The 57671-nt window shown below is 48.1% G+C and carries 44 protein-coding genes and 2 pseudogenes (2 of these 46 cut by a window edge); 26 read left to right on the plus strand and 20 right to left on the minus strand.

What is annotated here, in order from left to right:
* Positions 1-756 carry the 5' portion of a calcium/sodium antiporter gene (locus tag ACZ5QV_RS01445; RefSeq protein ID WP_464600895.1) on the minus strand. The gene continues 150 nt to the left of window position 1, outside the view, so only the first 756 of its 906 coding nucleotides appear in the window; its start codon is at positions 754-756; its stop codon lies beyond the left edge, outside the window.
* A 40-nt stretch (positions 757-796) separates the two neighbouring features.
* Here ACZ5QV_RS01445 and ACZ5QV_RS01450 point away from each other — a divergent pair, with 40 nt between their 5' ends.
* The 5 genes from ACZ5QV_RS01450 to ACZ5QV_RS01470 all read left to right on the plus strand — a co-directional run bounded on the left by ACZ5QV_RS01450 (position 797) and on the right by ACZ5QV_RS01470 (position 4471).
* Complete coding sequence (locus ACZ5QV_RS01450) at positions 797-970, plus strand: hypothetical protein (protein WP_464600896.1); 174 nt, start codon at positions 797-799, stop codon at positions 968-970.
* A 146-nt stretch (positions 971-1116) separates the two neighbouring features.
* The gene (locus ACZ5QV_RS01455; RefSeq protein ID WP_464600897.1) at positions 1117-2001 is read left to right on the plus strand and encodes a glycine betaine ABC transporter substrate-binding protein; all 885 of its coding nucleotides are present in this window, start codon (positions 1117-1119) and stop codon (positions 1999-2001) included.
* On the plus strand, positions 1998-3176 hold the full coding sequence (locus ACZ5QV_RS01460; protein WP_464600898.1) for an ABC transporter ATP-binding protein: 1179 nt from the start codon (positions 1998-2000) through the stop codon (positions 3174-3176). Before ACZ5QV_RS01455 ends, ACZ5QV_RS01460 begins: the two co-directional genes overlap by 4 nt.
* Positions 3177-3263: 87 nt before the next feature.
* Entirely contained in the window at positions 3264-3863 is a 600-nt protein-coding gene (locus ACZ5QV_RS01465) for an ABC transporter permease (protein WP_464600899.1), read from the plus strand.
* A complete protein-coding gene (locus ACZ5QV_RS01470; protein WP_464600900.1) occupies positions 3857-4471 on the plus strand; it encodes an ABC transporter permease in 615 nt (204 codons plus the stop codon). Before ACZ5QV_RS01465 ends, ACZ5QV_RS01470 begins: the two co-directional genes overlap by 7 nt.
* A gap of 46 nt (positions 4472-4517) precedes the next feature.
* Here the strand turns inward: ACZ5QV_RS01470 and ACZ5QV_RS01475 are convergent, their stop codons facing one another.
* Positions 4518-4805, minus strand: a complete 288-nt coding sequence (locus tag ACZ5QV_RS01475) for a DUF427 domain-containing protein (RefSeq protein ID WP_464600901.1) — start codon at positions 4803-4805, stop codon at positions 4518-4520.
* A gap of 354 nt (positions 4806-5159) precedes the next feature.
* Between ACZ5QV_RS01475 and ACZ5QV_RS01480 the strand changes: the two genes are divergently transcribed.
* The 4 genes from ACZ5QV_RS01480 (at position 5160) to ACZ5QV_RS01495 (ending at position 9682) form a co-directional block, all read left to right on the plus strand.
* Positions 5160-6998, plus strand: a complete 1839-nt coding sequence (locus ACZ5QV_RS01480; protein ID WP_464600902.1) for a cation:proton antiporter domain-containing protein — start codon at positions 5160-5162, stop codon at positions 6996-6998.
* A 230-nt stretch (positions 6999-7228) separates the two neighbouring features.
* Positions 7229-8485: a replication protein A gene (locus ACZ5QV_RS01485; RefSeq protein WP_464600903.1), complete on the plus strand. Its 1257-nt coding sequence runs from the start codon at positions 7229-7231 to the stop codon at positions 8483-8485.
* Positions 8486-9073, plus strand: a complete 588-nt coding sequence (locus tag ACZ5QV_RS01490; RefSeq protein WP_464600904.1) for an RPA family protein — start codon at positions 8486-8488, stop codon at positions 9071-9073.
* 387 nt (positions 9074-9460) lie between these two features.
* The gene (locus ACZ5QV_RS01495; RefSeq protein ID WP_464600905.1) at positions 9461-9682 is read left to right on the plus strand and encodes a hypothetical protein; all 222 of its coding nucleotides are present in this window, start codon (positions 9461-9463) and stop codon (positions 9680-9682) included.
* 106 nt (positions 9683-9788) lie between these two features.
* Here ACZ5QV_RS01495 and ACZ5QV_RS01500 read toward each other — a convergent pair whose 3' ends face one another.
* From ACZ5QV_RS01500 to ACZ5QV_RS01535, 8 genes are all read right to left on the minus strand, one after another.
* Positions 9789-10328 (minus strand): metallophosphoesterase, encoded by a 540-nt coding sequence (locus ACZ5QV_RS01500; RefSeq protein WP_464600906.1) that lies wholly within the window; start codon positions 10326-10328, stop codon positions 9789-9791.
* Between the two features lie 501 nt (positions 10329-10829).
* Positions 10830-11621 (minus strand): DUF7839 domain-containing protein, encoded by a 792-nt coding sequence (locus tag ACZ5QV_RS01505; RefSeq protein ID WP_464600907.1) that lies wholly within the window; start codon positions 11619-11621, stop codon positions 10830-10832.
* Entirely contained in the window at positions 11618-12139 is a 522-nt protein-coding gene (locus ACZ5QV_RS01510) for an ArsR family transcriptional regulator (RefSeq protein ID WP_464600908.1), read from the minus strand. Before ACZ5QV_RS01510 ends, ACZ5QV_RS01505 begins: the two co-directional genes overlap by 4 nt.
* Before the next feature lie 64 nt (positions 12140-12203).
* Positions 12204-13241 (minus strand): deoxyhypusine synthase, encoded by a 1038-nt coding sequence (locus tag ACZ5QV_RS01515; protein WP_464600909.1) that lies wholly within the window; start codon positions 13239-13241, stop codon positions 12204-12206.
* A 294-nt stretch (positions 13242-13535) separates the two neighbouring features.
* Positions 13536-14459, minus strand: coding sequence for a DUF1638 domain-containing protein (locus ACZ5QV_RS01520; protein ID WP_464600910.1), 924 nt, complete (start codon positions 14457-14459; stop codon positions 13536-13538).
* A 32-nt stretch (positions 14460-14491) separates the two neighbouring features.
* Positions 14492-15307: a DUF1638 domain-containing protein gene (locus ACZ5QV_RS01525; RefSeq protein WP_464600911.1), complete on the minus strand. Its 816-nt coding sequence runs from the start codon at positions 15305-15307 to the stop codon at positions 14492-14494.
* 365 nt (positions 15308-15672) lie between these two features.
* The gene (locus tag ACZ5QV_RS01530) at positions 15673-15888 is read right to left on the minus strand and encodes a hypothetical protein (protein WP_464600912.1); all 216 of its coding nucleotides are present in this window, start codon (positions 15886-15888) and stop codon (positions 15673-15675) included.
* Positions 15889-15979: 91 nt separating this feature from the next.
* Complete coding sequence (locus ACZ5QV_RS01535; RefSeq protein ID WP_464600913.1) at positions 15980-16384, minus strand: pyridoxamine 5'-phosphate oxidase family protein; 405 nt, start codon at positions 16382-16384, stop codon at positions 15980-15982.
* A gap of 601 nt (positions 16385-16985) precedes the next feature.
* Between ACZ5QV_RS01535 and ACZ5QV_RS01540 the strand changes: the two genes are divergently transcribed.
* The 3 genes from ACZ5QV_RS01540 (at position 16986) to ACZ5QV_RS01550 (ending at position 19583) form a co-directional block, all read left to right on the plus strand.
* A complete protein-coding gene (locus ACZ5QV_RS01540) occupies positions 16986-17375 on the plus strand; it encodes a nucleoside deaminase (protein WP_464602140.1) in 390 nt (129 codons plus the stop codon).
* A gap of 361 nt (positions 17376-17736) precedes the next feature.
* Positions 17737-18633 carry a fasciclin domain-containing protein gene (locus ACZ5QV_RS01545; RefSeq protein WP_464600914.1) on the plus strand — a complete coding sequence of 299 codons (897 nt, stop codon included), beginning with the start codon at positions 17737-17739 and terminating at the stop codon, positions 18631-18633.
* Positions 18634-18722: 89 nt separating this feature from the next.
* On the plus strand, positions 18723-19583 hold the full coding sequence (locus tag ACZ5QV_RS01550; protein WP_464600915.1) for a hypothetical protein: 861 nt from the start codon (positions 18723-18725) through the stop codon (positions 19581-19583).
* A 65-nt stretch (positions 19584-19648) separates the two neighbouring features.
* On the opposite strand, the gene ACZ5QV_RS01555 is transcribed toward ACZ5QV_RS01550, so the two are convergent.
* Positions 19649-20086, minus strand: coding sequence for a pyridoxamine 5'-phosphate oxidase family protein (locus ACZ5QV_RS01555; protein ID WP_464600916.1), 438 nt, complete (start codon positions 20084-20086; stop codon positions 19649-19651).
* A 363-nt stretch (positions 20087-20449) separates the two neighbouring features.
* Between ACZ5QV_RS01555 and ACZ5QV_RS01560 the strand changes: the two genes are divergently transcribed.
* From ACZ5QV_RS01560 to iscB, 3 genes and pseudogenes are all read left to right on the plus strand, one after another.
* Positions 20450-20965, plus strand: coding sequence for a hypothetical protein (locus ACZ5QV_RS01560; protein WP_464600917.1), 516 nt, complete (start codon positions 20450-20452; stop codon positions 20963-20965).
* Between the two features lie 114 nt (positions 20966-21079).
* Positions 21080-21628 (plus strand): CIA30 family protein, encoded by a 549-nt coding sequence (locus ACZ5QV_RS01565; protein ID WP_464600918.1) that lies wholly within the window; start codon positions 21080-21082, stop codon positions 21626-21628.
* A gap of 339 nt (positions 21629-21967) precedes the next feature.
* Positions 21968-23148: pseudogene (iscB, locus tag ACZ5QV_RS01570) on the plus strand (RNA-guided endonuclease IscB).
* A 79-nt stretch (positions 23149-23227) separates the two neighbouring features.
* Here iscB and ACZ5QV_RS01575 read toward each other — a convergent pair.
* Positions 23228-24175, minus strand: coding sequence for a GAF domain-containing protein (locus ACZ5QV_RS01575; RefSeq protein ID WP_464600919.1), 948 nt, complete (start codon positions 24173-24175; stop codon positions 23228-23230).
* Between the two features lie 997 nt (positions 24176-25172).
* Between ACZ5QV_RS01575 and glgP the strand changes: the two genes are divergently transcribed.
* Positions 25173-26849: an alpha-glucan family phosphorylase gene (gene glgP / locus ACZ5QV_RS01580; protein WP_464600920.1), complete on the plus strand. Its 1677-nt coding sequence runs from the start codon at positions 25173-25175 to the stop codon at positions 26847-26849.
* Positions 26850-26998: 149 nt separating this feature from the next.
* On the opposite strand, the gene ACZ5QV_RS01585 is transcribed toward glgP, so the two are convergent.
* Both ACZ5QV_RS01585 and ACZ5QV_RS01590 read right to left on the minus strand, forming a co-directional pair.
* Positions 26999-27295 carry a DUF3303 domain-containing protein gene (locus ACZ5QV_RS01585; protein ID WP_464600921.1) on the minus strand — a complete coding sequence of 99 codons (297 nt, stop codon included), beginning with the start codon at positions 27293-27295 and terminating at the stop codon, positions 26999-27001.
* A 204-nt stretch (positions 27296-27499) separates the two neighbouring features.
* Positions 27500-35173 (minus strand): tetratricopeptide repeat protein, encoded by a 7674-nt coding sequence (locus tag ACZ5QV_RS01590; RefSeq protein WP_464602141.1) that lies wholly within the window; start codon positions 35171-35173, stop codon positions 27500-27502.
* 907 nt (positions 35174-36080) lie between these two features.
* Here ACZ5QV_RS01590 and ACZ5QV_RS01595 point away from each other — a divergent pair.
* Both ACZ5QV_RS01595 and amrS read left to right on the plus strand, forming a co-directional pair.
* On the plus strand, positions 36081-37241 hold the full coding sequence (locus ACZ5QV_RS01595) for an RNA-guided endonuclease TnpB family protein (RefSeq protein ID WP_464600922.1): 1161 nt from the start codon (positions 36081-36083) through the stop codon (positions 37239-37241).
* Positions 37242-37412: 171 nt separating this feature from the next.
* Positions 37413-38438 (plus strand): AmmeMemoRadiSam system radical SAM enzyme, encoded by a 1026-nt coding sequence (gene amrS / locus ACZ5QV_RS01600; RefSeq protein ID WP_464602142.1) that lies wholly within the window; start codon positions 37413-37415, stop codon positions 38436-38438.
* 165 nt (positions 38439-38603) lie between these two features.
* Here amrS and ACZ5QV_RS01605 read toward each other — a convergent pair whose 3' ends face one another.
* The 3 genes from ACZ5QV_RS01605 to tatC (ACZ5QV_RS01615) form a co-directional block, all read right to left on the minus strand.
* A complete protein-coding gene (locus tag ACZ5QV_RS01605; protein ID WP_464600923.1) occupies positions 38604-38918 on the minus strand; it encodes a Sec-independent protein translocase subunit TatA/TatB in 315 nt (104 codons plus the stop codon).
* A gap of 245 nt (positions 38919-39163) precedes the next feature.
* Complete coding sequence (locus ACZ5QV_RS01610) at positions 39164-39463, minus strand: twin-arginine translocase TatA/TatE family subunit (protein WP_464600924.1); 300 nt, start codon at positions 39461-39463, stop codon at positions 39164-39166.
* Positions 39464-39532: 69 nt separating this feature from the next.
* On the minus strand, positions 39533-40372 hold the full coding sequence (tatC, locus tag ACZ5QV_RS01615) for a twin-arginine translocase subunit TatC (RefSeq protein WP_464600925.1): 840 nt from the start codon (positions 40370-40372) through the stop codon (positions 39533-39535).
* 185 nt (positions 40373-40557) lie between these two features.
* Between tatC (ACZ5QV_RS01615) and tatC (ACZ5QV_RS01620) the strand changes: the two genes are divergently transcribed.
* Positions 40558-41334 (plus strand): Sec-independent protein translocase TatC, encoded by a 777-nt coding sequence (gene tatC / locus ACZ5QV_RS01620; protein ID WP_464600926.1) that lies wholly within the window; start codon positions 40558-40560, stop codon positions 41332-41334.
* 167 nt (positions 41335-41501) lie between these two features.
* On the opposite strand, the gene ACZ5QV_RS01625 is transcribed toward tatC (ACZ5QV_RS01620), so the two are convergent.
* Positions 41502-43004 carry a TIGR00297 family protein gene (locus ACZ5QV_RS01625; RefSeq protein ID WP_464600927.1) on the minus strand — a complete coding sequence of 501 codons (1503 nt, stop codon included), beginning with the start codon at positions 43002-43004 and terminating at the stop codon, positions 41502-41504.
* 344 nt (positions 43005-43348) lie between these two features.
* Between ACZ5QV_RS01625 and ACZ5QV_RS01630 the strand changes: the two genes are divergently transcribed.
* On the plus strand, positions 43349-44824 hold the full coding sequence (locus ACZ5QV_RS01630; RefSeq protein ID WP_464600928.1) for a dihydrolipoyl dehydrogenase: 1476 nt from the start codon (positions 43349-43351) through the stop codon (positions 44822-44824).
* Between the two features lie 756 nt (positions 44825-45580).
* On the opposite strand, the pseudogene ACZ5QV_RS01635 reads toward ACZ5QV_RS01630, so the two are convergent.
* Together ACZ5QV_RS01635 and ACZ5QV_RS01640 are read right to left on the minus strand one after the other, a co-directional pair.
* A pseudogene (locus ACZ5QV_RS01635) lies at positions 45581-46177 on the minus strand (30S ribosomal protein S3ae); the annotation flags it as partial.
* Between the two features lie 613 nt (positions 46178-46790).
* A complete protein-coding gene (locus ACZ5QV_RS01640; protein ID WP_464600929.1) occupies positions 46791-48299 on the minus strand; it encodes a serine--tRNA ligase in 1509 nt (502 codons plus the stop codon).
* 654 nt (positions 48300-48953) lie between these two features.
* Between ACZ5QV_RS01640 and brxF the strand changes: the two genes are divergently transcribed.
* From brxF to ACZ5QV_RS01670, 6 genes are all read left to right on the plus strand, one after another.
* A complete protein-coding gene (brxF, locus tag ACZ5QV_RS01645; protein WP_464600930.1) occupies positions 48954-49466 on the plus strand; it encodes a BREX-3 system P-loop-containing protein BrxF in 513 nt (170 codons plus the stop codon).
* Positions 49463-53179: a DUF6079 family protein gene (locus tag ACZ5QV_RS01650; RefSeq protein ID WP_464600931.1), complete on the plus strand. Its 3717-nt coding sequence runs from the start codon at positions 49463-49465 to the stop codon at positions 53177-53179. Before brxF ends, ACZ5QV_RS01650 begins: the two co-directional genes overlap by 4 nt.
* Before the next feature lie 4 nt (positions 53180-53183).
* Positions 53184-55010, plus strand: coding sequence for a Fic family protein (locus ACZ5QV_RS01655; RefSeq protein ID WP_464600932.1), 1827 nt, complete (start codon positions 53184-53186; stop codon positions 55008-55010).
* Between the two features lie 54 nt (positions 55011-55064).
* The gene (locus ACZ5QV_RS01660; RefSeq protein ID WP_464600933.1) at positions 55065-56390 is read left to right on the plus strand and encodes an AAA family ATPase; all 1326 of its coding nucleotides are present in this window, start codon (positions 55065-55067) and stop codon (positions 56388-56390) included.
* On the plus strand, positions 56387-57085 hold the full coding sequence (locus ACZ5QV_RS01665; RefSeq protein WP_464600934.1) for a retron system putative HNH endonuclease: 699 nt from the start codon (positions 56387-56389) through the stop codon (positions 57083-57085). Before ACZ5QV_RS01660 ends, ACZ5QV_RS01665 begins: the two co-directional genes overlap by 4 nt.
* A 69-nt stretch (positions 57086-57154) precedes the next feature.
* Positions 57155-57671 carry the start of a DNA methyltransferase gene (locus ACZ5QV_RS01670; protein WP_464600935.1) on the plus strand. The gene runs 2297 nt beyond the window's last position, so only the first 517 of its 2814 coding nucleotides appear in the window; it begins with the start codon at positions 57155-57157; its stop codon lies off the right edge, out of view.

Consider the following 57671-nt stretch of genomic DNA (forward strand, 5'->3'; position numbering starts at 1 on the left):
TAGCTGGGCCGAGACAGGGAGTTCTCGGATCTGGGAAGAGAACCCGAGGACCATGGCGATGTCCATAGTATTTGCCCCGATAATGTTTCCTATGGCCAGGTCCTGGTGCCCTTTTTTCATGGAGGTGATAGCAGTTACGAGTTCGGGAAGAGAGGTCCCTATAGCGACTACGGTAAGGGCAATAATTACCTCGGGGACCCCGAGCCATTCCGCGATCTGTATCCCGGAGTCCACAAGGATGCGGCTGCCTATAACGACCGAGAGCGAGCCTGCGACAAAGAAGGCAATGTCTTTTTTCATATCCATCAGGCTGCACTTTTCCGAACTTTCCCTATTATTTCCGAAAAGTTTGTACTGGGCCCTGTAGGCCTGGTAAAGGAATGCGACAAAGACCAGGAGCAGGACAAGCCCTTCGGCCCAGGTGAGAACCCCGTCCCGGCTCATAAGGATGAGGAGAATTCCGGATAAAAGCATCATTCCACTTTTAAGAAGAAAGGTCTCGTCCCTGACAGGAATGGCTTTTACCGCAATAACCGAGCCCAGCACGAGCCCTATGTTACAGATTGCGGAGCCCACGGCGTTTCCTATTGTCATGTCGGTATGCCCGATATAGGCCGCCGTTGCGGATACTGCGAATTCGGGGGCTGTCGTCGCAAAGCTGACGATGGTGGCCCCTATGATTACTTTGGGAATCCCGCTCTTGTTCGAGATCGAAACGGCTGATTCCACAAACCATTCCGAGCCCCGACTTATCATAAAAAGGCTCAACAGGAATAGAAAGATTAAGAGGAAATCCATGGGGGCCCATAAGAGCAACAAAGCATATAATTCAAACGGCCATGTTTTCTTCCGGGCGCAAACCGGACCGGGAAAAGCTGGAGACTTTCGGTATTTCGGAGGTTTTATGGATGGAGCTTTCTCCATTCCCGGAGCTTTTGAGGAAAAAGACTCTGAGGGGAAACCAATTTAATATTTTTAGAAATTTGAAAAGAAAATTATAAAATTAAGGGGATGGCAATTAATTGAGTAAACCCGTGGATCGAAGGGGAGTCTCAAGGTTTACGATATTAATAAGGAGGGGGAATTTAAACGAAGTTACGCTGTCTGCTAGTTTTAATGCTCATCGCTTCACTCCTTGTAAGTGGCTGTGCAGAAGACGTTTCCGAAGATGAAGGCAATGAGGAAACGATAGTCATCGGAAGTAAATTATTTCAGGAATCGTATATCACCGCCCACATGATCTCACTGCTGCTCGAAGAGCACGGGTATGAGACGGATGTCATGGAAAACCTGGGGGGCACGCTTGTAAATTACGAGGCTCTGAAAGGAGGGGATGTCCATTCTTATGTGGAGTACACGGGCACCATCTACAGCCAGATACTGAAAAAGCCAGCCCTTGAGGAATGGGATCCCGAAATTGTTTACGAGGAGTCCGAACAGGGAATGCTTGAAAGGGACGGGGTCGTGATTGCGGCCCGGCTCGGGTTTGAGGACGCATACGCCATTGCGGTGGAAAGGGCCTGGGCCGAGGAAAAAGGGGTCACGACAATCAGTGGCCTTGCCCCTTATGCTCCGGAAATGGTCATAGGAACAGACCCCGAGTTTGCCACAAGGGAAGACGGGCTGCCCCAGATTGAGCGGGTCTATGGCTTTAAGTTCAAAAAATTCAATTCAATGGTCCCGGGTATCATGTATAAGGCCATCGAAAACCGGCAGGTGGACGCGGTGAGTGCCTACACAACAGATACGCGCAACGACCTCTATGGCCTGACGGTGCTCGAAGACGATCAAGATGCGCTTCCACCCTACGATGCCGTTGTCCTTGTCTCCGAAAAATTCGCCACCGACAACCCTGAAATCATGGAGATCCTTGCGGAACTCGATAACAGGCTTGATTCGGACAGGATGCGGGCCTTAAACTCCGAGTACGACATCGACAAAAGGGAAGCCCGGGATATTGCCAGGGGCTTTCTGCTGGAAGAGGGCCTCATTTCAAAATGAAATTCGAAAAACTGTTTGACAGGATCGACTCGGTCAGGCTGGAAAAGGTCACGAAAAAGTACGGGAACCATTTTGCCTTAAAAGAGCTGGAACTGGAAATCAGGGGAGGGGAACTTTTGATCCTGATCGGGCCTAGCGGCTCCGGGAAAACCACGGCTCTCCGGATGATTAACCGCCTGATAGACCCCGATTCCGGCCAGGTCCTTATCAACGGGACGGATGTTTCAGGCTTTGACCCGGTCCGGCTCAGGCGAAATATAGGCTACGTGATCCAGAACATAGGGCTTTTGCCCCACCTGAAGATATCGGAAAACATCGGGCTTGTCCTGAAACTGGAGGGCTGGAGCAAAGAAAAAATCCGGGAAAGGGTCCGGGAACTTCTGGACTTCGTATCCCTACCCCCGGAAAGTTTCATGGACCGCTACCCACACCAGTTGAGCGGAGGCCAGCAACAGCGGGTCGGGCTTGCGAGAGCTCTTGCCCTCGACCCACCTCTCCTTTTAATGGACGAGCCTTTCGGGGCTCTTGACCCCATGCTCCGGGGCCAGCTCCAGGACGAGTTCTGCAAAATAAAAAAGGAACTTGGAAAGACAATTCTGTTCATAACCCACGACATCAACGAGGCCTTCAAGCTGGGGGACAGGGTGGGGATTATGGACTCCGCCAGGCTTGTACAGGTCGGGACCCCCGAGGAACTGATTTTTGCTCCCGCAAATGAGTTTGTGGCGGAAATTGTGGATTCTAAACGCAGGTACAGGCATATCGAGGCCCTGAAGGTCAGGGACCTGATGCAGCCCCTTGAGCCGGGGTATATTCTTGAGGAAGGGCTTTCCGTGGAGGAAGCCCTTGAAAAAATGTCAAAGGACAGGCTTGAAATAGCCCTGGTCTTCGAAAACTCCGCAATCGCGGGCCGGGTCTCCGTAAACGCTCTCCTGCAGGCAAAGGCGGAGGGAAAAGGCCTGAATGCAAAGGACTGTGCGGAGCCTCTCTACGTTTTCGACTCGGAGACCCCGCTTTACGAGGCCCTGGCGGAACTCAAGGAAGGGAGAAGAATGGAAAATGTGGGAAAAATAGGACGGGATACTTTCACTTCTCCTCCTCTGGCCCTTGTGCTGGAAGGGCACAGTCCCGCAGGAATCCTGTTTCCGGACAGGTTGCTTCTGGATCTGATCTGATCTTGTCTAATTTGATCTCAAGTTTGTTGAGGTGGTGATTCTACGAATACAATTTTAGGGGAAGTTCTGAGGGTCTGGGCCGTCCAGTTGCTCTGGCTGCGTACGCTTGAGCACCTCTACATGTTTGCGCTGGCTCTTTCCCTTTCGGTCCTGGTAGGGGTGCTGATCGGAGCCCTGACCTACCGGAGCCCCCGGCTTGCGGGCCCGGTTTTAAACGGGCTAAACGTCCTTGAAACCGTGCCCGATGTTGCTCTCCTGGTGCTATTGTTGCCCATTTTCGGGATTGGAGGAGGACCTACGGTTGCGGCTTCGGTTCTTTATTCCATTCTCCCGGTTGCCCGGAATACCCATGCCGGACTTTCGAATGTGGGGAGGGAATACGTCGAGGTTGCCGAGGCCCTGGGGCTGACGGAGCGGGAAATTCTTTTGAGAGTCCGTTTTCCCCTGGCGCTCCCCCTGATTGCGGGCGGGGTCAGAATAGCCGTGGTGTTTACCATGGGAGTCGTAACTCTTGGCGGGCTGATTGCGGCCGGAGGCCTGGGCGCTGCCCTCCAGAACGGGATTCAGCTCTACGACATGGGCACGATCCTGGTTACTGGGGCCTGGGTGGGCTTCCTTGCGGTGCTGCTGGACGGAGGAGCCGGGCTGCTTGAAAACTACCTGAAGGCGAGGTACGGGACATGGTAATTACAGCTGAAATCCTGGCCTCTACCCTCGACCACCTTCTCCTGGCCTACACGGCTCTTTTTGCGGGAGTTGCGGTATCGGTCCCTTTGATATTTTTTTCCCTCTACAGTAAAAGGATGGCTTCCGCCGTTATGAAATTTTCAAACCTGGTGCAGGCGGTCCCGAGTTTTGCGGTGGTTGCAGTCGTCGTCCCCTTTATGGGAATCGGCTTTACCCCGGCGGTGATTGCCATAATGCTCAGGGTGCTGCTCCCGATTGTTAAGAACACCTATATAGGGCTTTTCAACGTGGACCCTGGGCTCATAGATTCCGCAAAAGGGATAGGGTTAAGCGATTTTCAGATAGTACGCCACGTCAGGCTCCCTAACGCCTACCCCGCCATCTTTGCGGGGCTCAAGTTTGCGGCAATCCTTGCCAACAGCGTGGCCGTCCTGACTGCTCTTATCGGAGGAGGAGGGCTGGGATCAATGATTTTTGAAGGATTGACCAACTTCAATACCACAAAAATCCTGGCAGGGACCCTACCGGTTATAGGAATCGCACTTTTCCTGGACTTTTCCTTTTCAGTAATGGAACGCAAGCTGACCCCGGCCTACCTGAAAAAATAAAAGAGTGAGTGGGCCTGCGGGTGATCCTTGGGGTGATCTTTTCTTATTATTTTACTTCCACCCCTTTCCAGAAAGCCACATAATTTTTGATTTCCTCTGCCGCAGGTTTGGGTTCCGGATAGTGCCAGGCAGCGTCTTTATTAACCTCTTCTTTAACTACAATATCACAATAATCGGCTTTCCCTTTCCAGGGGCAGGTCGTGTGGGTTTCGTTGCTGCTTTCCTTAAAGTATTCCATGTTTACGGAATCGGGCGGGAAATAAACGTTGCCTTCGATCAGTTTTGTGTTATTGCTCTCTGCAAGTACCTTTCCATTCCATGTCGCTTTTGTCATAAAATCCCCTTGGAAAAAACAGGATAAGGGTCCGGAAATGTTTCCGGAAATCTATTTGCAGAAATATATTTGTGCCGGATTATAATAAAAGCTGCCCTCTAAAGATCTGGTCAGAGAAGGCAAGGGAAAGCAAGGTTTCAAATCTGAAAATAGTGAAGGAGAAGCAAATTTATATAAAAATAGCCCGGTATACTGTAATATAATATCTGGCTTCCGGGAAACAGACCCAGTTCCTTTTCGCAGATGTCCGGCGGAAATTTTGAACGTGGGCAAAGTTTTAAAAAGAGTCGGGCTTCCCGAAAGTTTTTGCTAAAGATGTTTCAATAATAAAATTCATTTTTATCAGGGTGTTCAATGGTTGATACTATATTCTTGCTCGGGCTGGTGGTTGCCGTGCTTGTCATGTCTCTGCTGGCACAGGCCCTCAGCCGTTACTTTAAGGTCCCCTTCATCATCTTTCTCTTGATCGAAGGAATCATCGCGGGCCCCGAAGTCCTGAACCTGCTTGACCCTGCCATCTATGCGGGGGGGCTGAGCGCCATAGTCGCGATTTCCGTTGCCATCATTGTCTTTGACGGCGGGCTGCACATCGACCTGAAACAGGTCAGGATGATCCAGGACAGCGTGCTGAAACTGACCACGATAGGGGTGCTTATAACCTTTCTCGGGGTCACCGCCCTTACAAGCCGCCTGATCGATATTCCCCTGGAGCTTGCGGCCCTTTTCGGGGCCCTGGTAACAGCAACAGGCCCGACCGTCATCACCCCCATCGTCCGGCATATCCAGGTCAGCCATAAGGTCAGCAAGATCCTGGAACTTGAAGGGATACTCAACGACGCCGCGAGCGTGATCCTGGCAGCCATGGTTTTCGAGTGGATTGCTTCCGAACTTTCCGGGGTCGATGCATTGCTATTTATTCTCTACAGGCTCGGGATAGGTTTCATTGTCGGGGCTATTAGCGGGTATACCCTTCGCCGCTTCTTTACCGGAGGAGAGGTCATCAGCAAACAGACCGCAAGACTTGTTACCCTGACTTCGGTCTTTGCCTGTTACGTGGTTTCCGAAATGCTCGGGAACGAATCCGGGATCCTGGCGGTGGCGGTCTTCGGGATCATTCTCGGGACTTCGGAATTCCCTCATAAGGAGGCGGTCAAGGAGTTCAAAGGCGACATTGTGACCGTGCTGCTTTCCCTGCTCTTCATCCTGCTTGCGGCAATGCTCAGGTTTGAGGACATCTTGAATATTGGGGGAATTGGCATTGTGCTCGTGCTGCTCCTGGTCTTCCTGGTCCGGCCCATATCGGTCTTTGTCTCTATGTGGAACTCGCGCATGAGCAGGAACGAGAAACTCTTTATCTCATTTGTGGGGCCGAGAGGAGTTGTACCGACCTCGATTGCGACCTATTTTGCGCTCAAACTCGACGGGCTGAACATTCCGGGCGGGCAGACGCTTGTGGGTCTGGTCTTTTTAACAGTTATCATTACCGTGGTACTTTCCGGCGGTTTTTCAAAGAAAGTCGCGGAACTACTGGAGATAATCCCTATGGAAATACTGATTATTGGTGGAGGAAAAGTAGGCCGAATTCTTGCCGAGCGTTTTGACCGGCGAGGAGAAAACGTGGTTGCTGTGGACATTTCCGAGGAAAACTGCAAGAAATGCATGGATCTCGGGATACGGACCGTGCACGGAGATGCCGGAAATGTGAACATCCTGAAAAAAGCGGGAATAGAAAACGCAAAGTACGTGGTCGCAACCACAAACCAGGACAACACGAACCTGCTCTTCTGCCAGATCGCAAAGACCAGTTTCGGGTTCAGAGGGGACCAGCTCGTGGCCCGCGTCAACGATATTGAGAACCTACAGGCCTTCTGGGACCTCGGGATCCGCTCCATGAGCCCCGCCATGACCACAGCCGTCGTGCTTGACAACATGATAGGAAGGCCTCACCTCTTCTCCATGTGCGAGGTAGGAGGCGGAGGCGACATGATGGAGGTCAGGGTCACCAACCCGAAGATCATAGGAAAGGCCATCAAGGAAATCACCTTCCCGGAAAAAAGTCTCCTTGTAATGGTGCAACGGGAAAACGAGTCCATCATAGCCCACGGCAGCCTTGTGCTGGAATACGACGACATCGTGACCGTCATAGGAGAAGGAGACGCCTCAAAGCAGGTCGCGGATATCCTGCACAGGTGATTTTTTCAGGTGCTTTTTACCGGTACTTTTTCCGGTTCCTTTTTTACCGGTACTTTTTCCGTTCTCTTTTTTCCGTTCTCTTTTTTCCAGCTTCCTGCAAAGGGTTTCTCCGAATAATGACAGGTTTTCCCCAATACTTTCACCGCACTTAATAACTATATATACTTCCAGAACAATACACTAAACTGCCTCTCTATAAGAAAAAAAACAAGAGGCTTGAGGTAAATCACATGAAACAGATTGCAGAATCCATAAAGGACCGCTTTTTTAAGCTTGGCGTTGATGTGCCCGTTGAGGACATCGAGGACAGATTGGCCGAACTGATTACGAATTTCAAAGTACCTGAAAACGAGGCACAGCGCAGCGTTGTCAACTACTTTTTGAAGAAGTATTCCATTCCTAAAAATGAGCTTTACGCCCGGCAGGCGGAGCCTCATCTCAGCAAGGTTGCAGACATCTCCGAAGCCGGGCAATGGACTGACGTGAAGGTGAAGGTCACTCAACTCTGGGAGAAATCCCATGAGTCCATAGCCCAGGTAGGGCTTGTGGGGGACGAGACCGGGATTATAAAGTTTACTAAATGGCAGAAAGCCGAACTGCCGGAACTTGAGCAGGGGGAAAGCTACCTTTTAAAGAGCGTTTTGATCAGCGAGTACAACGGAAGGTTAAGTGTTGAGCTCAACAGCAGCAGTTCCATAGAAAAACTCGATGAAGAAGTAGAAGTTGGGGGAGGGGATTTCACCCCGGGAGAAATGGAGTCCGAACTCCGGAACATCGGGGAGCTTGCACAGGACAACCAGTGGGTTACGGTCAGGGGAAAAATTGTCCAGCTCTGGGAAAATACCCACGAGTCCATTGAACAGGTAGGGCTTATCGGGGACGAGACAGGAGCTGTCAAGTTTACCAACTGGGCAAGTGCCGAACTGCCTGATATGGAAGAGGGGAAATGCTACCTCCTGAGCAATACTGTCGTAAAAGAGTGGAACGGCAGGTATTCGCTTCAGCTTAACAAAGCAAGTTCCATCGAGGAGCTTGACGAGGATATAGAAGTCGGGACCTTCACTTCCTCCTATTCGGGGGCAATGGTGGACATCCAGACCGGTTCAGGCCTGATCAAACGCTGTCCCGAATGCAAGCGGGCCCTTGTGAAAGGAGCCTGTGCGGAACACGGGAAGGTAAAGGGAGAGTACGACCTCCGGATCAAGGCTGTCCTGGACAACGGGATTTCCACTCAGGAAGCCCTGATTAATCGGGAACTTACCGAAAAGACAGTCGGCATCTCTCTGGACGACGCCATTGCAATGGCTGCCGAGGCCCTGGATCCCGGAGTTGTCCTTGACCGGCTTAAGCAGAAGCTTATAGGCAGGTACTACACCGTAAACGGCCCGAAAGTAGAGCGTTATGTCCTGGTGGATTCCATAGAACAGGACTCTGAACTGGGCGGGGACCTGCTTGAAGAAATGATTGCGGAACTGGAGGTGGAATAAATGGCCGGCTATTTCAGAGAAGTTGCAAAAAGGCTCTTTTCTCAGGAACTGAGAGATTCGGACCTGACTTCAAGGGACGAAAGCGACCAGTACGCGCCTCAATACCTCCTGACCCCTACCGGGGCCAGGGTTAACCGGGTCTTCCTGGTGGGGACCCTGATCGAAAAGGAAGACATAGGCACGGACTCCGAGTACTGGAGGGGCCGGGTCTCCGACCCGACAGGTTCTTTCCTGGTCTACGCGGGCCAGTACCAGCCCGAAGCCGCCCAGTTCCTTGCGGAATGCGAACTGCCTGCATTTGTTGCTGTCGTGGGGAAAGCCAGTACCTACACAACCGATGAAGGAAACGTCCTTACCTCGATTCGGGCAGAGTCCATTCAGCCCGTGGATGCGCAGACCCGGGACCTCTGGGTGCTCGATACCGCAAAACAGACCCTGGACAGGATAAAGGAACTCGAAAATATCGAACCCGAAAACCCGGCTTCCAATCCCAACGCAAAGCTTGCAAAAGAGCACTATGCAGCGGACATGAAAGCCTACAGGTCCATGGTACAAAAGACCCTTGAGTCCCTGAAAGAAAATCTTTGAATCAAGGAAAAACCGAAATAACTTTTGACTTAATTGGGTAAAATTGCCTGAAACCTTCGACCTGGCCGAAAGGCCGGGCTCGAAACTTTTTTATTCTTATTTTATGCTTTTCCTTAAAAACTTCCGACCTGTTTTGTGGCCTTATCTGATTTCTTCAACTTTTTGTTATTTTTCCACCGGTTCCCAGGCGAAAAGCACAACCTTTGCCTTTAACTTTCAGGCGGGAAGTCCCCTTTCTCGATGTTTCTAATCGAAGATTAGAAACTCCTGTTAAACCTACGGTTTAACACGACAGCCGAAGGCTGGCAGGTGGGGGTAGTTCACATAGATATCTTGATATGCTTACAAGCCGTGATATCTTATAAGGAAAATATTGGAGATGATTTTGTGAAAACCTATCTTGTAGTCTGGTTTAGCAGTAACGGCGCGCCCCCCTCCGAAGTCACCCAGCGGCTGATGTCCCTGGGCTTTGAGCCCATGCAGGGCAGCTATGATTTCGTGTACAACTGGGAGAACATCGTAAGTGTGGATCATGTCCTGGAATTCGGAGACAAGGTCTTCCTGAGCCTCCACGGGACCGGGGCCATGTTCAAACTGGAAACCGTTTGAAGCCAGAAACCGATAATAGTTTGAACCGGGGCCTGAGCTCTTCTAATACCTTCAGGGCTCAGTCCGAAGACAGTGTATGAAAATTCACGAACGTCACTAACTTTTTTTACATTCCCTTATCAGAACCCTTCAGAGAATCTCGGAATTTCATGAAACCGCAGATGTCCCCTGTAAGGGTAACCACCCTGCCGGATACGGAACCGTTTTCGATGACCAGTTCCACGACGCATGGCTCGGACATGCGGGGGCTTGTCGGAGAGCCGGGACAGACCAGCATCACATCTCCATCCTGAATGAGAGGGCGATGCAGGTGCCCAAAAATCAGGACATCAACATCCATTTCCTTTGCGAGGTAGTACTGGGCCGTCGTGTCCGTAATCGAAAGTCCGCCTTCGTGCACAACCCCTATTTTCACCCCCTCAACCTCGAATTTCAGCCTTTTGGGAAGTTTCTGCCGGATTTTAGAACCATCGGTGTTTCCAAAAACTGCTTTCAGTTTTCCGGTGGCTGCAAAAGCTTCGTAGGCTTCGGTCGTGCTGAAGTCCCCGGCATGGACAATGAGGTCGCAATCTTCAATAACTTTTTTAATATTTTCCGGGATTACACCGGTCTTCAAATGAGTATCGGAAAGTACTATCAATTTCATGAAAAAAAACCCCTGAATACTCCTGCATGAGCAGGAAAATACAACTTCATATTTTATTTCTGGAATTGCTCTATACTCATACAGGTTGTTTTTTTGTTGGTGGAGACATTTGGTGTGTGCACTCAAAACCACGGAACACATGGAACACACGGAAAAAAGAATGCCTGAAGACACCAATTACGGTTGCTCTGGCGTTTTTCAGTCCGCTTGAACTCGCAAAGCGAGCGAAACGGACCTCGTGCTGTTGCGATTGCATCGCAACTCCCAGGAAATCATTGATTTCCTGTGATCCCGAAGCGCAACTCGGTTTTCAGTCTGCTTGAGCTCGCGCAGCGAGCGAAACGAACCGCGTGCTGTTGCACTTGCAGTGCAACTCCCAGGAAATCTTTGAATTCCTGTGATCCCGAAACGCAATTCGGGTCAGACACCCTGATTCCGGTCAGGCTTCCAGACCCGACCTGAACCGACAGATGAGAAAATCAGATTTTTTTGAAAAAAGGCTTAAGTAAGAGTCAGGTCCACGAGTTCATACTCAATGTTCTCGTTTTCAAGCCGGCTTAAGAGGGGAGATACCTGCTCGTCCACCGAGACCACCAGGGAAGAAAGCCCGTGGTACGCGGCTTCGATTACGGACTCGTTCGTCCCGAACATAACGTCGGGGGTCACATTGATTTTCCTGAGAGCGATCAGGGCTTCCACGCCTATGGCCGCAATATGAGGCTTTGAATCCGCAAGAATCTTCAGGCGTCCAAGGTCCACATTTTTTGACCCGCCCCTCTCAATTCTCGGGACTTTTGAGACCGTAATGCTTGCGGTCTCCAGGTCAATAAGGCCCTTGAGGTCGGTCACACCAACATCTTCTCCCGCAATAGCGTCCGAAATAAGCGTACCTACTGCCCCGCTCTTTTCCGTAAGACTCACGTAGAGGAGCCCTTTTTCCATTTTCAGATAGACCTGCTGCTCCGCTTTCATGTCTTCACTGGCAATGGCAGTCCAGGTCGAAACGTGGCTAATTATTTCCTCCATAACAAAGCAGGCGTAGCGCTTCAGTTCCCCGGCATTTTCAAGGACCCAATCGATACCTTCTTTAGTAATCCTGTACCTTACCCGACCTTCGGTAATAATCAGGCCGTCAGCCACCAGTTCTTTTATGTATTCCGAGACTGCCTGGGGAGTGATTCCTATCTTTGCAGCAATTTCCTTCTGCCTTACGTTCGGCTGATGGGCTGCAATTTCGATAAGTACCTGAAACTTGGTAACTCCGCTTTTTGTCTGGAGGAGCTTAACCGTCACTCGTAATTCTCCTCATTCCCTTCGATTAATTTTAGTCTTTGACCCATCACGGAAAGGTGCTCGGACCTGCGGGCAACAGCACATATATAAAATGGGTTTTTGTTGAGGGTCCTGGTCAGATTGCTCATGGAAGAGTTACCTTCTTCAACCTGTTTTTCCAGTTCTTCGATTGCACCCTTGACTTCATCATACGGTTTGAACGTCAGCATGATAATGTCGCTGAGGTCCTCAAAAGAACACTGGAAATTTACCTGGACCTTGGAATATGATGTATGATATTCTTTAGAAGGTTTCTTCCCCGATTCGGGGACCCGCCACTGGCTCTCGAGCAGTCCTGCTTTTTTAAGGTTCTGGAGACTACTTCCCACGTCCGTACCCATGAATTCATCAAGTTCTTCTTTTATCATCCACTTGCTTGAGAGTGCATCAAAAATCTTCTTGTGAGTCCTGGACCCGAACGTCCTGAGTAACGGGACTAAATAGGAAGGATCGTTGATTATTCGAGTTCGTTTACCCATCTATTTTCTCACCTTCTCGCCTTATATGATAGGCTTTCAAATATAATAAATATATGTGATAGTATTAGTTCCCGAAGCTGATTTTAAGCTCTTTTTCCGAATTCCAGTCATATTCGGGGGGAACTCTCTCCAGATCATGGCACTTTTCGTGCAGGGCATGGGCAACAATCGGAAGGGCAATGGTCGCGTCCACAAAGACCTGGACTTTTTTCGCCTGGGCCGCGATTTTTCCCCAGGAGACAGCTTCGTCAAAGGTACAACCCGAAAGTCCTCCCCAGTGTGGGGCATCGGCGGTGTACTGGATGGCATAGTCATGCCCTCCAACGTCCATTCCGAGAATGGAGGCTATCACTTCGGTCTGCTGGATAAAGTTTTTGGGGACTCCCCCGCCCACGTAGACGACTCCGGTTTTTTGGGACCTTTCCACGATCTGGGTGATCTCGTCCACGTCCTTTATCTGGTCGATTTCGAGTTTTAACCCTTTTCTTCTGGCAATGGTAAGCCCTATGCCAATGGAACTGTCCCCCAGGGCGGGAACGAAAATCGGGACATTGTGCCTGTAAGCAGTGACCAGAATCGAGTCTTCAAGAGCTCCACGCTTTACTAGCTCTTCCCCGAGCAGGCGCATAAACTCCCTTGAGGAACAGGAAATCTCTCCGATTGCCTCTGCAAAGTCCGCGATCAGGTTGTCAGCAACCCGAAACTCGTCCTCCACCGCAAAGACGTCGTAGATCCTGTCCACCCCGTGCTCGAAGAGTTTTTCGTCATTTGCCAGGTGGGAGCCCACATAGTGCTTCCTGCCAAGTGCCTCATGGCAGTCGTGGAACATGTTTGCCCCGGTGCTTACCAGGCAGTCAATCATCCTGTGCTCTATCATGTAGGAAATGATCCTGCGCATACCGGCGGGGACCAGAGCTCCGGAAAGGCCCATGAAGACTGTCATATGTTCTTCTTTTAGCATGTTGTGCCAGGCCTGAACGGATTCGGCCAGTTTCCTGCCCTGAAAACCTGTTTTAAGCATTCCGTCCAGTACATCGCTTACGGATCTGTCCTTCACATCGATAGGGATGGTTGGATTGTTTGTGAACACATCGTGCTGCATGCCGTACTCCATAATAAGTGTGAATACTAATACGTTTTCCTTTAACTGTAATGCACAGTATTTTTTATTTTAACTGTGTGCCTCCGGTTATCCGGAAACAGGCAATAAAAAACGCAAATCGTGCCTGAGGAAGGTATGCTATACTATATTATTAATATATAAATATCCCGGCCTTTGAGGCTTTATGTCCGTATAAGGAAAGATGTTTGCCAGATGCCGGAAAAGCTTCAATCAGATTATAACCTAAGGGTATACTAAATATATAAGGCTGTGCTGAAATTACAGTCAGATCAATTATTTCTGAGTTAAAGACTCAGAGGTTTCCTGCCGGGTTATCTGTGAAACACATTTCTCAATAACAGCTCTTCTGGCGTTTTCATAGGAGCATTTTGCAAGTTCTGCGGTCCCTCCCATTTCCATGACCTCCATTTCGAAGCTGCGCGCAAAATCCAGGACATTTTTATGGAAATCCGGCCCACAGGGAAGCACGGTATTGATTTTTGCGGCCCTTCCGTAATGCGAGTTTTTAAGATACTTTTTGTTTAAATCAGGAGAGCCTCCCGCCTCCTCTTCCATTTTCTTCCAGTTCGAAGCCCACATGGGGGTCAGGTAAATCGTGCCCATTCCCTGGCATGAAAGCATGGCTTCGGCATAGGCCTCGTTTCCCCCGAAGGCCAGGCTGATGCAGTCCTCTACTGTCTCCCCCCTTTCATCTTTCAGAAAATAAAGGGGACAGTCAAGCCCTGCAAAGTCTTCTTCAAGTTTCCCGAGCACATGCCCACAAGACCCGTAAAAGAGCAGGATACCATCTGAAAAAGGGGCCATTTCCCGGATATTTTCGTACACAGCCGACTTAAGGAGCTCAAGGTCCACATGCAGCCCCAGCCTGAGCACGTTTACAACCACCGTGACCTGCCTGGCCCCTTTCATTTTCATCTTTTCATGCATGCCCTTAAAAAACGGAAGCCACAGGAAGGGTTTCAGGGCCATCTGGAAAGCCGGACCGGGCCCGTTATTAAGGAGCATGGAAACCCTGTCCAGAGGAGCTGTCCGGGGAAGACAGTGTATAGGGTGAGGTGCAGCTTTGAGTTTCCGGAGGAGGCTCTGACATTCCCGGTTTTCCACGAGAATTAACTGCTTCATATCCCTGTCCTGAGAAAGCACATGGACCAGTTCGTCCTCAAGCATTCCGCAGGCGATTATACTCAATACCGGCATTTTCCACCCTCTTTATAGATTGTGATAATTATTTAACTGAGAATTTCCGTTTTCAACTGTTTGTAGCATTTTTCAAACAGTTCCTGGTTACCCCCATCAAGTTCAATTACCTCAAACCCGAAGAGCTCGGCAAACTTCTCGATATTGGCATCGTAATCCCGGGTATATTCCAGGCCGGTATTGATTTTTGCAACCCTTCCGTACCCGATCATTTCATGGGTTAATTTCATCATTTCAAGCGCCTTTTCGGGGTCACGGTTCATCCTGTCTATATCAAGGATTTCCCGCCAGGCAAGCGCGTACATGGGGGTGAAAAGATAGGTTCCTACCTTACTTACGCTTTTCAGGACCTTGAGGTAGTTTGCCGCTCCGCCCAGGGTTGCCCCTATGCAATCGTCCACGATTCTTGAAGTGTCGTCCTTCAGGATGCGGACCCGGCAGCCCGGCCCCTTTGATTCAAAATCTTTTTCGATATTCCCGAGCACATTCCCGCAAAGGCCGTAAAAAAGCAGAATTCCGGAGGAACAGGCACAGAGGTTTTCCACCGTATCATAAACCCCTTTTTTAAGGACTTCGGGCCTGCTGTGCAGAGCAAGTTCGAGCAGGTCAACTATCAGGGTATGGGGTACACCAGCTTCTTTATTCTCTTTATTCCCTTTACATATTTCATGGATTTTTTCAAGGGGAAGTACAGTATTTGAAATGTTTATATGTTTCAGTTTTTCCACAAATTCAAGGTGATTTTCATTTTCAACAACAAGCACCTCACCAATCGCAGAGTCATTTTCAAGGACCCATATAATTTCGTCCTGTAATATTTTACATGAAATGATGCTCATAACCGGCATGAAAGTAATCTCCTGTGTCTGTTTTTATCCGCCATACTCAAGATTTAAATTATTTAAAAATAGCTTTTTTTGGCAATAGTGCAGTAGCATAGTGAACTACCCCTAACAATCCACAAATTTTCAATTTGTGCGATCGTAAAAATGAGTTGCAATTAATATGACGATTAATATATTAATAGCCATATATATTTTTCGGGGCAGGGTATGGCTCATCCCACGGCTGAAGACCGTGATTTTTCTCTACTCCTACACTCATTTCCTCATAATAGAAAAGAAAAACAAAAATCGGTCAGAGGGGCCGAAGTGTACAAACACATCCCCTTTTTACTGACCTTCAGAGACTCTATTTTTTACTTTTCTGTTTTTCAATCTTTTTTAAAATTTTTCGGGATATTCTGGTCTGGAGTGACCCCATAGTACCTGGTCCTGGCCTGGCCCCAGATACAGCCTTTCTTCCCGAAAATCTTTAATTCAAGGTTCTGGATTGCCTTGCAGACAGAGTTTCCGGCCCTTGCCCCTTTGCAAACCAGACAGAGTTTTTCACAGAAAATTGGGGCTTTGCCCTTGTTTTCGCCTGCCATGTATGAACCATCCCCCTATGTTTTTTCAATAATTAAATGTAAGTATAAGTACTCAGTAATTGCTGTAGGTAAAAGCACTCAGTAGTATAACTCAGAGCAGTTTGCTTCCGGCCTCAGGCCCGGGGGCACACTGGAAGACGGCGTTAATCTTTACTTCGATCAGGTTCTTTGCGGGCAGGCCCGGTTTTGCGCCAAGTACGATTTCTCTCATTTTCTCAAACTTATCTCCGGAATTGATGATTTCGGCCTCTCCCTTGATCTGGAAACAGCCTCCTGTCCCAGGCCCCCAGACATAGATTGCGAGATTGGGGTTTTCCTCCAGGTTTGCCAGGGATTTGACCATGAAATTGTCTGCAATCCAGATGGTCTCATCGTCTACAAGCTGGCAGAAGCCGATTGGAACGACGTTTGGAATACCTGCTCCGGAGGCGGTAGCTACTGGGAAAATCTTTACTTTTGAAAATGCAACTTTCATTTCTTCTGTTAGTTTTGCCATTTCTATTCACGATTCCTCAGGCAGGATGCCTGCGATTTTAGTCGTGGGAGGAATGCCGTCAACTTTCAGGCATTCCGTTCCACGTTTGGATTTCTCCACTCTGCTTTTGAAACAAGTTCCCGTAGCAGGTGACGTAGTTTTTTAAACTATCTCCCCTCGCCAATGTTGAATATGCTTGTTATATGTAGCACACCGTCCCTACCTCTCAGGACTTTTAATGCTACACGATAGGGAATTGGACTGAGGAAGCATCCAAATGTATCGTGACATATCCAACGTAGTCAATTAAGACTCAGGCTGGTCAATCAAGGCTTGCCGAAACAAGCCTCCCACTTTAGTGGGGGGTTATTGACTTAACTGTACCATATAATTTTACCAACATGAAATTTGCAGTATATATTTATATATTTAAGCGTTAGAATTCTGTAGTAAACGTTTAATTTGTGTATTCTACTGACCTTATCTGCTTAAAAAAGATTACAGGAGCTCTTTTTTTGTAAACGGGGGGATTTCCCTGAACTTTCGGGAACTTAGAGAACCTGGGGACAGGGAACTTGAAAGAATAGTTCCGAAAACCGGTAAAATTGAGTCCCGGAAAAAAATCGAAGACTGGAAAAACCGGCTTTCTGCCTGTAGCTTTAGGCGGGAATTCCCGGACGACGCTTATGTCTGGCTCACGCTTGTACTGGCTTTAAAGGCCGTGGCTTCCGGAAACTACGGAGTCGGTTGCGTCCTGGTCAATTCAGGGGGAGAAGTTGTCGCAGCAGGCCACAATCAGGTGTACAGCCCGTATTTTCGAAGCGACCTGCACGCGGAAATGGTGGTCGTAAACCGCTTTGAAGCCGAACACCCGGAGCTTACGGTCCTTGAAGGTTATACCCTTTACACTTCCCTGGAATCCTGTCCCATGTGTCTGTTCCGGCTGATTTATTCCGGCATCCACCAGGTCCTCTACGCCGCCCGGGACCCCATAGCCGGCATGGTTGATTGAAAAAAGCACCTACCCCCTCTCTGGAAAGAGCTTGCAAAACGGCAAAGTATTTCCCGGGCCCGCTGTTCTCCCGAATTATCCAGGGCCGCAACCGAAATCATGCTTCTCAATGCAGAGGAACTGCTTGATATTCTGAAAAAACGCTGCAAACGATAGGTTTTCAGACATCCTTTGATAGAAGGAAAGGAAAATATTAAAATAATTTACTACGGTATAGTTAATGTTATATAAATATCAAGGTATAATTAACCTGGAATATATATTTTTCAGTTCTACTACTTTTAGCATATCTTTCTATTATTGAAAAGGGGGAGTAAATATCAGGAAAATTGGATTTTTTGTTGTATTACTGCTTGCAGCAATGCTCTTCGTTTCCGGCTGTGCCGAAGAAGCCCCGGAGGAAGTCCTTGAGGAGGTAACCGAAGAAGAGGAAATCGCGGAAATGAACATCGTTGAAACCGCAATTAATGCCGGAACTTTCGAGACGCTGGTAACGGCGGTCCAGGCGGCAGGATTAGTTGATACCCTGAGCGGAGATGGACCTTTTACCGTCTTTGCCCCGACCGATGCAGCGTTTGCGGAACTTCCCGAAGGGATGCTGGAAGACCTGCTCGCAGATAAAGAAAAGCTAACGGCTGTCCTGACCTATCATGTGCTTGCCGGAGAGTACATGGCAGCCGACGTTGAAGGCCTTGAATCGATGGATACTGTCCAGGGCGAAGCTCTTACAATCGATACCATGGGAGGGGTAATGGTCAATGACGCAAATGTCATTACTGCGGACGTCAAAGCCAGCAACGGGGTAATCCATGTAATAGATAAAGTGCTGATTCCACCGTCCATGGCAGGGCCGCAGATGGATATCATCGATACGGCAATAGCCGCCGGTTCTTTTGACACCCTTGTTGCGGCAGTCCGGGCCGCAGGCCTTGAGGAGACGCTGAGAGGAGATGGACCTTTCACGGTCTTTGCTCCTACTGATACCGCCTTTGAAGCCCTTCCGGAAGGGACGCTTGAAAGCCTTCTGAATGATACTGCGGGGCTTACAAACATACTCACCTACCATGTTGCCTCCGGAAAACTGATGTCCGGCGATGTCGTGACCCTTGAGTCCATTGAAACCCTTCAGGGAAGTTCACTGCCGGTTAACACCACTGAAGGTGTAATGGTAGGAGAAGCCACTATTATCTCAACAGACATTGAGACCAGCAATGGGGTCATTCACGTAATTGATATGGTTCTGATCCCTCCTGAATGAGGGAAAAGTCAACCAACCCAGGTAGACCAGGCTAAAGCAAAATAATAAGGGAGGGGAAAATTATCAAAAAATTTGGACTTTTTGCAGTTATGGTGCTCATTGTAGCAATGCTCTTTGTTTCCGGCTGTGCCGAAGAAGCCGAAGAGAACGTGGAGGGGGAACTGGAAGGCGCTGAAGGAGTAATCAAGGGAGAATTAGGAGAAGCTGAAGAGAACATTGAGGGAGAATTAGGAGAAGCTGAAGAGAATGTTGGGGAAGGATTAGGAGAGGCCGAAGAGGAAATTGAGGGAATATTAGGAGAAACTGAGGGAGTTACAGGGGAATACAGTCCTGTCATAAATCCTGATGATTTCGTAGAAGTAATAGACAACCCTTATTTCCCGTTGACCCCAGGCACAACTTTCTTTTATGAAGGCGAATCCGAGGACATGCTGATAAAAAATGAGGTTTTTGTTAGCAATGAAACCAGGGTAGTCATGGGAGTAACGACCACCGTTATCCGGGACAAGGTCTGGGAAGATGGGGAACTGGTCGAAGAAACGTACGACTGGTATGCCCAGGATAAGGACGGGAACGTCTGGTACTTCGGAGAGGACTCAAAGGACTATGAGGACAACAAAGTCGTAAGTACCGCAGGGTCCTGGGAAGCCGGCATGGGTGGGGCTCTGCCGGGGATCTTAATGAAAGGGGGTCCTCAGGTAGGAGATGTCTACCGCCAGGAGTACCTGAAAGGGGAAGCTGAAGACATGGCTGAAGTCCTCTCTCTGGATGAATCGATTACCGTGGTCTACGGTTCTTTTGACAACTGCCTGAAAACTAAAGAATGGAACCCGCTTGAACCTGGAATAGAAGAAAATAAGTACTATGCTCCGGGAATTGGGGCGCTCCTCGAAATGGAAATAATGGGTGGAGATGAAAAACTGGAACTGGTAAATATTACTATGGAGTAAACTACCCCCCCCAAAAACCTTCGTCTGAAAGCGAAGGTCCGGGGGTAGTTATGCGCAGCATTCCTTCAATAGAGAACTTTTTCCCTGTTCCCGAACTCAATACTGTAGTCCAGGTAATACACTACCTCCGGAACCACCTCTATGAGGATATAATCGGGGTCAGGGGGCATATCTGCAAGAATTGGGAATTTGGCGGTCATTATCTCTCCGATTTCCCTTATTTTTCCTTCATCCTCAACTATCGAAGCTTTTCCTTCTACCTGGAGGGCCTGCATATTAAACCAGTCAGGGTTATCTTCATCGACCGTGTAGGCCACGTCCGGGTTTTTCATGATGTTGTGCACCTTCCGGCTGTTTTTGCTTGTGGCAAGGTAGACAAACTCGCCATAGGATACGTATCCCATCGTATGGGCCATGGGCCTGCCTTCGGGACTTACGGTTGCCAGATTTAGGTAGTTATGCGTTGCAAGATAATCACTGATTTTTTGCTTTATATCCACCATATTTTACCCCCACGTTCTATTAAGGATTCTGCCAAGGATGGATATTTGCTCATCCCGATCTTCAAAATCCTTACTCAGAATAATTACTCAGAATAAATACTTAGAATAAGTACTGAAGAATTTAACAAAAGTTATCCAACAGCCGCCGTTGTCTGTCAGAATCCTGCTTTTTCCTTTTATACCATTTATTCGGAGCAAATTTATATATTTTCCTCTTTAATATTTATGATTTTAATAAAAGCAGCTAACAATCAAAGACTGCTCTGGAAAATGCCCCAACAGTTTGAATAATATTATGCATATTATAATTTCTTACGAATATATATGGACATTAAAAGTATGTTAGTTTAGGGGAGGTTATTAATGCTATTCAGTAAGGGAAATACACCTGTTTTCCGGAAGGTTCTTCTGCTGGTCCTTATAGCAAGCTGCATTGTAATTGCAGCAGGTATTCCCGCAACAGCGGATTCTGTAACGGGCGCTAAGAACACAGTTTCGGATGACTCTGTGGTTGTGGATGTTGCGGTAAATCCGGACCGGAGTTCCAATTGCCTGAAGACCATGGAAATGGGATCTGTAAAGATTGTGGTGCTCGGCTCTTCTGAGCTCGATGCCGGGGCAATCGATCCGGAATCTCTGTACATAAGCTCGGAAAAAAACGATGCTGCTGTCTACCAGGCCAGCTTTTACTATGAAGATATTTCAAAAAACGGATACGAAGACCTGGTGCTGGAAATGGACTGCCATGAGCTGGTGGTCAATCTTGGGCTAAGTCACTGCTTCTGCAACACCGTCCCATTAACGGTTAGCGGGAAACTCAAAGATGGCAGGGCGGTAAAAGGAATGGGCACGACGATTATCCTTCCAAGCCTTCGCTGATATTTTAATTACCCCTGAGCTAAAGACTCAGGGATTTTTTGCTGCGTTCTTATAAAATAGAAATATCAGGGAATATTTCTGATTTTCTGGTAATCCCCTGAAAAGGAGACGATCATGAACGGATCACAGGCTGAAATCACTATCTTTGACTTTAAGAACCCTCTTGAGTTCAGGCGATGGGTCACAATGGATGACAGGGTGATGGGCGGGCAGTCAAAGAGCCACCTTGGCTATTCCGAAAAGGGAAATGTTTACTTCAGGGGGAATGTCAGGTTAAACGAAAGCAAAATCGGTTTTGCTTCTGTTCGTTCCAAAAACAACGTATTTGACCTGAAAACGTTTGACGGGGTCCGGGTCCGGGTAAAGGGAGACGGCAAGACCTACAGGCTCAACATGAAAACGGAAAAACATCATGACGGTTTCCTTTACCAGCACGATTTTCATAGTGGGGAAGGGGAATGGATAGAGCACAGCATCCCCTTTGAAGCGTTTCTCCCTTTTTTCAGAGGAAAACCTGCGAAGGATTCCCCCCCGCTTGACCCCGGGAACATAAAATCCTTCGGGTTGATGGTCGTGGGACAGGAAGGCGAGTTTGAGCTCGCCATCGAAAATATAAAAGCTTACGGAAAGTCAGGAACCCCCCCGTCAACTACCCCCACCTAAAACTTTCGCCTAACGGCTAAGATTTTAGAGTAAGAGGCTTGTTTTGGCAAGTCCCTGGTTGACCAGATCGCCAGTAAGGAGCTTTGTAATACTGGCAGCCGATACGAAAGAATATTATAGTTACCCTGGAATGCCGCCTCAGTTTCAGGCTCTAAGGATGCTGGTTAAACAGTCCTGAGAGGTAGGGACAGTGCTTGCATCATACAAACCTTTCAGTATCAGATCGAGAGGAAGTCGGATTTGGTGGGTTGACTCCATAGCCCCCAATACGCATAACTCCAAAAAATGGAGGTAAACTCTATGCTAGTTTACATAAAAAACCAGAACGGAAAACCACTAATGCCCTGTAAACCTTCAAAGGCCAGAAAACTTTTGAGGGAAGGTAAGGCAAAGGTTTTGAGAACTATACCATTTACGATTAAACTGCTTTTCGGAAGTAGTGGGTACACTCAGCCCGTGATAGCAGGCATAGACTCAGGCTCGAAAGTTGTTGGCTGTGCGGCCATTGCTAACGGAAAAGTAGTCTATCAGTCAGAAGTTCAGTTAAGACAGGATGTTTCTAAAAAGATGGATCAACGGAGGATGTACCGGAGGAATCGGAGAGGCCGAAAAACGAGGTACAGGCCCCAAGGTTCAATAATCGGGCAGCTTCGAGGCGAAAAGGAAGGCTGGCCCCTTCAATCAGGAGTAAGCTGGAATCTCACATCAGAGAAAAGAACTTTGTGGAATCCATCTTACCGGTTACAAAGTGGAAGGTCGAAACGGCTTCCTTTGACATTCACAAAATAACGAATCCGGAAGTTTCAGGTATTGAGTATCAGGAAGGTCCACTGAAGGATGCCTACAACGCCAGGGCTTTCGTACTGGATCGGGACGGGTACACATGCCAGCACTGCAAAGGTAAATCAAAGGATAAGCATTTGCAGTGTCACCACATAATTTTTAGGACAAATGGAGGCCCCGATACTCCAGAGAACCTTATTACTTTATGCAAAACCTGTCACCAGGCCCTCCATGCAGGAGAGTTTGAGTTAAAGAAAAAGCAATCAAAAACCAAACATGCAACCCACATGGGTATTATCAAAAGCCAGCTTAAAAAGTCAGATTGGGAGTTTGAGGAAAATTTTGGTTTTGAGACGAAATTTAAGAGAGAACAATTTTTAAAACTTTCAAAAACCCACTATAATGATGCTGTTGCCATCTGCTGCGAGGACGGGCAAACGGTAAAGCTGGATAATACGGTTTACCATAAAAAACACGTTTCAGCCGGGGACTACAAGCAGACAACAGGTGCTAGATCAGAAAAGAAGATTCCAACCGGTAAAATATATGGAATTAGAAAATTTGACCGTGTAAAAACAGTTAAAGGGGAAGGGTTTGTGAAAGGAAAAAGAGCCACCGGCTTCTTTGCCATTCAAGATATATTTGGCAATGTGATATCAAACAGTGTCAACGTAAAGAAAAACTGTATTCGCCTCTGTGCGAGAACTACAACTTTAATCCAGGCGGTGAATGTTTGAACACATTCCTCCCCCACCTGCCAGTTCCGCCAAAGCCGAAACTGTCGAGGAAGGGTTCTCCTGCTGAGGTAAGATGAGCTCAGGCCTTTTTCTTTTTTACACATTCCTTTAATTTTTCTTCCAGCCGGATACGGGAAATGAATACCCCGAACTGTGTTGCGATGGTCTCGATGACCGTCCGGACGTGGTCAGAGAGTTCGTACTCGACCATGGAGGCCAGGTAAAAGGCGGCGATAATCTTTTTCCCGTGTTTCACAGGGATGATTGCCGTAACCCTCAGATCTTCATGCTTTAAGTGCTCGTCTCTTGAGGTCAGGAGGAGATCTATGTGTTGCTTATATACAGGCTGTCCGATCATGACAAGTTTCGTATTGGGGGAATTTGCATTGTAGTGGGATGCATACTCGACAAAATTGGGAGACAGGCCACTGTGGATGGCAAGTTTCATATCCCCGTTTTCCTCATCAATCAGATATATGCCCCCGGCATCAATCTCGTCGATCTGGAGGCAGGAATCAAGCAGGATTTCCAGGGTTTCATGGAGTTCGGTCGAGGAGCTGAGGGCAATTCCCAGGTTTCGCTGGATGTAGAGTAACTTTTCCTCCCGCTTTCTCTCGGTAATATCCAGAATGATCCCCTTTAAGTATTTCACAACCCCGTTTTTATCCGCTTCGATAAAGGTCCTCTCATCAACCCAGCGAGTCTCCCCGAACTTGGTAAGTATCCGGTACTCCTGGGTAAAATCCGTACAACCTTCATCAATCCGCCTGGTAAGTTCTCGCTCAACCCGCTCCAGGTCGTCCGGGTGCACAATATTTCCGTATAGAAGCTTCCCTGTCGTAAAGTCTTCCACATCGTAGCCGAACTCTTTGATATGCTCGGACACGAATTCCGCAGGCCAGTATTTTTGGGGCTTCCATAGGAATACAGTCACAGGAATTTTATTAACTATCGAGATCAGTTCTCCTGCCATTTCCAGAGCATTGCGCAGGGCCACTCCACTGATATCGAAACCCGATCCTGACATTATAGGACTATGATTTTTATTTGAACCGGTTTTACTTACGTTAGTTTTATTTGAACCGGTTTTATTAAAGTTAGAAGCCATCATACTCTCCGTATTATTGTTCAGGTTTTTTCTGCAAATCAGGCAGCAGAAATTTCCTGTATTTACATTTTGTGCTATAGAGATGAAAAACCACTCAAAAGATTAAAAAGCTTGTGCTTTTATTCACTTCGTGATTTTAGATATATAGTGGGCTAGCAATGGTGAAAATACCAGGCAGCTCTTATTTTAAAAAACTAAAATTTCCGGGGGAAATGGGGTGCAAAAATAAATATTTTAATAGTATATTCAAGCTTCAGGCACAAAATATTTATATATGATTAGTAGCCCCCTTCAAAAAACAGGACATTTTCAGGCTTCCTCTCCCTCAAATCGGATGTAAATCTCTGAGAATCAAAATTACCTTTTTGTCCTGCCAGCCGTCGATCAACTCCTGGATTACGGCTCTTCTTACAGGAACGCAGCAGAAAGCCCCAAGGCTTTACAAGCTGTCCAATAATTACTTTCAGTAATATCTGAAATCCTTTTTTTTAGATTTAAAGGCTTTATATACCTTCTATTTTACCTGTTTTTGCCTTGAAATTGAATTATCGGACAGCCTGTTTAGCGCGGGGTAGTTCACGCTATCAAGAAGATCGGAGACAGTGGTCCGGGATTTTTCAGGTTTTACCGGAAAAAAAGATTCCTGGAAAGAAGACGCCTGGCTTCAAGACATTTTTACACCTGTATTTTATTAAAAGATAACTAACTTATACAATATTTTCAACACAAGTAATATATTAATATTCATGGTGAATATATATTTTATGAAACATTTTGTTAACAAGTTTTTTTCATGAAAAAATTTAATGTGTATCGGCAGGCGGTCAATTTGATATATTAATAACCATGTCTGATTTAACAGGAAGGTTTTCCGGAAGGAGGTTTTCCGGCAAACATTTTTGAATCGGGGGAAAACATGAATGCTTTAGAAGGTGTACTTGGCGGGCAGAAAATCGCATACTTTTCCATGGAAATAGGGCTTTTATCTGAAATTCCCACTTATTCGGGAGGGCTCGGGGTCCTGGCAGGGGATACGATACGTTCGGCTGCGGACCTTACCGTTCCTCTTGTCGGGGTAAGCCTCTTGAGCAACAGGGGTTACTTCAGGCAGACCCTCGATTCCGAAGGCAGGCAAACCGAACACAGCATTGAGTGGAACCCTTCGAAGTTCATGACCCTTCTGCCCCTGGAAGTAAATGTGAAGGTCGGGAAACGGGACGTGAAGGTCAGGGCCTGGTCTTACAACTGCAAAAGTCTTACCGGAGGCTCTGTCCCCGTCATCTTTCTGGACACAAACGTTGAGGGAAACCACGAGGAAGACCGCGGGATTTGCAATTATCTCTACGGAGGGGACAAAAGTTACCGTTTCAGGCAGGAAATAGTGCTCGGGATAGGAGGGGTCAGGATGCTTGAGGCCCTGGGTTTCAGTATACGGAAATACCACATGAACGAAGGTCACTCCAGCCTCCTTGCCCTGGAACTCCTGAAGCGAAACGGGACAAACGTCCCCGAGGTGCACGAGCGCTGCATCTTCACCACTCACACGCCCGTGGAAGCCGGGCACGATAAGTTTGACTACGGCCTGGTGGAAAGTCTGATTCCGGAAGGGGAAGACATCAAGGTCTTAAAGAGGTTCGGAGGGGAGGACACCCTGAACATGAGCTTCTTTGCCCTGAACCTTTCCGCCTACGTAAACGGGGTAACAAAGCGACACAGCAGGATTTCGCAGCAAATTTTTCCGGGTTACCGGATCCAGGCGATCACCAACGGGGTCCATTCCTATACCTGGACCTCTCCTTTTTTCCGGGAACTTTATGACCGCTACCTTCCGGGCTGGGCAAACGAGCCGGAACTCCTTGTGCGGGTTGGTGGAATCCCGGACGATGAGATCTGGGCCGCGCACCGGAGCGCAAAAAAACAGTTAATCGATCACGTAAACCAGCTTAGCGGGGCTAGCCTGGACTACGAGACCCTGACCCTTGGCTTTTCCAGGCGAATGACCGAGTATAAACGGCCGACATTTATTTTCTCGGATCTCCAGAGGCTTCGGAAAATAAACAAAAGGGGAAAAATCCAGCTCATTTTTGCAGGCAAAGCCCACCCTAAAGACGAAGCCGGAAAAGCCCTGATCCGGGAAATATTCGGGTACATGGAAGAACTCAGGGATGAAATAAAAATAGTTTTCCTGGAAAACTACGACATGGACCTGGCCGCAAAAATGGTTGCGGGCGTGGACATCTGGCTCAACACCCCACAGCGCCCCTTCGAAGCCTCGGGGACAAGCGGCATGAAGGCCGCGCATAACGGGGTGATAAACTTCAGCGTGCTCGACGGCTGGTGGATTGAGGGCTGGATTGAAGGGGTTAACGGCTGGGCCATTGGTCCTGAACCCGACGAAACCCTTTCTGAAGAAGAGAGCAGGCTCTGTGAGTTAGACGACCTGTACAACAAACTCTACTACATCATCGTCCCCACCTACTACAAACGAAAAGACGAATGGTTTAAGTTGATGAACAATTCCATCGGCATGATCGCCTACTACTTCAACAGCCACCGGATGATGAGGCGCTACGTGACACAGGCCTACCTCTGAAGGGTATTTTGAAAAAAAGGTTCTGAGGATGTTTTAGAAATAATCCTTAGGAATGGTAAAACGTACATGAAACTCTTCGAGTTGGCCGTATTTGCAAAGCAGGATATCGATCATTGAAAAAAAAACGATAGACTGAGTAACCGGTGGACTCAAAGACCCTCCGGCTTCGCTCCTGCTTTTTCAGCAATTTTCCGGAAGGCTTCCATATATTGGTCAGCCCTCATGACGGGTATGGCTTCGAACCTGCATAGTCCTATGAAGGGCAGGTTTGCGGCCATGTAGGCCTTCTCATCCTCAGTCTCGTAAATTACAAAAAGGCGGTATCCCATGAGGTCGATCCATTCGTCAATTACCTTAAAGCCCTCAGGGTACTTGTAATCCTCATAACACTTCCCGACTGCTTCGGAGTCTTTCGGCTCCCAGGACACAATATCCAGAAATATCATTTTACCTATCCTCTAGATTGAAATAGTAGTTTTTATCGAATATAAAAATTTATATTAATCTATAATTTATATTTCCAAACAATCATATATTTATAGGAAAAAAAGGTTCGGAGGATGTTTTAGAAACAATCCTCAATTTCTGGTTTGCAGTCTTGTCCAGGGCTGAATTCTTCTTTATCTGACTTTTTCAGGATCCAAAATTCCTCAGTAATGGGCCTCTTCCTTTTCCAGGCTCTTCAGGACCTCAAGTTTCTCCTTTGCTCCGGCAAGGTCGGGGTACATGCGCAGGATTTTATCAAAAACCTGGATGGCTTCCCTGAATTTTCCTGTTTTTCCAAGGACCACGCCCCTGTAGTTAAGAGCCGAGGGGTCGGTAGGGTTGAGCCTGAGAAGTTTGTCAAAAACTTTCAGGGCTGCCTCATATTCCTCAAGTTTTGCAAGAGAGATTCCCAGGAACTTAAGAGACTGAGCGTGCCAGGGGTTCAGAACAAGGGCCTCTTCAAAGGCTTTTACAGCAGTCTTATAATTATTCAGCTTGAAACAGACAAGCCCGACGTTATAGATCGCTTTTATGTTTTCGGGATCCTTATCAAGCACCCGGTCAAAGGTCTTCAGAGCTTTCGTGTACTTTTCAAGCCTGGTGTACACCACCCCCATGTAGTTCAGAGCATCCGTGTTTTCAGGAGAAAGCTTCAGGAGCCGGGTAAATGCCTCCAGGGCTTCTTTCGGGCTGTCCAGTTTGAAGAGGGTTGTAGCCTGGTTGTAAAGGGCGCCCTCGTCTTCCGGGTCCAGGGCCATGGCATTTTCGAAACACTCAAGGGCCTCTTCCGGAAACCCCCCCTCTCCGAGTTCAAGCTGGCAAAGGCCAAGGTAGTTCCAGACCTCGGCAGTTTCGGGAGAGTTTTTGAGGAAGTCTTCAAAAGCTGCCGCAGCTTCTTCATACCTTTCAAGGGAAAATTGCACGACAGCCCTGCTGTAAAGAGCTTCTCTGTGCCCGGGTTCGACCTCCAGAACCTTTTCAAAAGCCTTCAGGGCCTTCTCATACTGTTCAAGTTCCATCAGGGAAGCTCCGAGCCTGCAACAGGCTTCCGTCCGGTCCGGAAACTTCGGAAAACGCAGAAGCAGCCTTTTAAGGTCCTGGAAAGTTTCTTCAAACCTCTGGAGCCTGGAAAGGGCAAAAGCCCTGCTGTAGAGAGCATCTGCTTTCCCCGGATCCCGGGAAGGCACAGAATCAAAAGCCTCTGCCGCTTCTTCATATCTCCCTAGCCCGAGCAGGGAAAGCCCCTTTTGCAGCCAGGCAGCCCCGAAATCAGCCCTGAGTTCCAGACAGTTCTCAAAAGCTTCCACGGCTTTCGAGTCCCGTCTGAGCCCCCGAAGCGCAAGCCCCTTGCTGTACCAGACATCAGGATCTTTCGGTTTTTGCGCGAGGATTGTGCCAAAGATCTCAAGGGCAGCCCCATAGCGTTCGAGCTGGAGCTGGCAGAGCCCGCTCTTAATCCAGGCGTCCTCCATTTCCCGGGCTCCCGGACCAACAGACCGGGCCGGTGCAGGCCCGCTTTCGAGGTCGTAGGGAAGGAAGGAGATGCCGCTCACCTCTGTATCTCTGATTGTTCCTCTTTTTTCTCCTCCCCCTCCTTTCCTCTCCAACCTTTCGTTATCTTCTCCTTCCCTCTCCAAACTTTCATTATCTTCTCCGATCTCTCCCCATAAAGAAAACCTTGAGATCTCCCTTTCAAAAGCGTCCAGGGCTTCTTCATACCTTTCAAGAGAGAAGAGGACAAGCCCTTTCTGGTACCAGGCCTTTTCAAAGCCGGGGTCCTTATCCAGGAGCCGGGTAAATGTCTCAAGAGCGGCTTCAGGCTTTTCGAGCCGGGCCAGGACATAAGCTTTATTGAAGAGGGCTTTTCCTGATTCCGGTTTTACCTTTATGAGTTTGTCAAGCAGGAAAAGGACGTTTTCATACTTTCCGCGTTCAAGCAGGGCATCGCTAAACTTTTCCAGGGTCCCGGCGTATTCGGATGAATTAGGACTTTTTTGTCCTTCTCTTCCTACCGCTCCCCCTTCTGTCTCAGCGATTTCTTCTGCTTTCGCAGATTCTTCTGCAAATTTCTCCAGTACCCTGGCTGCTTCCTCAATTTTTCCGAGCTCAAAAAGAGCAAGGGCCTTTTTCCTGAGGACTTCCGGATCCTTCCCGTCTTCGGCCTCCGCGACCTCAAAGGCCTGCAGGGCTTTTTCATACTGTCCGAGTTCGAAATGGGCAAATCCCGTATAACGTGAAAGTCCGGATTTACCGGCTTCCGTTTCCCTGACTTTTTCAAAGGCGAAGAGGGCTTTTTCAAAATTCTCTGACCTGAAATAAGCAAGTCCCGTCCTGCACAGGACCCGGATATTTCGGGGGCCGTTTTTCAGGAAAGCCTCATAAGCCTCTATTGCTCCCTCGTACTGTCCGAGTCTGAACAAGCAATCTCCTTTCAGCTCAAGGGCCTCTTTGGAGTCGGGTTTTTCCCGGAGGAATGTATCAAAGGCAGCCGCAGCTTCCCGGTCCTTTCCAATTTCCTTTAAAGCGAACCCTTTTTTGAACCAGGCATCTTCCCGTTCCGGGTCCTGTACAAGGAGTTTTTCAAGGGCCTGGACGGCTTCGTCGTATTTTCCAAGTTCAAAAAGAGCTGTGCCAAGCCCGGCAAGGCTTTCCGTGCAGGCCGGATCCAGGACCAGGACTTCTCTAAAACCCGGAGCCGCTTCTTCGTATTTTTTCAATTTGAGGAAGGCAAGGCTCCGCATCCTGAGAATTTCAGATTTTTTTTCCACAGGCTCTTTTTCCGCAGGCTCAGCTTCAAGGGCCTGATCAAAAGCCCTGACCGCTGCATCCCAGTTTCCAAGCTTAAAGCTAACAAGTCCGAGCCGGTAAGGGGCATCTGGAAAAGATGGACGGATTTTCAGGACTTTTTCAAAGTTTTCGACAGCTTCCTCATTTCTCCCGAGTTCGGAAAGCGCAAGGCCTCTGTGGTACCAGGCCTCTGCTCCCGAAGGTCCCTTCTCTGTCAGTTCCGTGAGTTTTTCAAGGGCCTTTCCATAGTTCCGCAGGCGGAGAAATGCAAGCCCTTCCATATAGAGGATTTTCCTGAACTTTGAAACTCCCTCTTTTCCTATTTCTCCTTCTTTCTTTCCTCTTTCTTCTTCCTTTTCTTCTCCCTCTTCTCTGTCTCCCTTTTTGATTTTTCCAAAGGCAAAGAGGGCCTCCTCATACTGTCCGAGTTCGAAACGGGCGGTCCCCAGGCTATAGAGTACATTCGGGTTTTCAGAGTCAAGTTCCAGAAGCCGGTCAAAAGTTCCGGCAGCTTCTTCATGCCTTTCCAGCCTCTGGAGGATAAGGGCTTTTCCGGAGAGGACAGAGAGGTCTCCAGGTTCGCTTTTCAGGAAGGAATCGAAAGCTTCCAGAGCAGCCTCATACCGTTCGAGTTCAAAGAGACAGAAGCCCAGGTTTTTCCAGGTCTCTGTAAAGTCCGGGTCCAGCCGGAGTGCGGCCTCGAAGGAGGATACGGCTTCCTCCAGTCTCTGCAACTTTTGCAGGGCCAGCCCCCTGAAGTGCCAGGCCTTTTCGATACCGGGGTCCTTATCCAGGAGCCGGGTAAATATCTCAAGGGCAGCCTCGGGCTTTCCGAGCCTGAACAGCACATAAGCTTTATTGAAGAGGTTTCCTGATTCCGGACTTTCCTTTATGAGTTTATCAAGCAGGAAAAGAGCACTTTCATACTTTCCACGTTTAATCAGAGCATCGCTAAACTTTTGCAGGGTCCCGGTGTATTCGGACGAGGGACTTCCGTCACCTCTGCCTTCCGTCTCCCCTGCTGCTTTCGCAGTTTCTTCCGCAGTTTCTTCCGCAGTTTCTTCTGCATCATTTTTCACAGTTTTTTCAGCCGTTTCTTCAGCAAATTTTTCTAATTCCCTGGCCGCTTCCTCAATTTTACCGAGTTCAAAAAGGGCAAGGGCTTTTTTCCTGAGGACTTCGGGATCCTTTTCGCAGTCAACCTGTGTGGTCTCAAAGGCCTGCAGGGCTTTTTCATACTGCTCGAGTTTGAAATGGGCAAATCCCGTATAGCGGGAAAGGCCGGGCTTTTCGGGTTCTATTTCCCGGACTTTTTCAAAGACAGAAAGAGTTGTTTCGAAATAACCCAGCCTGAAATAAGTAAGGGCCATCCTGCACAGGACCCGGGCGTTTCGGGGTTCTTTTTTCAGGAAGGCCTCATAAGCTTCTATTGCCCCTTCATACTGCCCGAGTCTGAACAGGCAATCTCCTTTCAGTTCAAGGGCTTCTCCGGAGCCGGGCTTTAACTGGAGGAAGGTCCCAAAGGCAGCCGCAGCTTCCCGATCGTTTCCCATTTCCTTTAAAGCAAACCCTTTTTTGAACCAGGCCTCTTCCAGGTCCGGAGCCAGCTTGAGGAGCTTTTCAAGGATCAAGAAGGCTTCTTCATACTTCCCGAGTTCGAAGAGAGCTGTACTGAGGCCTGAAAGAGCGTCCTTATTGACGAGGTCGGTGGATAGAGCTTCCCTGAAACCCGGGGCCGCTTCGTCGTATTTTTCCAGTTTGAGAAGAGCAAGGCTCCGCATCCTGAGAATTTCAGATTCTTTTTTCGCAGGCTCAGCTTTAAGAGCCATATCAAAGGCCCTGACCGCGGCCTCCCAGTCTCCGAGTTTGAAGAGAGCAAGTCCCAGCCGGTAGGGGGCGTCCGGGAAGGAAGAGTCCAGAGATTTTTCAAAGTTTTTGGCTGCTTCCTCATCCCTCCCCAATTCGGAAAGTGCAAGGCCCCGGTGGTACCAGGCCTCTGCCCTTGCCGGGTCCTTCTCAGCCAGTTTCGTTAGTTTTTCCAGGGCCTTTTCATACTTTCCCAGGCGGAGGAACGCGAGCCCTTCGAGGTAGAGGATTTTCCGGGTCTTTGAAGGTCCTTCTTCCCTTTCTTCCTTTTCTTCCCTTTCTCCCGCTTTCTTTTCTTCTCTTCCTTCTTCTCCCTCTTCCATTTTGATTTTTTCAAAGGCGGAGAGAGCCTCCTCATACTGTCCGAGTTCGAAACGGGCAGTCCCCAGGTTATAGAGCACGTCCGGGTTTTCAGGGTCAAGTTCCAGAAGCCTATCAAAGGTCCTGGCAGCTTCTTCGTATTTTTCCAGCCTCTGGAGGACAAGGGCTTTTCTTGAGAGGATAGAGATGTCCTCCGGTTCGCTTTGCAGGAAGGAATCAAAAGCTTCCAGAGAAGCTTCATACTGCCCGAGTTCAAAGAGACAGAGGCCCAGGTTTTTCCAGGCCTCCGTAAGGTCCGGGTCCAGCCGGAGTGTGGCCTCGAAGGCAGATGCGGCTTCCTTTAGTTTCTGCAACTTTTGCAGGGTCAGGGCCCTGTAGTAACAGGCTTTTTCCGAGTACGGTTTTTCCCTGAGGACGTTTTCAAAGTTATCGAGGGCAGGGGCGTATTTCCCGAGTTTCATCTGGGCATAACCCTTGTGGGTCCAGACCTCGTCGTAATCCTGGTCCCTTATAATGACCTCGTTAAAGGCCTTTATCGCGGCCTCAAAACGGTCCAGTTTCAGGAGAGCAAGCCCTTTCCGATACCAGGCGGTTTTTGACTCGGGTTTCTGGCGGAGCACATTTTCAAAAGCTTCCAGGGCCTCCTCATATTTTCCAAGCTCCAGGGAAAGTTTCCCTTTTTCACAGAGAGCTTCGGGCCCTCTTCCTGCGGCAAGGGCCCCTTCATCACCCCCGGTCCCGACTCTGGCTCCAACTCCCACTCCAACTCCCACTCCAACTCCCACTCCAACTCCCACTCCAACTTCCGTTCTTGCCGTGAGGCTCTCCAGGACTTCCTGGCCTTTTTTATCATTTTCCAGCTCAGACCGGACCAGGTCGAGGTTGTGACGGAGGTCGGAGAAATCAGGAGCAAAGGCGTGGACCTTTTCGAATAATTCCAGAGCCTTTTCTAATTTCCCGAGCTTGAAAAAGGCAATTGCCCTGTTGTAAAGGGCGTCCGTATTTTCAGGTTCCGTTTTCAGGACTTCGGCAAAGGCCTCCTCTGCCCTTTCATATTCATCCAGTTCAAGCAGGACAAGCCCTTTGTTTTTCCAGGCGGCTTCAAAGGAGGGGCTAAGTTTCAGGGCCTCTTCAAAAGAGGCGAGGGCCTCCTCATATTTACCCAGCCTGTTCAGGGTTATCCCTTTCTTGTTCCAGCTCGTTTCAAGATAGGGGTTGAGCCTGACCCCTTCCTCGAAACTCCGGAGGGCACTGTCATAACGTTCGAGGGAGAAAAAAGCAAAGCCCTGGTTCAGCCAGGCGTTTTCGTATTTCGGCCGGAGTACGACCAGTTTTTTAAAAGTAGGCAGGGCAGCCTCGAACTTTTTACATTCCAGAAGGACGAGCCCTTGCTGGTAGAGCAGATCCGGGTTTTCAGGCTCTTTTTCAAGGCAGCTTTCCAGGGCCAGCAGGGCTTCATCAAGCCTTTTAAGCCTTATAAGGAGGGGAATTTTCTTTTTCCGGATTTCGGCAGATTTAGAGTCAGAGTCTGAATTAGAGTCAGAATCAGAGTCAGAATCAGAATTAGAGTCAGAATCAGAATTAGAGTCAGAATTAGAATCAGAATTAGAATCAAAATCAGAATTAGAGTCAAGCTCAAGCACCCGGTCAAAGCAGTCCAGGGCTTCCCCGAACTTACCTATTTTTGCGAGCACGATTCCCCTCTCTTCCCAGGCAGCCCTGTTTCCTGGCTGCAAACCGGTTACCTGGGCCAGGGCGTCGGAGGCCTCCTCCAGGCGGCCGAGTTTGAGGAGAACAGGAACCTTTTTGTACCAGATTTCTCCGGGTTCCGGGTGAATTTTCAGGAGGGAATCAAACGCTTCCAGGACCTCATCATAGACCCCGAGCTGCATGAGGGCCTGACACTTGCAGTCCCAGGCCTTCAGATAACCGGGATCAAGCCGGATGGCCCCGTCAAAGGCCTTGATTGCTTCGTTTAAGCGCAGGAGTTTGAAGAGGGCCGAGCCTTTCATAAACCAGGCGTCCCTGTTTTCCGGCTTGAGTTTGAGAGCCCCGGAAAAGGCCTTTTCGGCTTCCTCAAAGCGGGAGAGTTCCAGGAGAAGCATTCCTCTGTTATAGAAGGCCGGTTCATGCTTCGGGAACTTTCTAATAAAGGTTTCAAGGCATTTCAGGGCCTCTTCCTTTTTCCCGAGTTTTGAGAGGATAAGACATTTCCGGTCCCAGGCCCCGGTATGCTTCGGGTTTGCCCGGATAAGCGCATCAAAGCACTCTCCAGCCTTTTCGTATTCTTCCAGTTTTGCAAAGACCAGGCCCCTGGAATAAAGGGCTCCGCTGTGTTTAGGGGCAAGGGAGAGCACCTTTTTGAAACTTTCCAGGGCTTCTCCGTACCTTTCTCCTTTCCCGAGAACGGTTCCTTTTGCGTACCAGGCCTCGATAAAGTCCTCTTTAAGTTCAAGGGTAGCCTCAAGACAGGAGAGGGACTCTTCTTCCCGGTCCAGTTCGGCAAGCAAGAGCCCTTTTTCATACAGGACTTGCCTGTCGGCAGGCCCGGTTTCGAGAGCCCGGTCAAAGGCTTCCAGAGCTGCTTCCGGCTTTGAAAGAGCAAACAGGGCCTGACCTTTCCGGGCCCAGGCTTCGGAATTCCCGACGTCTTCTTTAAGGACTGCTTCAAAAGAGGAAAGGGCATCTTCTCCTTTTCCGAGTTCAAGCTGGGCAAGTCCCAGATTGTACAGGGCTCCTGTGTCGTGCGGGTCCTGGTTCAGGATCTTGTTAAAGACGTTGAGGGCTTTTGCATACCTTTTACTTTTAAGCAGCTTAAGACCTCTTTGAAAGGCTTCCTCCCGGGTAATAGATGATTCCTCCAGTTATTTTAAGGTCAATAAATGTCCTCACAGGTTCAAATGTAAATTTTAATATAAGTTATCTCGAAAATTTAGAAGTAAATTTGAATAAAAGTTTGAGTGTAAATTCGGAAGTGAATTTGAATAAATTTGGATGTTACTTCTGGCAAAGGTTAGGATATAAATTTAAAAGTAAGTCCGAATTTAAGTTTAATATAGAGCTTCCCACAACTCAGAAAGGCCGCATATTGCTTCGGTTTTCTGTTGAGATCCATTTTACTGATTTTTTTATAAAGATCATTGTTCAGAATCCTATTTTCTAGCATAGTATATAAACAATCCTCCGGAAATTACTTACAGCAGATACAATTGTTAATAATACAAAATGTGTGTGAATGTGTATAAAAATTGCGACTGATTATCCCGACGCAGGCAAAGAGGATTTCTTCCAGGAACCTAACAAGTTCTGGAGATAGAAAGGAAATCAAAGGTAAGCATTATTGGCTCTTCGCTACTTCGAATGGGTAACTTACGTTCACGTCCTAAATGTGAGATCGACATATATAAAATTAAAAACCACTTATTTTGCAAAAAAACATGCAAGACTCATGTTTTCCTTTCTATCTGGTAACTTTGTAACTAAACAATTATTTGCAACCCATGTAAAAAAGCGAAGAGCCGCATTATTATCCTTTAAAAATAATCAGTTAATGGGGATTTATCTCAGACAGCAGAAGACTCCTTCCTCGATGTTTCTAATCGAAGATTAGAAACTCCTGTTAAACCTACGGTTTAACACGACAGCCGAAGGCTGGCAGGTGGGAGATGAATGCGTCAAGCCTACCGGGGCCGGTTTAAACATATTCCAATGTAAAAGAGTATCTTTATATGATATTAATGATATATAGTAGTTTGCATGAAACAGGGGCTTGTGTACCGGATCTATCCGGAAAATGATGAACAAAGAACGCTAATTGAAAAACATATAGGGTGTTCCAGATTCATCTACAACAAATTTCTGGAGTACAAGCAAATTTTCTATGACAAATTTAGAATTAATATATCTTTGACAGAACTTGATAAGCTAATTCCGGTTCTCAAAGAAATATATCCATGGTTGAAGGAAGTATATTCACAGTCATTGCAGCAGGCCAGAAGGAACCTGCAAGATGCATATACAAGATTTTTCAAAGGCCAGAACGGATTCCCACAAAGGAAATCAAAGAAGGACACTAAAAAATCATTCAAGGTGCCCCAGAATTACAAGATTAATCTCACTTCCTCAGAGATATTTTTTCCGGGAATAGGCTGGATGAAAATTAAAATCCATCGGGAACTATTAAGTCCTGAAATTATGGATAACCTCATTGAAAAAACGCTAGTCAATGGGGAAACCATAATAGAAAAGAACTTAAATTCGAAGTTTTTTAGAACTGCAACAGTCCGAAGAACGCCCACTGGTAAGTACTACGTAAGCATCTTAACCGAGGACGGAGAAGAATATCCAGAAGTTCAAGAGTATTCTGAAAGTACTACAATAGGCGTCGATGTAGGGCTAAAAGATTTTGCAATAATTTCCACCGGGGGAAAGATCGAGAACCCAAGATTTCTTAAAAATTCTCTTAAAAGGCTCAAAACTCTTCAAAGAAGAGTCAGCAGAAAGGGAAAAGGTTCAAAGAACCGAAGGAAAGCAGTACTAAAACTTGCAAAAATTCATGAAAAGATAAGCAATCAAAGAAACGATTTTCAGCACAAGGTTAGTAATGACCTTATAAGCGAGAACCAAGCTGTAGCGGTAGAATCGTTAAACATTGCTGGCATGAAAAAGAACCATAAACTTGCACAGGCTATAAATGACGCTGCGTGGGGTGGTTTTGTGAGTAAGTTGGAGTACAAGGCCAGAAATGTCGGGAAAACAGTAATCCGGATAAGCCAGTGGGAACCTTCTACTAAAAATTGTAGTGTATGCGGGTTCCACAATAAGGAAATAACATTAGATGTTAGAAGCTGGAAATGTCCAGAATGTGAAACCGAACACGATAGGGACATAAACGCAGCTATAAATATTAAAAAGTTTGCACTTGCGATATAAATTAAAGAGACACCGCCGGAACGACGGGAAGAGCCTGTGGACTCGTGGAGATTACTCCGGGGAACGAAGCAGGAAGCCCCTTCCTCGATGTTTCTAATTGAAAATTAGAAACTCCTGTTAAACCTATGGTTTAACACGACAGCCGAAGGCTGACATGTGGGGGTAGTTCACGTGATTCACAAGGCCATGTTTTATGAAAAGCTTGAAGATAATAAAGTCAGGTGTGGGCTCTGTTCCCACAGGTGCAGGATAGCTCCGGGCAAGAGAGGCATTTGCAGAGTCCGGGAAAACCGGGACGGATATCTCTATTCTCTTATTTACGGCACGGTATCGAGTGAGGCCGTGGACCCTATTGAAAAGAAACCCCTCTACCACTTTAATCCGGGATCTTTCGCATATTCCGTGGGAACGGTCGGCTGCAATTTCAGGTGCAGGCACTGCCAGAACTGGTCCATTTCCCAGACCTGCGTGGAAGACGCCTATGTAAGGGATATTCCTCCCGAAAAACTGGTGGAACGGGCCCTGATGTCGGGTTCTCGTTCTATTGCCTGGACCTATAATGAGCCCACCATCTGGCACGAGTACTCTTATGAATGTGCAAAACTTGCAAAAGAAGCCGGTCTGGGTACGGTCTACGTGACAAACGGCTACATGACCCCAGAGGCCCTGAGGCATATTGCCCCCTATCTTGATGCCGCAAACATTGATATCAAAGCATTTACCGAGGAATTTTACCGCGAAGTCGTAAGCGCAAAACTGGCCCCGGTGCTCGAGTCCTCCATTCTTGCAAAGGAGCTCGGAATCCACCTGGAAATCACAAACCTGGTCATCCCCACCCACAACGATTCCCCGGACGAGCTCCGGGAACTCTCGCAGTGGGTCTATAAGAACCTGGGCCCTGACACCCCTCTCCACTTCACGCGCTTCCATCCCCAATACCGGATGCAGGAACTTCCTCCAACTCCGGTCGAGACCCTTGAGCTGGCTCATAAAATAGCAACTGAGGAAGGGATGAACTATGTTTATGTCGGAAACGTCCTTGGACACGAGTACGACAGCACCTTCTGCCCGAACTGCGGAAAACGCCTGATCCGGCGGGGGCTTTTCGAGGTTGAAGAATACGAAATCACCCCTGAGAAGGCCTGCCCGAAGTGCGGAGAAAAGATCCCTATTGTGGGGGAGTACAGGAAGGATTGAAGGGAAAATTTGAGCCTGGGGCTTTTCCGGCGAAGGATCTGGAAAAAAAAAAGAAATAAATATATAAAGATATAATAGTATAATTATACAATGATATGATTATATAAACATGTAAATATATATATATATATAATAAGAAACTGACCGGTTTTACAAAACCGGTTTTCAGGGCTCTGAAACTTCTTTTGGCTTTTCGGCCGCTTTCTGGATCTCGTCCAGGAGCTGATCATCGGTTTTGCCCTTTATGTCGATGCCAAGCTTTTCAGCGGTTTCCTGAACCTTTGTTTTTGCCTCAGGGGTTTCCTTCAGGGATTTTTCAAACTCCTTCAGGGACTGTTCGGATTCTTTCTGAGCTTTCTTGAATTCCCCTACGGAACTTCCCATAGACCGGGCAAGTTCCGGGAGCTTGCTTGCTCCAAAGAGGACCATTACTATTGCAAGTATGAATATCAGTTCTGTGGGACCTAATCCGCCAATCATGGTTTATACCTCAAAATTTCGTTTTCTTATGGTGGAGTTATTAGGGTTTTGAAAAAACTTGTTAATAATTCTTGAATGCTGTTTGAATGTATCTGCTTGATGAACAGGAATTACTTATAATATTTAAGCGTTTTAGTTTAAGATTACTATCACAGATCAGTTATAAATCTACGAATATTCAAATTTCACTTCTGATACATTTTCCGGGGACTTTTTTTTCCGTGCCCGGTATATCTTCCGTTAATTTACGTTTTCTTCAGGCCGCTCTCCGAAACCGAAGGCCCGGATTCCAGCACGCTTCTGAGCTCGGCTCCGGGACCTTTCGCACTTTCTGAAGCCTCCTCCCTCCCGGATGGGGTGCCATCCCCTTTCCCATTCCGGGCCGGGACCTTAAAATCCGGGAGCCCGAATTCGGCTGCCTGCTGGGCTTTTTTAAACTCCCCGAAGGCACTTCCGAGGGAGCGTGCAAGTTCGGGAAGTTTTTGGGGGCCGAAAAGAAAGAGTGCGGCTATGAGTATTGCAATCAGTTCAGTGGACCCTATCATTACATTATATTATTCAACAACAAATATAAAAATTTTTGCAAAAGCCCGGCCTCCCTGCCTCCTAATATTTCAGAAGAAGCGGACCAGGACCAGACTGAACTCGAAGAGGACCACAAGCAAAAGCGCAACCAGCACCTGGGATATGAAGGTCGGGTCCGGGGAGAGGAAAAGAGATAGAGCCGCAAGAACACTGTAGACCAGAATTCGCTGTTTCTTTAGGGTCTCGTAGCTGAGAACCCCCATTTTCACGGCAAAGACCACAAGCAAGGGGAGCTGAAACACTACTCCGAAACCCGCAAGGATGGTCGTAACCGCTGAGAGAGTATCGTGGACTGAGAGCTGGGCTGAGGCCAGGTCGCCTGAGTAAACGATGAGGAACCTGAAAAACACGGGCAGTACCAGGAAGTAGCCAATCGCAGCCCCCAGGACGAAGAGCAGGAAAGAGGCCGGCACCACTTTTCGCAGGAAACTCTTTTCATGAGGATAAAGCCCCTTGCCCGTGAAGCTGTAGAGCTGGTAGAGGAGCTGCGGGATGGTGACCGAAAGGGCAAAGACCAGGCAGAGTTTCATGCGGGTAATGATCCATTCGAGAGGCGAGTAAACAGCCATGTCCACGCCTGGCTCAACGAATTCGTTCCATATAAGCGCCAGGGCTTTTTCAGAAAATGGGTAAGCAACCATCATCGCAAGCAAGAGCCAGACCAGGACGATAAAAAGCCGATTTCGGAGCTCCTTCAGGTGAGCCACGAAGGGTTCTTCGAGGTCTCCCGGAACTCCCTGCCGGGAAGCGGGGCTATCTGCGGCCCCCCGGCTGTCTGCAACTTTCGGTTTTTTCGGATTTACCGGGATCTGCTTGTTTGCGGCCTCCGGGAAATCCGGCCCCCGGTCATTTTTGTCCTGCGTTTTCATTTTTCCTGCCAGACGGCACTTAATTAAATATATTAATATCGAAATTATTATTTATTAGATATTCTCATAAAGTATCTATATTTTATCTCTGGTAATTATCCTCTTAACGGTCATCCTCATGAATATATTCCCCGGAGACCTAATTTAAGATTGATAATTTTTCCGTTCCCGAAAAGGTACTACCTATGTCTGAAGCAATCGAAAATTTAACTGTTGTCCTGTTAACCCTGCGAAAAAAGCTGTTTTTAATCGCTGCAACCCTCTTACTGGGAGTCACGGTCTCCTTCCAGCTTACGGCCCCCTTAATCGAGAAAATGAAAACAGACCTCCTGCCCGAAGGGGCAAAACTCGTGTACGTGACCCCGCTTGAAGTGATGATGCTCAAACTCAAGCTCTCTTTTATACTGGGGGTGCTCATAGCCCTGCCTCTGGTCTTATTTTACACCTGGAGGTCTCTTAAAAAGCGCCTGTCCGTCAAAAATCCCATCTCCATAAAACGCCGCCATGTCGTTCTTTTGATCGGGGCCGTTATCTTCATGTTTGCCCTCGGGGCCTCTTACGCCTACCTTCTGATGCTCCCCCTTTTCCTCGAATACCTCTACCTGAGCGCGGCCGGGTCAGGAGCGGTGGCGACCTACTCGATCTTCAAGTTCATCTCCTTCGCAGCCGCAGCAACGGCCCTTTTCGGGCTGATCTTCGAACTTCCCATCGTGCTCACCTTCCTTACAAGAAGCGGGCTTATAAAATACGAAACCCTCGTCACCTACAGGAAACACATCTATATCCTCTTCCTCTTCGCAGGGGCCGTAATCACCCCCCCGGACGTCCTCAGCCAGGTCATGGTGGCCGTGCCCATGGTGATATTTTTCGAAATCAGCATGTTGATAGTACGCGTCCTTGGAGTAAAAGGAAAAGGAAAAAGAAAAGGAAAAGGAAAAGGAAAAGCCGGGGCAACCAGTTGAAAAGCTGTAAAAAAATATTGATTAACGTCATTCAGTTTTTCAGTCTGCTTGAGCTCGCGAAGCGAGCGAAACGGACCCCGTGCTGTTGCGATTGCATCGCAACTCCCAGGAAATCTTCGATTTCCTGTGATCCCGAAGCGGAACTCGGGTAGCGCAACTCGGGTAAGTTAAAGGAAGCCGCCGAGCAGGAGATAAAGAGCCCCTGAAATCGCAGCTCCCACAAAGGTCGCCACGAAATTGACCCCGCTGTTTGAAAGCAGGCCCCTCTTCTGGAAGGTTGCTCCGAGCAGGCTGTCCACATTTGTCCCTAAAAAGCCCCCCGCTGTTGTAAGCAGGACTGAAAGGGTAAAGTCGTCCGTGACCCCGAGGGCATAGGCGAGAAGCCCTATAAGGCCTGAACCGAAAAGCGCGGCCAGTTCTCCGAGGCCGGAAACCGCCCCGTCAGCCCCGGCAACTGCCGGTTTGAAAGTTGTTATCATCCGGGGTCTACCCTTTGCCGTGGTCCCGATTTCACTTGCAAGGGTATCTCCGGTCGCGGTAGCCACGGTCCCGAGGTAGGCGTAAATGATTGCTGTTCCGTGTGCCGGAAAGACCCCGTAGGCTATCGCGAGGGCCAGGGCCGCGGTGCTGTTTGAAAAGACGTTTTCATAACTCCTGATCCCGCTTTTCTCCTGGGCAATCCCGATGGATTCCTTGTAGCTGTACTTATACTTTGTAAAGCCACCCCCGAGGATGAAGAAAGCCAGGAGGAGCACGTACCAGGAAAGCCCGCTAAAAACGATAATTAGCAAGCCCAGGAGAGCCGCGCTCAGGAGAGCTGAGATGTCGGCTATCTTTGCCCTGTACGCCAGGCAGCCCAGGAGCAGGGAAAAGCCCAGGGCCACAAGCATTTTTTCAGGAGGGACCCAGTACCTGAACTCCTCGAAAATCCACATGGTCATGCCCGCTCCGAGCGGAACTGAGATATTGCGGTCAATTTTAGAGGGGATGGACTCAAAGAGCGAGCCTGTTACGGCCCCTATGACTGCGATAAAGAATACAGGGTTGTAGGAAACCGACAGGTTCTGCCAGTGGATGACCCAGCAGGCCGCAAGAAAAGCGGCAAGGATGCGCAGGCCCAGGAAAGCGGAGCTCCGTAAAAAGGAAAAACCCTTTTCCTTTACTTCCTCTTTTACTTCCTCTTTTACTTCCTCTTTTACTTCCTCTTTTACTTCCTCTTTTACTTCCTCTTTTACTTCCTCTTTTACTTCCTCTTTTACTTCTTCCTTTATTTCGACCTTTACTGCCGAACCGGAAGGGGGAGAATTTTCAAAAGCAGGAACTTTTTTAGCCCTGCGGTTTTCCTTAAAATAAGAAACGTGTTCTCCGATGGCAGAAATGGCAAAAGCGCCCAGCACGATATAAAGAGGAAATGGAAAAGCCAGCCCTTCAAAAAGTACGGATATAAGGAGCAAAACGGACGTGGAAAAGGCAAGGTTCTTCATGCTCCAGGTCCGGGATGAAGTTTTTCCCAAAAATTTCAGGCTCAGGAGAAAAACAAAAGTTAGCAGGAATAAGATACGGGCCCCGAGGAAAGGGGCAAGCAGGATAAACAGGAGATAAATAGTGTATTTCAGCGTAAGTCCTGATCCGGTGTTTTTATTTTCATTTGCAAGGGCAGCTCTGTCCATCGTCTGACTTCTTTTGTTTTTTTAAAGATGATTTTTGAAAGGACTATAGAGAATAGGATTTGGCTTATAAATATCTAGTCGTCTACTTCAATAAAAAATTACCCAAATGAATTCTTTTTTTTAAAATTCAGTGAAAATGGAAAGAAATATTTGAAAAGTTCAAAATCAAAAAATATTTTGAATATTTTCGAATTGAATAAAGGCTCGTCATATTCAAAAAACTTTCTGAAAAAACCCATTGCATAATTATAACCGGCCCCAATTCCAATATTCCCGTATCTCAATACTGGTCCTTCCAGTATTTCTAATGATAATGATCATCTGTTAAGTTGAAGGGGAAAAATATGAAAGAGTATGACCTGATCGTAATAGGCACAGGTTCCGGGATGAACTATGTCAATGCCATTCTGGATGCAAATCCGAAGAGTAAAATCGCGGTTATCGATAAGGACGACCCCGGGGGAATCTGTTTGACCAGGGGCTGTATTCCTTCCAAACTCCTGCTCTATCCCGCCGAGCTTGTAAGGGATATTGAAAGCGCAAAGGAATTCGGGATAGATGTACAGATAAAGGGGATAGATTTTCAAAAAATTATGAAAAGAATGAAGGACAAAATCTCCGAGGATATCGAGATGATCAGGGAAGGACTCTCCCTCACCCCCGAAATTGATTACTACCCAAAAACTGCGGAGTTTGTTTCCCCCTATACCCTGAAAGTGGGAGAAGAAACAATCAGGTCCAATATGATCTTCCTCTGCACGGGCTCAAAACCGGCAATTCCCGCAGTCAAAGGCCTTTCTGATACCGGCTACCTTACAAGTGATACCATCCTTGAGCTTGACGAGCTCCCGAAAAGTCTTGTAATTCTGGGAGGAGGTTACATAGGAGCCGAATACGGGCACTTTTTTTCGGCCATGGGTTCAAAGGTGACAATTATTGGAAGAAACCCGCATTTCCTTCCGCAGGAAGAGCCCGAGGTCTCCCTCCTGGCTGCCCGGAAAATGTCGGAGCACATGCGGATCTTTACGAACCATGAAGCTCTGGAAGTTCGTAAAGGCCCCGGAGGAAAAACGGTTGTTGCGCAGGACCGGACATCAGGCGAAAAAATCGAGGTCACGGCTGAAGAAGTCCTGGTCGCAACAGGCCGGAGTCCCAATACGGATATCCTGCACCCTGAAAAAGTCGGGATTGAAACGGACGAAAAAGGCTGGATTTCCGTAAACAGTTATCTCGAAACCTCTCAGCCCGGGATCTGGGCCTTCGGAGACGCAAACGGGAAATACCTGCTCAAACACGTTGGAAACTACGAGTCCGGGGTGGTATACAGAAATGCCATCCTGAAAGAAAAGGTGGAAGTAGACTACCACGCAATACCCCACGCGGTTTTTTCGTACCCGGAAGTCGCAGCCGTGGGGATGAGAGAAGAGGAGGCTCTGAAAGAGTACGGAGGATATGGGAAAAACGGGGAAAACGGGGAAAACGGGAAAAACGGGGAAGGCGGAGTGCTCATAGGTTTCCAGCTTTTTGAGGAGACCGCAAAAGGCAAGGCCATGGAGGCCAGGGACTATTTCATAAAGGTAATCCTGGAAGAACGGAGCAGAAAAATCCTCGGGGCCCACATAATCGGCCCGCAGGCTTCAGTCCTCATGCACCAGATAATCCCGCTCATGTACACACCCTCGGGCGATTTTGGCCCGATCATGAGGGGTATGGACATCCACCCGGCCCTTAACGAGGTCGTATCCAGAGCCTTTTACAACAGGATGACCCCGGAATACTACCACCACCTCCTGAAGCACCTGGGCCTGGAAGACGGATAAATTTTTTGATAGTCCACTGTTTATCGGTTGACGTTTTTAGGATCAAATTTCAATGTGTTTTAGCGATAAAACACGGATTAACACAGATGAACACGGATGGCCTAAATCCGTGTCTATCCGTGGTTCTTTACGTTGATCTGCCGGTCAATTTTAAAAATTAGCAAAAAATAGAAAAAAGGTGCTTAAGGCTTCATTCCGTTGGTTAAAATAATATCAACCGAATACAAATGAACCATCAAAAGTTAAGGAATGGTAAAAATATAACTTCATATTTTATTTAGGGAATTGCTTTATACTCATACATATTGTGTTTTTGTGTAAGATGGTGTTTGGTGTAGGAATTCAAACCACGGAACACACGGAACACACGGAAAAAGAATGCAGGAAGACAATCTTAAGGTTGTTCCAGCTTTTTTTAGTCTGCTTGAGTGAGCGAAGCGAGCGAAACGGACCTCGTGCTGTTGCACTTGCAGTGCAACTCCCAGGAAATCTTCGATTTCCTGTGATCCCGAAGCGAAACTCGGGTAGCGAAACTCGGGAAATTGGTGTTTCGGGAAATTGGTGTTTCGGGGTGTTTTGCCCGTCAGCAAACACCCTTACTTTAGATACAAAAGAGTGAACTATGAGTACTCAAACTGCTGCAGGTTCGACTGCAGGTTCGACTGCAGGTTTGGATACAGGTTTGGATACAGGTTTGGATACAGGTTTGGATACAGATTTGGATCCAGATCTGCCTGCAGTTCTACCTGCATTTCTTGCGGCTCTGGCTGCAGGTGTGACCTTGACTTCGGTCTTCCTGATTTCGACCCTTCTGAGGGGATAAATGGCCTTTGCCTGCCTGTAGATGTTTGCTGAAAGCCTGCCGAGGATTGCTTCCTGCATGAAGTCTTCGAAGTTGAGGTCGGATGCTCTCTTTTTGACCATCTGGACCATGAGTTCGCGGATTGCCTTCATCTGGCTGGAGCGAGCTCTTTTGATGGTAAAGCAGGCCGGCTTTACGCGGATTATGTATCCGTCTCTGGTCCTGACATCGATGTTTGCGTCGATTCTGGAGGTCTGCCTCTTGACGATTGAGCGGACGTAGTCGGTTGTGAGTTCGTGCCCGACCAGGCTTGTGCCTGCGATGTTTCCGACGACGTTGTCGATTTTGAGCAGGATCTTGGTGTTGTTCTTGCTCATGTCGTTTGTGAGTTCACCAACGGTTGTCTCAACGGTGCGCCCGAGGAGCTTGCTCACGTCGCTTGCCATGGTGTCTCCAACGATGACTCTGTTAAGGTAAACAGGAGTTTCGATCTTGAACCATTCCTTTGACTTCCAGCTGTCAAGTTTTCTTTGTATTTTCTTTCGTGCCAAGTTATGCCTCCGAATATAGATTCTTAATAATTATTTTAATAAAGATTTTAATAAATATTTTAAGCTGATATTTTAAGACCTCTTAAAAAAAAGTCTTAATAAATTTGAGAGACCTGCCGAAAGCCCTTGCTTCTGTCCGGTATGTTTCATGCCAGATCTTTCGAGAATTCTTTTGAATCCCCTATCCTGAAACGACGAGCGTAAAGCGGTTTTAACCTTTCATAAAAATCCAAAAATCCTGAAAATGAGCTCTCTGATCCCCATAGAGCTGCCAGCAGTTCAGATAGAAAAGGCTCCGATCCTGCAATCAAAAATATGGTTCGGAACGATCAGAAATTGTTCAGAAACTTGTGGATTCTAACTAGTTAGTTGGCCCTCTATACTCATCCTTTCCTTATATATACTAATCGGTTAGCCCGGTCCGAGCCGGGACATGAAAAACAAAAATGAAAACAGGGAAATGAACAGGGAAATGAACAGGGAAATGAACAGGGAAATGAACAGGGAAATGAACAGAGAAATGAACAGGAAAAAATAGGAAAAACAAAACAAAAAAGGAAAAACAAAACAAAAAAAGAAAAGGAAAAGGAAAAGGAAAAGGAAAAATGGGGAATCAGAGGAAGCGGATGCCTTTCGGCATTTCGCCCACTCTCTTCCTGAACTCTTCCGGCCAATTCTCCGGGTCAAGTCCTTTCTGAGCCAGGAATACAGCTGCCCAGCGTTCAAGCCCGACGCCGGAGCAGCCGGACCAGATGTCTTCTCCGGACTGGAGTTTGACGTTGAAGCCCTTGGGGTACTTGTCCCCATTGATGCTGACGTTCTGGAACTCAAGCCATTCCCCGTCTTTGCCACGGTAAGGCAGACAGGCTTCGTAGTCGGTGGTCCCTACAATGTTTCCTTCGGCCAGGCCGAGGAGGCCTTCCTGGGCCATGAACCAGGGGGTTACTCTGGCCTTTCTCCATTCGATGTCAAGGATATCGTTGAAGATGTGCATGTAACGGTCGTGCAGGTCGTTTGCGGCCTGGATTACCTGATCTTTTGTGCCGAGCCAGAGGATTTCGATCCTGTGGAATTCGTCCACTCTTTCGATCCCGTGAATCCCGCCGCTTTCATACCTGTGGGAAGTGCCGGATTTGTCAAAGACATTGATAGGAACTTCGTCGTTGGGCAGAGTTTCGCCTGCTAAGTACATCCAGAAGGGAGGGCACTGAGCGTAGCACATGCCGCCTATGGGGTCTCCGATCTTTTCCTTGATAAGGGAGGTCGGGACCTCGTGGGTTACCTTGTAGTGGTCGATTACCTCTTCCCAGTACTCGGGGTCCCTGGTCGCGGGCGGGCAGACGTAGTAGATTTCAGGATAGACTCCCTTGGCGTGGCCGGATTTCATCCAGACTTCCCAGGGCACGAGTTTCGGGAAGATCATTTCCCTGTACCCGAGAGGCTCAAGAAGTTCATCAAAGACGATTTTCTCAAAGGTCCTGAAGATCTTCGTGGACTGTGGCCCGTGGATCCACTGTCCCCGGCTGGCTCCCCTCTTGAGCCATCCTTCTCTCATCATGGCCTGAGTGGGGTCTTCCGAGCAGGAGTGCTCCATAGGCTCCCTCTGCCAGAGTAAGTTCCAATGCTCGGCCTTGGCCCCGTACTTGAAGGCCTCGATTTTCTCCTCAAGGAGAGTCAGGATCCGGTCCGGCACCCTGTTCTTCATCTCGGCCTCTCCAACCTCAAGCAAAAGCCTGACCCCACCGTCGATGTTTTCCATCGACTTGACGTAAGGGATCTTCATTGCCTTCAGCTCTTTTTCGGAGGGCAAAAGGATTTCGAACTCCTCAACCTCGGTCCCCCGAATCCCGATCTTATATTCTTTCCCGAGGATCTCCGCAAGCTGCTTCCTGAGCCTCATGGCCGCGTCATGCACCCGCACATACTTGCCGGACTCAATGGTAAATTTAATTTTGTCTTCTCCAAGCTCCCATTCGGAAACTTTCGCTCCCTGCCCTTCCGGGGCCCCCTTTGTGAGAAGGGTCCTGTTCGCCTCATCGAAAAAAGCTGCCACGGCTTCCTTTGCAGGGGCCGGGTCCGCGCTGGTCTTATAGTAAGCTTTAAGGTTAAACTGTAACTCCAAGGTCTGGGCCTCTTTTTAGATTGTTAAATGGATAAATCTGAGTATTATATTACTGTAGTAAAGGTGTTTGGGTTTATAATAACCTATTTTCCCCATTGGTTTTTGGGGTTAGTTTTTCCCGTTAGTTATTTGGGGATTTGATAGGGCTTGGAACTTAAAAAGGTTTGGTTTAATCAAGGCAATTACCTTCCGGCTAGAAAATTGGGTAGTGGGAGCAAGTCATTGAAAATCGATTCAAGAAGGACTTTTGGTAAATACACTCAAAAAAGTTGAATATGTATTTTTTCTCCAGCATGATAAATGACTCACAGAAAATACCCTTTTTTTATTAGCTAACATATAACATATAAATCTACAAGTCACTTGGTTTTTATAAAATATGAGTTGTAGTAAAGTAATATCATACATGTATTAAAATAATTTATAAAAATATTTCAATTAAGATTTTGCAAATCTCCAATAGCAAAACCTTTAACATGTTATATAATTAAGGAACATTCTAGAATTAATTAGACTGGCATTCCTAAAGGATTAGGCTCGGCCATTGCATCAGTCGTCGTTGGATATTCAAACAGAACAAGATGGACGAATGGTTTTCCCGCTGGGGTAGCCAATTGGCCTGAAAAGCCAGAAATCGTAAAATAAGGAGCGAACATGACAAAACTGGTTCAGGACAAAGTAAAACAATCTCTGAAGACGGCAGAAGGTCTATATTACCGGCTTGTCCTGCTGGTTGGGGAGACTGGTTCAGGTAAAACCACTGTCCTTCGTGATGTTGCAGCCGAACTTGGGGTTCCAGTTATCAATATCAATTTAGAGCTATCGGAAAAGTTGCTTGACCTGACAGCAAAGAAACGTGCTCTCCACCTCCCTAAACTTCTTGGTGAGATTGCCGACACTGAAGATTTAACCCTGGTGTTCGACAACCTTGAGATCCTTTTTGATAAAGAACTGAAACAAGACCCATTGAAGCTCTTGCAGGGGCTTTCAAGAAATCGTTCTGTACTTGCATCCTGGGACGGTCTGGCAGAGAAGGGAAAACTCATATACGCCGAACCCAGCCATCCTGAATATAGGATTTACAATATTACAGATACATTGATTGTGAAGATGGACAACACGGCAACGGCCGATTCAACAAAAACCAGAGAGGCGAATAAAAAATGAAATACGGAGATCTTATCCAGTTCGATCCTATTGAGTCGGTGGTCCAATTGCGTGACGCGGACAAATCAGGTGCCGCACGCCATTTAGTAAATACTTATGTCATTTCTGAAGAAATGGCGGAAAGGCTCACGGGACTTGTCTTTCCACAATTGCAGTTTAACCAGCCTGTTGACAACAAAGGGATACTGGTTGTCGGAAACTACGGGACCGGTAAATCACACCTGATGTCGGTGGTCTCCAGTCTTGCTGAAGACGCTTCTCTGCTGGCCGAACTGAGTCATGAAGAGGTGGCAGATTCCGCAAAACAGATTGCCGGAAAGTTCAAGGTAATCCGCACCGAGATTGGGTCCACAACCATGTCGCTGCGCGATATTCTGGTTGCCGAACTGGAAGAAAATCTCAACAAATTTGATGTGGATTACATCTTCCCCGAGGCTGACACCATCAGCAACCACAAGCGAGCTTTCGAAGAGATGATGGCCGCTTTTCATAAGGTTTACCCGGACCAGGGTCTGCTTCTGGTTGTTGATGAACTTCTCGATTACCTGCGCAGCCGCAAGGACCAGGAAATTATTCTTGACCTGAACTTCCTGCGTGAAGTTGGAGAAGTCTGTAAAGACCTCCGTTTCCGCTTTATGGCAGGGGTGCAGGAAGCTATTTTTGACAGCCCCCGTTTCGCCTTTGTTGCGGATAGTATCCACCGAGTGAAAGACCGCTTTGAACAGGTCCTGATTGCTCGCAGTGACGTTAAATTTGTCGTGGCTGAACGGCTGCTTAAGAAGACAGCTGAACAGCAGGCAAAGATCCGGGAATACCTGACTCCTTTTGCTAAGTTTTATGGAAATCTCAACGAACAGATGGACGAGTTTGTTCGGCTCTTCCCTGTACATCCTAACTACATTGACACCTTTGAAAGGGTGACTGTGGTTGAAAAACGTGAAGTCCTGAAGACTCTTTCCAATAGTATGAAAGATGTCCTGGATAAAGAGGTACCAGAAGACCGGCCCGGGTTGATTGCCTATGATAGCTACTGGAATATACTAAATCAGAACTCCTCCTTCCGCTCTATTCCCGAAATCAGGGATGTGATCAAATGTAGCCAGGTGCTGGAATCCCGCATCCTTCAGGCTTTCACGCGTCCCGCCTACAAACCAATGGCTCTGCGCCTGATCCATGCACTTTCAGTGCACCGCCTTACCACTGGGGATATTTATTCACCTCTTGGCGCAACCCCGGAAGAACTGCGGGACAGCCTCTGCCTTTTCGATCCCATGATTGCCGAGCTGGGCAGCGAGGAACCCGAAAAAGACCTGCAGACCCATGTGGAAACTGTGCTGCGCGAAATTCATAAGACTGTAAGCGGGCAATTCATCTCATCCAATCTGGAAAACCGCCAGTTCTATCTGGATCTGAAGAAGACCGATGACTTTGAGGCCCTGATCGATAAAAGGGCCGAAAGCCTGGATGATTCGAAACTGGACAGCTTTTATTATGAAGCTCTCAGGCGGGTGATGGAATGCCAGGATACTACCCATGCCAGCGGCTATAAGATCTGGCAGCATGAACTGGAATGGCAGGAACGCAGGGCAGCCCGTGCAGGTTACCTGTTTTTTGGGGCGCCCAATGAGCGCTCCACAGCGGTCCCGGAGCGAGACTTTTACATTTATTTCATTCAGCCAAACGAGCCTCTCAGGTTCAGGGACGAGAAAAAAAGTGATGAAGTCTTTTTTAGGCTGAAAAATACTGATGAAAAATTCCAGGCCGTCCTCAGGAGCTATGCGGCCGCAATAGACCTGGCCGGGACATCTTCAGGACAGGCGAAGGCCACTTACGAGTCCAAAGCAAATGGATTTCTGAAGAAGCTGGTCCAGTGGCTGCAAAAACACATGAATGATGCTTTTGAAGTGACCTATCAGGGACACAGTAGGTCAATGCCCGGATGGCTGAAAGGTACATCCATAAAGGGGGGATCACAGGAAAGCCTCAACTTCCGCGACCTTACAAACGGCATTGCAGGCGTTTGCCTGGCCCCACATTTCGCTGATCAGGCCCCAAATTATCCGTCCTTTTCAATACTTATTACAGGCAACAATCGGCAGCAGGCCGCTCAGGATGCCCTGCGGGCTATTGCCGGACAGAGCCGCACAAAGCAGGCTACCGCCGTTCTGGATGCCCTGGGGCTTCTTGACGGAGAAAGGATTGATCCCTCAGGGTCCGAATACACCGGTTTTGTTCTCGATGCGTTCAAAGCCAAAGGCACCGGACAGGTGGTAAACCACAACGAGATACTTCTGGACGACCACGGTCTGGAATACATGAACCCTACAGCTGCAAGGCTGGAGCCTGAATGGGCGGTGGTGATCCTGGCTGCACTCGTTTATTCCGGGGATGTTGTGCTTTCGATCCCGGGGGTAAAATTCGACGCCACAAAACTCCAGCAACTTGCAGCCACCTCCATGGATGACCTGACCCGGTTCAAACACCTGGAGCTTCCCAAAGAATGGAACCTTCCGGCGCTTAAGGCGCTCTTCGAACTGCTCGGGATGACCCCGGGCCTGGCGCAGCTTATCACTCAGGGCAAGGAAGGCCCAGTACAGGAACTCCAGCAGAAAGTGGGTAAGACGGTCGAACGCATCGTCCTGGCCCAGAAGACTTTACGGGATGGCCTTTCTTTCTGGGGCCTGGACCTGCTTGCGGGAAGCGACCTGAAAGCTCAGGCCGGGCTGGACGAGGCTAAAACGTTTTTCGAGTCTTTGCAGGCCTATTCCACTCCCGGAAAACTCAAGAATTTCCGCTACAGTGCTCAGGAGGTCACTTCTCATGAGAAAGCTTTGAAAGCGCTGGATGACCTTGATTCCCTGCGCGAGTTTGTGCTGGAACACGGCCCGACCGCAGCCTGGCTTTCCACGGCCGAGGGGGTGCTGCCCGCTGAGCATGAATGGGTGGACCGGATGAAGGCCTCAAGACAGGATGTTCAGGTTAGTTTGATGCAGGCAGAGTTTTCCTCGCTTTCGAAACAGTCCGGAAGCATTGCGGCCCGGCTTCAGCAGCTCAAAAAAGACTATATTGTCGCCTACACTGCCCTGCACACAAAGGCCCGTCTCGGTGCCAGCGACGACAGGCGTAAGGTGACTCTCCTGAACGCCCCGCGGCTTCAGACCCTGGTCAAACTGGCCGGGATTGACCTGATGCCCCGGCAGCAACTTACTGATTTCCAGAACCGCCTGGCAGGCTTAAAGAGCTGCTTTACTCTGACCGAAAAGCAGCTTGAGTCCAGTTCGGTCTGCCCGCACTGTGGTTTCCGTCCCTCAGTGGAAGCAGCAGGAAATGCCGGAGCCCTGATTATCGACCAGATGGAAGAGCAGTTGGACAAGATGCTTGAAGGCTGGACCGCAGCTATCCTTGACAACCTGGAAGACCCAATCACCAAGGACAATATGGCCCTGCTCAAACCGGAAGACCGGGAACTGCTCGAAACCTTTATTGTGTCCCGAAAACTGCCGGAGCCGCTAAGCAGTGATTTTGTCCAGGCTTTAAGGGAAGTCCTTTCAGGCCTTGTGAAGATCCCCTTCAGGATGCAGGACCTGCAAAACGCCCTCCAATTAACGGGAGGCCCGGCAACTCCGTCGGAGCTGAAAAGACGCTTTGAGGAATACATTGACGAGCTCACCCGGGGTAATGATCCAAAAAAGGTCCGGATTGTTTTGGAGTAAAACCATGAACAGAGATGAGCTACTGGAAAAGCTCCGCACTTTTGAGTGGAACGATTTTGAGTGCAAAAAGGCCCTTCGAGAAGTTCCGGATGATGCCTACAAAACCGTATCCGCATTTGCCAATACGGCCGGTGGCTGGCTTGTTTTTGGGGTGCAGGAGAAAAACAGGAGGCTGGAGATCGGAGGAGTTGAAGAGGTGGACCGGGTCCAGAATAATTTTCTCAGCACCCTCAGGAGCGGCCAGAAACTCAACCGGATTATCCGGGTCCGGGAGCAGAAATACGAAATCGAAGGCAAGCAGTTACTGGCTTTTTATATCCCAGAAAATTCAAGACAGGATAAACCTGTTTATCTGAGGGGAGACCCTCGCCAGTCATACATCCGCCGGGGGGCCGGGGATGAGCAGTGTACACAAAGTGAATTGGAGCGGTTTTTACGGGATTCTGCACTGCTACGTTATGATAGTGAACCTGTTGAGATTTCCGTTGACAGCTTTTTTGACGAAGATACGGTCCGCTGGTACCAGACGCAGTTCTTTCGGCGCAATCCCGAACATGATGAGATAAGTGACCCTATCGAGTTCCTGCTGAACTGGAACTACATTGTAGAGCAGGATAAGCACATGCTGCCGACAAGAGCCGGGGTGTTGCTTTTTGGAAAAGACCGCTATGTCCGCCAGTTATTGCCCCGGCCGGTACTCGATTACCAGCGTATTGATACTTCCTTTGAACAGTGGTCTCCGGAGGAACGCTGGCACGATCGCTATGTATTCGAGGAAAATATTTTCAAAACCTGGCGGGGCCTTGTGGCACGCTATATGCGTATTGCCGAACGCCCTTTCTCGCTTGATCCTGACACCCTGCGCCGCAATGATGATCCCTCGGATTATGTGGCTTTTCGTGAAGCTGCCATAAACCTGCTTGTGCATCAGGACTACGGGGACCACGGCCGCAAAGCCTCAATCAAATTGTTCACAGACCGGACGATTTTCTGGAATCCAGGGGATGCTTTTGCTACGGATGCAGAGTTGCTGGACCCCACTGAAAAAGAGATCCGCAATCCGGGCATCATAAAGGCCTTTCGTCGCATTGGCCTGAGTGATCAGGCAGGTACCGGGATTCGTGCTATCTTCCGCAACTGGCACGAGCTGGGCCGGGTACCTCCCCGGATTCATAACGATAAAGCCCGCAAACAGTTTGAGCTGGTTTTATTCAACAGGCCTCTGATTAGCGAACGCACGCAGCAGTTCCAGAAGTCCCTCGGGGTTATTCTGACAGCAGAACAGGCTGAAGTCCTGGCGCTGGCCGTAGAAGAAGAACGTATTACCCTGACAAATATTCGCGGCCTGGTTGGTGGCAATTACAGGGAAGCAAAAGCCGTGGCTGACTATATGGTACAGCAGCAACTTCTTAAGGTGCTTGACGAATCCATTTTCGAGCTTCCCGATGCTCTAAAAATCCAGCTAGATAAACAGGCAGATTCAAGTGAATTTGAGGTAGGGACTAAGACCCCGGAAGTCACCCCGGAAGTCACCCCGGAAGTCACCCCGGAAGTCACCCCGGAAGTCACCCCGGAAGTCACCCCGGAAGTCACCCCGGAAGTTCGATTGGTTAATGCTATTTTTGGAGAAATGACCAGGCAAGAATTGCAGAATGCTATCGGGTTAAAGGATGAAGAACATTTCAGAAAAACATACCTACTGCCTGCTTTGAAAACCGGAATCATTGAAATGACCGTCCCCGAAAAACCCCGCAGCAGTAAACAGAAATACCGCCTGACGGAAAAAGGCCGTTTAAAGCAAAAACAGTTTTTACAGGGCTCAAAAACCTGAGCCTTTATAATGAAATTTTAACAGGCATAATATAATACAGGAATAGAGGTCGTTATGAGGGTTACAAAGCTAAACTTGACAAATTACCGGGGAGCTCAAACTCTTTCCCTGGATTTAAATTCACAACTTAATGTTTTTATTGGGGTTAACGGTTCCGGAAAATCAACTGTTCTGGATGCCGTTGCCATTATGCTTTCATGGACTGTAAACAAAATTAACCGTGCAGGTGCAACTGGCAGGCCAATTATGGAAAGTGACATTACCAACGGTAAGGCGGCTTCTTCCATTGAAATGGCATGTGAAGCCGAAGGCAGGCCTATTGAGTGGAAACTATCCAAAGTCCGAAAAGGCTATTCGGCACCGGAAAGCAAAACCAACATGCAAGAACTGAATGAATATACAAAAGGAATTCAGGAAAAAATCACCGAAACCCTGGAGGAGGTTAACCTTCCCATATTCGACTACTATCCTGTGAATCGGGCTGGGCTGGAGATTCCCTCGAGGAAAAGCAAGACGAAGCATAGCTTTGACCTGCTCTCAGCCTATGAGGAAGCTTTGGCCAGTGGTGTGGATTTCAGGACTTTTTTTGAATGGTTCCGGGAAATTGAAGACCTTGAAAATGAAGTCATGAAAATTCAATTGACTCGATTGAATATCGAGGACTCTATAAATAAAATTTTAAATGATAAACCTGTAAATCCGGATGATTACCAGTACCTTGATCCGCAGCTGGAAGCCGTACGAACCGCATTAACTAAATTTTTGCCGGAATTTTCAAACCTCACCGTTCGCAGGAAACCTTTGCGTATGGAAGTTAAGAAAAATGGCAAACCTTTTACAGTGAATCAACTCTCAGACGGGGAAAAGTGCTTAATCGCCCTGGTTGGAGACCTTGCAAGGCGGATGGCAATTTTAAACCCGGTCTCCAAAAACCCGCTGGAAGGTTCAGGGATCGTCCTCATAGACGAAATTGACCTGCACCTGCACCCGAAATGGCAGCGGATGGTGGTTCCTAAGTTACTGGAGGTATTCCCTAACTGCCAGTTTATCATATCCACCCATTCCCCACATGTTATCACCCATGTGCAGCCTGAAAGCCTCTTCCTCCTGAAGCAAACGGATTCCGGCATTGTGGCAGAAAAGCCGATTGAGTCCTACGGGAAAAATGTGGACCGGATTCTTGAGGACCTTATGGGCCTGGAAACTACGAGGCCGAATGAGGTTGAGTCAAGCCTTGACATCATTTTTGAGACTATCGGTGCCGGTAAACTGGATGAAGCAAGAAATCTGATTTCAGCACTAAAGGAAAAGATCGGATCCGATCCTGAACTTGTGAAGGCCGGGGTGCTCATAAAACGCAAAGAGCTGATCGGCAAATGAAGCATATCGTCAAAGGCCATGAACCTCAGAAATTCTCCGACTGGAAGGCAAAAGCCAATGAAGACTGGCAGCCAAGATACGAGGATCTGAGAGGTAAAGAAAAGGAAGCTGTAGTATCTTATCTCATGGAAGAACAGGGTCACATCTGCTGTTACTGCGAACGTCGTTTGATAGTTGACGATTCCCATATTGAGCATTTCAGGCCCCAGAGCGACCCGGCCGTCGATCCTCTGGATTATTCCAATATGCTTCGCTCCTGCCAAGATCATCTGGAAGAGAGAGAGCCCAGGCATTGCGGAAACCTAAAAGGCAACTGGTTTGATGCCCGGCTTCTTGTTTCTCCGCTGGACCCAAGTTGTGAGGGACGTTTTACCTATACAGCAAATGGTAAAATCGAGCCAGCTGATGAATCTGACGATGCAGCAAGAACCACAATTAAAAACCTGGGGCTGAATATTTCGAAATTGATAGCTCTTCGAGAGAAAGCAATAGAGCCATTTCTGGATGAAACCCTGGAATCACATGAATTTTCTCTATTTGTGACGGGGTACCTCAAAAAAGACTCAGATGGAAACTTCGGAGAATTCTGGACGACGATAAATTCTTTTCTTGGACCTTTGGTGGTTCAGTCAGTTGAAGGAACTACCCCGGAAGTCACCCCACAAGTCACCCCACAAGTCACTCCGCAGCAGTAAACAGAAATACCGCCTGACTGAAACCAGCCCCTTAAAGCAAGCACCGTTTTTACAGGACCCTGATGAAAAATGAGCGAACAGCAAACCCTGGACTTTGATAATACACAGGCAGCAACAAAAAAAAGCAGTAAGCTGACCTGTCTCGGCACAACCTTCGAATCCGAAGAAGCCCGCCGAAATCACTTCACCGAAATCCTGCAAGAAAAACTCCAGGATCCGGAGTTCCGCAAAATCGAAGGTTTCCCCATAGCCTCCGATGAAGACATCCTGCGTTTAAGCGACCCGCCATATTACACCGCCTGTCCGAACCCCTGGATTGCCGACTTCATAGAAGAATGGGAAGCCCAGAAACCCGAAAAGCCGAAAGACGACAAATACCACAGAGAACCCTTTGCAACCGACGTAAAAGAAGGCAAAAACGACCCCATTTACAACGCTCACTCCTACCACACCAAAGTCCCTCACAAAGCCATAATGCGCTACATCCTCCACTACACCGACCCCGGCGACATTGTCTTCGACGGCTTCTGCGGAACCGGCATGACCGGAGTAGCCGCCCAGATGTGTGGAGACCGTAAAACCGTAG

This window comes from Methanosarcina baltica, from assembly GCF_055394095.1.

What these genes read in the sequence shown, in the direction of transcription:
- ACZ5QV_RS01655 (WP_464600932.1), top strand. Translation starts at nt 53,184, where the DNA reads ATGAACAGAGATGAGCTACTGGAAAAGCTCCGCACTTTTGAGTGGAAC.
- ACZ5QV_RS01650 (WP_464600931.1), top strand. Translation starts at nt 49,463, where the DNA reads ATGAAATACGGAGATCTTATCCAGTTCGATCCTATTGAGTCGGTGGTC.
- ACZ5QV_RS01575 (WP_464600919.1), bottom strand. Translation starts at nt 24,175, where the DNA reads ATGTCAGGATCGGGTTTCGATATCAGTGGAGTGGCCCTGCGCAATGCT.
- ACZ5QV_RS01485 (WP_464600903.1), top strand. Translation starts at nt 7,229, where the DNA reads ATGAAACAGATTGCAGAATCCATAAAGGACCGCTTTTTTAAGCTTGGC.
- ACZ5QV_RS01535 (WP_464600913.1), bottom strand. Translation starts at nt 16,384, where the DNA reads ATGGCAAAACTAACAGAAGAAATGAAAGTTGCATTTTCAAAAGTAAAG.
- ACZ5QV_RS01510 (WP_464600908.1), bottom strand. Translation starts at nt 12,139, where the DNA reads ATGGGTAAACGAACTCGAATAATCAACGATCCTTCCTATTTAGTCCCG.
- ACZ5QV_RS01455 (WP_464600897.1), top strand. Translation starts at nt 1,117, where the DNA reads ATGCTCATCGCTTCACTCCTTGTAAGTGGCTGTGCAGAAGACGTTTCC.
- ACZ5QV_RS01480 (WP_464600902.1), top strand. Translation starts at nt 5,160, where the DNA reads ATGGTTGATACTATATTCTTGCTCGGGCTGGTGGTTGCCGTGCTTGTC.
- ACZ5QV_RS01630 (WP_464600928.1), top strand. Translation starts at nt 43,349, where the DNA reads ATGAAAGAGTATGACCTGATCGTAATAGGCACAGGTTCCGGGATGAAC.
- ACZ5QV_RS01490 (WP_464600904.1), top strand. Translation starts at nt 8,486, where the DNA reads ATGGCCGGCTATTTCAGAGAAGTTGCAAAAAGGCTCTTTTCTCAGGAA.
- ACZ5QV_RS01585 (WP_464600921.1), bottom strand. Translation starts at nt 27,295, where the DNA reads ATGATATTTCTGGATATTGTGTCCTGGGAGCCGAAAGACTCCGAAGCA.
- ACZ5QV_RS01605 (WP_464600923.1), bottom strand. Translation starts at nt 38,918, where the DNA reads ATGATTGGCGGATTAGGTCCCACAGAACTGATATTCATACTTGCAATA.
- tatC (WP_464600926.1), top strand. Translation starts at nt 40,558, where the DNA reads ATGTCTGAAGCAATCGAAAATTTAACTGTTGTCCTGTTAACCCTGCGA.
- ACZ5QV_RS01500 (WP_464600906.1), bottom strand. Translation starts at nt 10,328, where the DNA reads ATGAAATTGATAGTACTTTCCGATACTCATTTGAAGACCGGTGTAATC.
- ACZ5QV_RS01560 (WP_464600917.1), top strand. Translation starts at nt 20,450, where the DNA reads ATGCTATTCAGTAAGGGAAATACACCTGTTTTCCGGAAGGTTCTTCTG.
- ACZ5QV_RS01460 (WP_464600898.1), top strand. Translation starts at nt 1,998, where the DNA reads ATGAAATTCGAAAAACTGTTTGACAGGATCGACTCGGTCAGGCTGGAA.
- brxF (WP_464600930.1), top strand. Translation starts at nt 48,954, where the DNA reads ATGACAAAACTGGTTCAGGACAAAGTAAAACAATCTCTGAAGACGGCA.
- ACZ5QV_RS01530 (WP_464600912.1), bottom strand. Translation starts at nt 15,888, where the DNA reads ATGGCAGGCGAAAACAAGGGCAAAGCCCCAATTTTCTGTGAAAAACTC.
- ACZ5QV_RS01555 (WP_464600916.1), bottom strand. Translation starts at nt 20,086, where the DNA reads ATGGTGGATATAAAGCAAAAAATCAGTGATTATCTTGCAACGCATAAC.
- ACZ5QV_RS01565 (WP_464600918.1), top strand. Translation starts at nt 21,080, where the DNA reads ATGAACGGATCACAGGCTGAAATCACTATCTTTGACTTTAAGAACCCT.
- ACZ5QV_RS01660 (WP_464600933.1), top strand. Translation starts at nt 55,065, where the DNA reads ATGAGGGTTACAAAGCTAAACTTGACAAATTACCGGGGAGCTCAAACT.
- ACZ5QV_RS01550 (WP_464600915.1), top strand. Translation starts at nt 18,723, where the DNA reads ATGGTGCTCATTGTAGCAATGCTCTTTGTTTCCGGCTGTGCCGAAGAA.
- ACZ5QV_RS01450 (WP_464600896.1), top strand. Translation starts at nt 797, where the DNA reads ATGGGGGCCCATAAGAGCAACAAAGCATATAATTCAAACGGCCATGTT.
- ACZ5QV_RS01625 (WP_464600927.1), bottom strand. Translation starts at nt 43,004, where the DNA reads ATGGACAGAGCTGCCCTTGCAAATGAAAATAAAAACACCGGATCAGGA.
- ACZ5QV_RS01470 (WP_464600900.1), top strand. Translation starts at nt 3,857, where the DNA reads ATGGTAATTACAGCTGAAATCCTGGCCTCTACCCTCGACCACCTTCTC.
- tatC (WP_464600925.1), bottom strand. Translation starts at nt 40,372, where the DNA reads ATGAAAACGCAGGACAAAAATGACCGGGGGCCGGATTTCCCGGAGGCC.
- ACZ5QV_RS01610 (WP_464600924.1), bottom strand. Translation starts at nt 39,463, where the DNA reads ATGATAGGGTCCACTGAACTGATTGCAATACTCATAGCCGCACTCTTT.
- glgP (WP_464600920.1), top strand. Translation starts at nt 25,173, where the DNA reads ATGAATGCTTTAGAAGGTGTACTTGGCGGGCAGAAAATCGCATACTTT.
- ACZ5QV_RS01525 (WP_464600911.1), bottom strand. Translation starts at nt 15,307, where the DNA reads ATGCCGGTTATGAGCATCATTTCATGTAAAATATTACAGGACGAAATT.
- ACZ5QV_RS01545 (WP_464600914.1), top strand. Translation starts at nt 17,737, where the DNA reads ATGCTCTTCGTTTCCGGCTGTGCCGAAGAAGCCCCGGAGGAAGTCCTT.
- ACZ5QV_RS01665 (WP_464600934.1), top strand. Translation starts at nt 56,387, where the DNA reads ATGAAGCATATCGTCAAAGGCCATGAACCTCAGAAATTCTCCGACTGG.
- ACZ5QV_RS01475 (WP_464600901.1), bottom strand. Translation starts at nt 4,805, where the DNA reads ATGACAAAAGCGACATGGAATGGAAAGGTACTTGCAGAGAGCAATAAC.
- ACZ5QV_RS01520 (WP_464600910.1), bottom strand. Translation starts at nt 14,459, where the DNA reads ATGCCGGTATTGAGTATAATCGCCTGCGGAATGCTTGAGGACGAACTG.
- ACZ5QV_RS01515 (WP_464600909.1), bottom strand. Translation starts at nt 13,241, where the DNA reads ATGCAGCACGATGTGTTCACAAACAATCCAACCATCCCTATCGATGTG.